58 protein-coding genes and 1 pseudogene are annotated in these 56,135 nt (G+C 63.0%); 27 read left to right on the plus strand and 32 right to left on the minus strand.

The window, feature by feature from the left end; translation table 11 throughout:
• The first annotated feature begins 107 nt into the window (after positions 1-107).
• On the plus strand, positions 108-959 hold the full coding sequence (locus tag EH240_RS28340) for a sugar phosphate isomerase/epimerase family protein (protein ID WP_125004774.1): 852 nt from the start codon (positions 108-110) through the stop codon (positions 957-959).
• 157 nt (positions 960-1,116) lie between these two features.
• Here EH240_RS28340 and phnE (EH240_RS28345) read toward each other — a convergent pair whose 3' ends face one another.
• The 12 genes from phnE (EH240_RS28345) to phnG form a co-directional block, all read right to left on the minus strand.
• Positions 1,117-2,481, minus strand: coding sequence for a phosphonate ABC transporter, permease protein PhnE (gene phnE / locus EH240_RS28345; RefSeq protein ID WP_125004776.1), 1,365 nt, complete (start codon positions 2,479-2,481; stop codon positions 1,117-1,119).
• Position 2,482: 1 nt separating this feature from the next.
• The gene (gene phnE, locus EH240_RS28350) at positions 2,483-3,439 is read right to left on the minus strand and encodes a phosphonate ABC transporter, permease protein PhnE (protein ID WP_125004778.1); all 957 of its coding nucleotides are present in this window, start codon (positions 3,437-3,439) and stop codon (positions 2,483-2,485) included.
• Positions 3,440-3,497: 58 nt separating this feature from the next.
• The gene (gene phnD, locus EH240_RS28355) at positions 3,498-4,406 is read right to left on the minus strand and encodes a phosphonate ABC transporter substrate-binding protein (RefSeq protein WP_125004780.1); all 909 of its coding nucleotides are present in this window, start codon (positions 4,404-4,406) and stop codon (positions 3,498-3,500) included.
• A 143-nt stretch (positions 4,407-4,549) separates the two neighbouring features.
• Positions 4,550-5,407 (minus strand): phosphonate ABC transporter ATP-binding protein, encoded by an 858-nt coding sequence (gene phnC / locus EH240_RS28360; protein WP_125004782.1) that lies wholly within the window; start codon positions 5,405-5,407, stop codon positions 4,550-4,552.
• Between the two features lie 111 nt (positions 5,408-5,518).
• Positions 5,519-6,229, minus strand: a complete 711-nt coding sequence (locus EH240_RS28365; RefSeq protein ID WP_125004783.1) for a DUF1868 domain-containing protein — start codon at positions 6,227-6,229, stop codon at positions 5,519-5,521.
• Between the two features lie 403 nt (positions 6,230-6,632).
• The gene (locus tag EH240_RS28370; protein WP_125004785.1) at positions 6,633-7,247 is read right to left on the minus strand and encodes a DapH/DapD/GlmU-related protein; all 615 of its coding nucleotides are present in this window, start codon (positions 7,245-7,247) and stop codon (positions 6,633-6,635) included.
• Positions 7,244-7,951 (minus strand): phosphonate C-P lyase system protein PhnL, encoded by a 708-nt coding sequence (gene phnL, locus EH240_RS28375; protein ID WP_125004787.1) that lies wholly within the window; start codon positions 7,949-7,951, stop codon positions 7,244-7,246. The genes EH240_RS28370 and phnL overlap by 4 nt, the downstream gene beginning before the upstream one ends.
• 175 nt (positions 7,952-8,126) lie before the next feature.
• Entirely contained in the window at positions 8,127-8,903 is a 777-nt protein-coding gene (gene phnK / locus EH240_RS28380) for a phosphonate C-P lyase system protein PhnK (RefSeq protein ID WP_125004789.1), read from the minus strand.
• The gene (locus EH240_RS28385; protein WP_125004791.1) at positions 8,900-9,811 is read right to left on the minus strand and encodes an alpha-D-ribose 1-methylphosphonate 5-phosphate C-P-lyase PhnJ; all 912 of its coding nucleotides are present in this window, start codon (positions 9,809-9,811) and stop codon (positions 8,900-8,902) included. The genes phnK and EH240_RS28385 overlap by 4 nt, the downstream gene beginning before the upstream one ends.
• Positions 9,808-10,920 carry a carbon-phosphorus lyase complex subunit gene (locus EH240_RS28390; RefSeq protein ID WP_125004793.1) on the minus strand — a complete coding sequence of 371 codons (1,113 nt, stop codon included), beginning with the start codon at positions 10,918-10,920 and terminating at the stop codon, positions 9,808-9,810. Before EH240_RS28390 ends, EH240_RS28385 begins: the two co-directional genes overlap by 4 nt.
• A 1-nt stretch (position 10,921) precedes the next feature.
• On the minus strand, positions 10,922-11,533 hold the full coding sequence (gene phnH / locus EH240_RS28395; RefSeq protein WP_125004795.1) for a phosphonate C-P lyase system protein PhnH: 612 nt from the start codon (positions 11,531-11,533) through the stop codon (positions 10,922-10,924).
• Entirely contained in the window at positions 11,533-11,994 is a 462-nt protein-coding gene (gene phnG, locus EH240_RS28400; RefSeq protein ID WP_125004797.1) for a phosphonate C-P lyase system protein PhnG, read from the minus strand. The genes phnH and phnG overlap by 1 nt, the downstream gene beginning before the upstream one ends.
• A 123-nt stretch (positions 11,995-12,117) precedes the next feature.
• Between phnG and phnF the strand changes: the two genes are divergently transcribed.
• Positions 12,118-12,864: a phosphonate metabolism transcriptional regulator PhnF gene (gene phnF, locus EH240_RS28405; RefSeq protein ID WP_125004799.1), complete on the plus strand. Its 747-nt coding sequence runs from the start codon at positions 12,118-12,120 to the stop codon at positions 12,862-12,864.
• A gap of 49 nt (positions 12,865-12,913) precedes the next feature.
• Here phnF and EH240_RS28410 read toward each other — a convergent pair whose 3' ends face one another.
• The 6 genes from EH240_RS28410 to EH240_RS28435 all read right to left on the minus strand — a co-directional run bounded on the left by EH240_RS28410 (position 12,914) and on the right by EH240_RS28435 (position 20,559).
• Positions 12,914-13,930: a zinc-binding alcohol dehydrogenase family protein gene (locus EH240_RS28410; protein WP_125004801.1), complete on the minus strand. Its 1,017-nt coding sequence runs from the start codon at positions 13,928-13,930 to the stop codon at positions 12,914-12,916.
• A gap of 72 nt (positions 13,931-14,002) precedes the next feature.
• On the minus strand, positions 14,003-14,968 hold the full coding sequence (locus EH240_RS28415) for an ABC transporter permease (RefSeq protein WP_125004803.1): 966 nt from the start codon (positions 14,966-14,968) through the stop codon (positions 14,003-14,005).
• Positions 14,965-16,518 carry a sugar ABC transporter ATP-binding protein gene (locus EH240_RS28420; RefSeq protein ID WP_125004805.1) on the minus strand — a complete coding sequence of 518 codons (1,554 nt, stop codon included), beginning with the start codon at positions 16,516-16,518 and terminating at the stop codon, positions 14,965-14,967. Before EH240_RS28420 ends, EH240_RS28415 begins: the two co-directional genes overlap by 4 nt.
• A 158-nt stretch (positions 16,519-16,676) precedes the next feature.
• Positions 16,677-17,672 (minus strand): ABC transporter substrate-binding protein, encoded by a 996-nt coding sequence (locus EH240_RS28425; protein ID WP_125004807.1) that lies wholly within the window; start codon positions 17,670-17,672, stop codon positions 16,677-16,679.
• 330 nt (positions 17,673-18,002) lie between these two features.
• On the minus strand, positions 18,003-19,001 hold the full coding sequence (locus EH240_RS28430) for an aldo/keto reductase (protein WP_125004809.1): 999 nt from the start codon (positions 18,999-19,001) through the stop codon (positions 18,003-18,005).
• A 52-nt stretch (positions 19,002-19,053) separates the two neighbouring features.
• Positions 19,054-20,559, minus strand: a complete 1,506-nt coding sequence (locus tag EH240_RS28435) for a UxaA family hydrolase (RefSeq protein ID WP_125004811.1) — start codon at positions 20,557-20,559, stop codon at positions 19,054-19,056.
• A gap of 252 nt (positions 20,560-20,811) precedes the next feature.
• On the opposite strand from EH240_RS28435, the gene EH240_RS28440 reads away from it, so the two are divergent.
• From EH240_RS28440 to gndA, 8 genes are all read left to right on the plus strand, one after another.
• Positions 20,812-21,714 (plus strand): GntR family transcriptional regulator, encoded by a 903-nt coding sequence (locus tag EH240_RS28440; protein ID WP_125004813.1) that lies wholly within the window; start codon positions 20,812-20,814, stop codon positions 21,712-21,714.
• 127 nt (positions 21,715-21,841) lie between these two features.
• The gene (locus tag EH240_RS28445) at positions 21,842-22,186 is read left to right on the plus strand and encodes a DUF2946 family protein (RefSeq protein WP_125004815.1); all 345 of its coding nucleotides are present in this window, start codon (positions 21,842-21,844) and stop codon (positions 22,184-22,186) included.
• A gap of 94 nt (positions 22,187-22,280) precedes the next feature.
• Positions 22,281-22,811: a copper chaperone PCu(A)C gene (locus tag EH240_RS28450; protein WP_125004817.1), complete on the plus strand. Its 531-nt coding sequence runs from the start codon at positions 22,281-22,283 to the stop codon at positions 22,809-22,811.
• Positions 22,812-22,846: 35 nt separating this feature from the next.
• Positions 22,847-23,365, plus strand: a complete 519-nt coding sequence (locus EH240_RS28455; protein ID WP_125004819.1) for a YcnI family copper-binding membrane protein — start codon at positions 22,847-22,849, stop codon at positions 23,363-23,365.
• A 52-nt stretch (positions 23,366-23,417) separates the two neighbouring features.
• Positions 23,418-25,052, plus strand: a complete 1,635-nt coding sequence (locus EH240_RS28460; RefSeq protein WP_125004821.1) for a copper resistance CopC/CopD family protein — start codon at positions 23,418-23,420, stop codon at positions 25,050-25,052.
• Positions 25,053-25,324: 272 nt separating this feature from the next.
• Positions 25,325-25,651 carry a methyltransferase family protein gene (locus tag EH240_RS39285; RefSeq protein ID WP_245436444.1) on the plus strand — a complete coding sequence of 109 codons (327 nt, stop codon included), beginning with the start codon at positions 25,325-25,327 and terminating at the stop codon, positions 25,649-25,651.
• 28 nt (positions 25,652-25,679) lie between these two features.
• Positions 25,680-26,276 (plus strand): methyltransferase, encoded by a 597-nt coding sequence (locus tag EH240_RS39290; protein WP_245436446.1) that lies wholly within the window; start codon positions 25,680-25,682, stop codon positions 26,274-26,276.
• Positions 26,277-26,590: 314 nt separating this feature from the next.
• A complete protein-coding gene (gndA, locus tag EH240_RS28475; RefSeq protein ID WP_125004823.1) occupies positions 26,591-28,018 on the plus strand; it encodes an NADP-dependent phosphogluconate dehydrogenase in 1,428 nt (475 codons plus the stop codon).
• A 228-nt stretch (positions 28,019-28,246) separates the two neighbouring features.
• Here gndA and EH240_RS28480 read toward each other — a convergent pair whose 3' ends face one another.
• Positions 28,247-29,290, minus strand: coding sequence for a LacI family transcriptional regulator (locus tag EH240_RS28480; protein ID WP_125004825.1), 1,044 nt, complete (start codon positions 29,288-29,290; stop codon positions 28,247-28,249).
• A gap of 106 nt (positions 29,291-29,396) precedes the next feature.
• Entirely contained in the window at positions 29,397-29,600 is a 204-nt protein-coding gene (locus EH240_RS28485; protein WP_125004827.1) for a hypothetical protein, read from the minus strand.
• Between the two features lie 73 nt (positions 29,601-29,673).
• On the opposite strand from EH240_RS28485, the gene EH240_RS28490 reads away from it, so the two are divergent.
• The 8 genes from EH240_RS28490 to EH240_RS28525 all read left to right on the plus strand — a co-directional run bounded on the left by EH240_RS28490 (position 29,674) and on the right by EH240_RS28525 (position 37,551).
• Positions 29,674-30,912 carry an ABC transporter substrate-binding protein gene (locus EH240_RS28490; RefSeq protein ID WP_125004829.1) on the plus strand — a complete coding sequence of 413 codons (1,239 nt, stop codon included), beginning with the start codon at positions 29,674-29,676 and terminating at the stop codon, positions 30,910-30,912.
• An 85-nt stretch (positions 30,913-30,997) separates the two neighbouring features.
• Complete coding sequence (locus EH240_RS28495) at positions 30,998-31,891, plus strand: carbohydrate ABC transporter permease (RefSeq protein WP_125004830.1); 894 nt, start codon at positions 30,998-31,000, stop codon at positions 31,889-31,891.
• Positions 31,884-32,813 (plus strand): carbohydrate ABC transporter permease, encoded by a 930-nt coding sequence (locus EH240_RS28500; protein WP_125004832.1) that lies wholly within the window; start codon positions 31,884-31,886, stop codon positions 32,811-32,813. Before EH240_RS28495 ends, EH240_RS28500 begins: the two co-directional genes overlap by 8 nt.
• The gene (locus tag EH240_RS28505) at positions 32,813-33,922 is read left to right on the plus strand and encodes an ABC transporter ATP-binding protein (RefSeq protein WP_167484194.1); all 1,110 of its coding nucleotides are present in this window, start codon (positions 32,813-32,815) and stop codon (positions 33,920-33,922) included. The genes EH240_RS28500 and EH240_RS28505 overlap by 1 nt, the downstream gene beginning before the upstream one ends.
• A 34-nt stretch (positions 33,923-33,956) precedes the next feature.
• On the plus strand, positions 33,957-34,703 hold the full coding sequence (locus EH240_RS28510; protein WP_125004834.1) for a sugar phosphate isomerase/epimerase family protein: 747 nt from the start codon (positions 33,957-33,959) through the stop codon (positions 34,701-34,703).
• Between the two features lie 11 nt (positions 34,704-34,714).
• On the plus strand, positions 34,715-35,857 hold the full coding sequence (locus tag EH240_RS28515; RefSeq protein WP_125004836.1) for a Gfo/Idh/MocA family protein: 1,143 nt from the start codon (positions 34,715-34,717) through the stop codon (positions 35,855-35,857).
• 116 nt (positions 35,858-35,973) lie between these two features.
• Positions 35,974-37,020 (plus strand): L-glyceraldehyde 3-phosphate reductase, encoded by a 1,047-nt coding sequence (mgrA, locus tag EH240_RS28520; RefSeq protein WP_125004838.1) that lies wholly within the window; start codon positions 35,974-35,976, stop codon positions 37,018-37,020.
• A 126-nt stretch (positions 37,021-37,146) separates the two neighbouring features.
• Positions 37,147-37,551: a Fur family transcriptional regulator gene (locus EH240_RS28525; protein WP_125004840.1), complete on the plus strand. Its 405-nt coding sequence runs from the start codon at positions 37,147-37,149 to the stop codon at positions 37,549-37,551.
• Positions 37,552-37,703: 152 nt separating this feature from the next.
• Here EH240_RS28525 and polA read toward each other — a convergent pair whose 3' ends face one another.
• Complete coding sequence (gene polA, locus EH240_RS28530; protein ID WP_167484197.1) at positions 37,704-40,652, minus strand: DNA polymerase I; 2,949 nt, start codon at positions 40,650-40,652, stop codon at positions 37,704-37,706.
• A 437-nt stretch (positions 40,653-41,089) separates the two neighbouring features.
• On the opposite strand from polA, the gene EH240_RS28535 reads away from it, so the two are divergent.
• The 8 genes from EH240_RS28535 (at position 41,090) to EH240_RS28570 (ending at position 47,172) form a co-directional block, all read left to right on the plus strand.
• Complete coding sequence (locus EH240_RS28535; RefSeq protein WP_125004844.1) at positions 41,090-42,475, plus strand: M20/M25/M40 family metallo-hydrolase; 1,386 nt, start codon at positions 41,090-41,092, stop codon at positions 42,473-42,475.
• Positions 42,476-42,621: 146 nt separating this feature from the next.
• Positions 42,622-43,242: a ribonuclease D gene (locus EH240_RS28540; RefSeq protein WP_125004846.1), complete on the plus strand. Its 621-nt coding sequence runs from the start codon at positions 42,622-42,624 to the stop codon at positions 43,240-43,242.
• Between the two features lie 67 nt (positions 43,243-43,309).
• Positions 43,310-43,516: a hypothetical protein gene (locus tag EH240_RS28545; RefSeq protein ID WP_125004848.1), complete on the plus strand. Its 207-nt coding sequence runs from the start codon at positions 43,310-43,312 to the stop codon at positions 43,514-43,516.
• 100 nt (positions 43,517-43,616) lie between these two features.
• A complete protein-coding gene (locus EH240_RS28550) occupies positions 43,617-43,871 on the plus strand; it encodes a GlsB/YeaQ/YmgE family stress response membrane protein (RefSeq protein WP_125004850.1) in 255 nt (84 codons plus the stop codon).
• 23 nt (positions 43,872-43,894) lie between these two features.
• Positions 43,895-44,041, plus strand: coding sequence for a hypothetical protein (locus EH240_RS28555; RefSeq protein ID WP_125004852.1), 147 nt, complete (start codon positions 43,895-43,897; stop codon positions 44,039-44,041).
• Between the two features lie 157 nt (positions 44,042-44,198).
• Positions 44,199-45,158: a beta-propeller fold lactonase family protein gene (locus EH240_RS28560; protein WP_245436448.1), complete on the plus strand. Its 960-nt coding sequence runs from the start codon at positions 44,199-44,201 to the stop codon at positions 45,156-45,158.
• A gap of 189 nt (positions 45,159-45,347) precedes the next feature.
• Positions 45,348-45,731, plus strand: coding sequence for a hypothetical protein (locus tag EH240_RS28565; RefSeq protein WP_125004856.1), 384 nt, complete (start codon positions 45,348-45,350; stop codon positions 45,729-45,731).
• A 1,018-nt stretch (positions 45,732-46,749) separates the two neighbouring features.
• The gene (locus EH240_RS28570) at positions 46,750-47,172 is read left to right on the plus strand and encodes a hypothetical protein (RefSeq protein ID WP_125004858.1); all 423 of its coding nucleotides are present in this window, start codon (positions 46,750-46,752) and stop codon (positions 47,170-47,172) included.
• Positions 47,173-47,526: 354 nt separating this feature from the next.
• On the opposite strand, the gene EH240_RS28575 is transcribed toward EH240_RS28570, so the two are convergent.
• The 9 genes from EH240_RS28575 to EH240_RS38195 all read right to left on the minus strand — a co-directional run bounded on the left by EH240_RS28575 (position 47,527) and on the right by EH240_RS38195 (position 53,543).
• Positions 47,527-47,781: a hypothetical protein gene (locus tag EH240_RS28575; RefSeq protein WP_125004860.1), complete on the minus strand. Its 255-nt coding sequence runs from the start codon at positions 47,779-47,781 to the stop codon at positions 47,527-47,529.
• A 13-nt stretch (positions 47,782-47,794) separates the two neighbouring features.
• A complete protein-coding gene (locus EH240_RS28580) occupies positions 47,795-48,241 on the minus strand; it encodes a hypothetical protein (RefSeq protein WP_125004862.1) in 447 nt (148 codons plus the stop codon).
• A gap of 389 nt (positions 48,242-48,630) precedes the next feature.
• On the minus strand, positions 48,631-49,107 hold the full coding sequence (locus EH240_RS28585) for a hypothetical protein (RefSeq protein ID WP_125004864.1): 477 nt from the start codon (positions 49,105-49,107) through the stop codon (positions 48,631-48,633).
• Between the two features lie 158 nt (positions 49,108-49,265).
• Positions 49,266-51,188, minus strand: a complete 1,923-nt coding sequence (locus EH240_RS28590) for an MAC/perforin domain-containing protein (protein ID WP_125004866.1) — start codon at positions 51,186-51,188, stop codon at positions 49,266-49,268.
• Position 51,189: 1 nt separating this feature from the next.
• Complete coding sequence (locus EH240_RS28595; RefSeq protein WP_125004868.1) at positions 51,190-51,894, minus strand: hypothetical protein; 705 nt, start codon at positions 51,892-51,894, stop codon at positions 51,190-51,192.
• A gap of 2 nt (positions 51,895-51,896) precedes the next feature.
• A complete protein-coding gene (locus EH240_RS28600) occupies positions 51,897-52,667 on the minus strand; it encodes a hypothetical protein (protein ID WP_125004870.1) in 771 nt (256 codons plus the stop codon).
• A 125-nt stretch (positions 52,668-52,792) separates the two neighbouring features.
• Positions 52,793-53,131, minus strand: coding sequence for a hypothetical protein (locus EH240_RS28605; protein WP_125004872.1), 339 nt, complete (start codon positions 53,129-53,131; stop codon positions 52,793-52,795).
• A gap of 81 nt (positions 53,132-53,212) precedes the next feature.
• On the minus strand, positions 53,213-53,344 hold the full coding sequence (locus EH240_RS39745) for a hypothetical protein (protein ID WP_281035172.1): 132 nt from the start codon (positions 53,342-53,344) through the stop codon (positions 53,213-53,215).
• 31 nt (positions 53,345-53,375) lie between these two features.
• Positions 53,376-53,543 carry a hypothetical protein gene (locus EH240_RS38195; protein ID WP_167484195.1) on the minus strand — a complete coding sequence of 56 codons (168 nt, stop codon included), beginning with the start codon at positions 53,541-53,543 and terminating at the stop codon, positions 53,376-53,378.
• Between the two features lie 743 nt (positions 53,544-54,286).
• On the opposite strand from EH240_RS38195, the gene EH240_RS28610 reads away from it, so the two are divergent.
• Entirely contained in the window at positions 54,287-54,574 is a 288-nt protein-coding gene (locus EH240_RS28610) for a DUF736 domain-containing protein (protein ID WP_125004874.1), read from the plus strand.
• On the opposite strand, the pseudogene EH240_RS39295 reads toward EH240_RS28610, so the two are convergent.
• A pseudogene (locus EH240_RS39295) lies at positions 54,558-55,619 on the minus strand (Tn3 family transposase); the annotation flags it as partial. The gene EH240_RS28610 and the pseudogene EH240_RS39295 overlap by 17 nt on opposite strands.
• A 132-nt stretch (positions 55,620-55,751) precedes the next feature.
• The coding region (locus EH240_RS28620) for a zinc-binding dehydrogenase (protein ID WP_148101155.1) at positions 55,752-56,135 on the minus strand (384 nt) is incomplete at its 5' end.

The following is a 56,135-nucleotide window of genomic DNA, read 5'->3' on the forward strand; positions in this document are numbered from 1 at the left end:
TGCCTGTCTCTTCTCCCCGCCGGGGAGAAGGCGGCCGCGAAGCGGCCGGATGAGGGGGAGTGACAGAGCCGGTGTTCAGCCGGCCGCGGAAAGGGGGAGGGCTGTCGATGAAAATCGGCATGTGCATGTTCTTATGGACGACGAGCGTCTCGAAGAAGCACGAGAAGCTGCTGAGGGACATCAAGGCGACCGGCTTCGACGGCGTCGAGATACCGGTCTTCTCAGGCACGCCCGACGACTATAGAAAGCTCGGCGAGATGCTCGACCGCATCGGGCTGGAGCGCACCGCGGTGTCGGCGATGGGCGATCCGGCGATGAACCTGATTTCGCCGGATGCCGCGACGCGCAGGGCCGGCATCGACTACGTGAAATGGGCGATCGACTGCAGCGCCGCACTCGGTGCGGACAGGCTGAGCGGCCCGCTGCATTCGACGCTCGGCGCCTTTTCCGGCAGAGGGCCGACGGCGGCCGAGAAGAAGCGATCGGTCGCCTCGCAGCGCACTATCGGCGACCATGCCGGCAAGAAGGGCGTCACCATCGGGCTCGAGGCGCTCAACCGCTTCGAATGCTACCTGCTCAACACGATGAACGATCTGTCCGAACATATCGACGCGATCGACCGGCCCCACATCAAGGCGATGTACGATACCTTCCACGCCAACATCGAGGAAGCCGATCCGATCGGCGCCTATACGCGCAACCGGCGGAATATCGTCCACGTCCATATTTCCGAGAACGACCGCGGCGTGCCGGGGCGCGGCAACATTCCCTGGAAGGAGACGTTCTCCGCCATCCGCAAGAGCGGCTATGACGACTGGTTGACCATCGAGTCCTTCGGCCGCTCGCTGAAGGATCTGGCGGCGGCGACCAAGGTGTGGCGGGACTTTGCCGAGAGCCCGGAGGCGGTGTACCGCGAGGGGTATAAGCATATCAGGGATGGGTGGAAGAACGCGGCTTAGGGTGCACCGACATTCAGGTGAGGCCGGTCTGCAAATGGCGGCTTCCTGCGCTTCCGGTGCTCACGTACTTCAAGTACGCTCCGCTCCGGTTCTCGGAAACCACCATTTTCGACGCGGCCTGACCTGAATCTCGGCACACCCTCGTGTGCTGAGCTTATCAACCCTGCGCAGCCTGCAGCCGATTGTAATCATGCAGCGTGCGGCTCAGCCTGCGGCGCAGGAAGTTCGAGATGTTGTCGAAGACGAAGACTACGAGCAGCGTCAGCAGCACCATGTAGAAGACGTTCGCCCAATTCGAATTGGTGCGCATGGCTTCCCACAGCTTCAGGCCGATGCCGCCGGCGCCGACGGCGCCTATGATGGTGGCGCCGCGGGTGTTCGATTCCCACTGGTAGAGCGTCTGGCTGATGAAGATCGGCACCACCTCCGGCAGCACGCCGTAACGCTGTACCAACAGGCCGTTGGCGCCGGTCGAGAGCACGCCTTCGCGCGGCTTGTCGTCGATGTTTTCCAGCGCCTCGGAATAGGTTTTGCCGAGCGTGCCGATCTCGGTGAAGAAGATCGCGGCGCTGCCGGCGAGCGGGCCGGGGCCGAAGGCGCGGGTGAAGAACAGCGCCCAGATCAGCATGTCGACTGAGCGCATGAAGTCGAAGAAGCGCTTCAAGACCTGGCTGAGCAGGCCGCTCGGTGTGATGTTGCGGGCGGCGAAGAAGGCAAGCGGGAAGGCGACGATGCCGCCCAGCAGCGTGCCGAGGAACGCCATGACGATGGTCTGCAGCAGTTTCGTCCAGACATCGCCATGCTGCCATTGGGCGTTGTTCCAGATGTTGTCGGCGGCAAGCTCGAGGTTCGAGGTGCCGGACCCGAGCCGCGGTCCCGACACGATCAGCGAGAGCACCTCGCCGGCCGATTTGCCGAAGAAGGGCGAGCGCGTGTCGAAGACGAAATTGGCCCAGCCGAGGAAGCGCTTGCGCACCTTGACGCGGTCGACGGTGACCCGCACCTCGCCGACGAAGCCCATCCTGGCGACCACCTCGTCGTTATGCACGGTGACCCAGTCCGGCACGGGGCCCGTCACCTCCGGTTTGCCGCCGGTCAGAGAGACCGGCACGGTCTGCCCGTTGGCCACGATCGTCGCCCTAGTCTTGTCGAAGGTGACGGACTTGGCCTCGCCGTCGATCTGCACGGTGTAGGTGCCGTCGGGATTCCTGATCACCCAGTTCGGATTGGGATTTTCGCCGAGCGCGGCGAAGCGCGGATATTTCGGCATGATCTGCGGCTGGTCGAGGCGGAATTCCGGCTGCAGGTCGTAGCTGATCCATTGCGACAGGAAGAGCGGCAGGCGCTCCCAGTGCGATTCCTTGAGCACCTGCGGCAGGCTGAAGAACCACAAGGCGTAGGCGAGATAGAGGACGGTGCCGGCGATCAGGAACAACGGCCAGAAGCGCTTGTAGGCCGGCCGCTGGAATATCTGCGGGTGGCGGTCCTCGATCGCGCTGATTTCGTCGGCGGTCATGGCCATGTCAGGCGCTCATCAGGAAAGCCTGCTCGCGGACGAGCTTGCGGCGCAGCCAGGCCGAGAACTGGTCGACGAGGAAGATGGTGGTGAAGAGAAGCAGCACCAGCGCCAGCGTCTTGGCGCCGAAGCCGCGCGAGATCGAAAGCTTCAGCTCCTCGCCGATGCCGCCGCCGCCGACCGCGCCCATGATGGTCGAGATGCGCACGTTGATCTCGATCCGAAGCAGCGTGTAGGACATGAAGTTGGGCAGCACCTGCGGCAGGTCGGCGAAGCGCACGCGCTCGATCCAGTTGGCGCCGACCGCGCGCAGGCCCTCCTCGGGGCGCATGTCGACGTTCTCGTTGATCTCGTAGAACAGCTTGCCCAGCGCGCCGATCGAATGCAGGCCGATGGCGATAATGGCGGCGACAGGGCCGATCGAGACGATGGCGGCGAACAGGCCGGCAATGACGATCTCGGGGAAGGCGCGCAGCAGTTCCATAAAGCGTTTGACGATCAGCCGCAGAATGGGGCTCGGCGTCAGGTTGCGCGCGGCGATGAAGGAGAACGGCACGGCAAAGACGAAGCCGATGAAGGTCGAGACCAGCGCCACGTTGACAGTGGTCAGCATCAGCTCGAAATATTCCGGGATGTAGAAGCCGCCCCAGATATAGACGCGGCCGAGCGGGAAGTTGAATTCCTGCGTGCCCTTGTCATGCGGCGAGGCTATGTCGAACAGCGCCCGCCAGACGTCGTTCCAGTCCTTCGGGACCAGCCAGCTCAGGAAATCGAGGATATGCGGCAGCCGGTCGAAGAAATGGCCGGCATTGGCCTCGTCGGCGAACCACATGGTCGCGCACATGGCAACCAGCAGCAGACCGACGCCGAGCGCGGTGTAGCAGCGGCGCAGGGACGTCTGGCGCCGCCAGGCGTCGGCCTGCTGTCGGGTCGCTTCGGAATGGATTGTCGCTGAGGCTGTCATGATCGGAGCATGCAAAAAGGGCGGCGCCTTAAAACGCCGCCCTTTTTCCTTGATGTCGTCAGCCGCCGATCGCGGCTTTGCGGGCTTCGATGATGACGTTGTAGAAGTCCGGCTTCACCGGAACATAGCCGGTGAAGTCGCCGCCTTCGACGCCCTCGAAGCAGGCCTTGTCCTTGGCCGGCAGGGCGGTGAAGAAAGCGGTGAGCTTGGCAGTCATCTCGTCGCCGAGAGCAGTGCGCACGACCAGCGGACCGTTCGGGATCAGGCCCGAGCGCCAGACTTCGACGAAGTCGTTCGGGTCGACGGCGCCCTTGGCGACTTCCTTGTGGAAGGTGCCCGAGCTGTAGCCGTTCTTGAAGTCGCCGATGCCGGAGGAATCATCCACCGCCACGTCGACCGTGCCGTCGCGGACAGCGAGGACGTTGTTCTCATGGCCGCCATTGAACTGGGTCGAGGCGAAGTAGGTCTCGTTGGAGGCGCCGGTGTCCTTCGGGATCTGGGTCAGTGGGATCAGATAGCCCGAGGTCGAATCCGGATCGGCATAGCCGAGCTTCTTGCCCTTGGCCGACTTGATGTCGGTGATGCCGGAGGTCTTCAGCGCCAAGCCGATCGAATAATAACCGGTCGAGCCGTCGGTCTGCTTGGTCGTGAGGATCGGGGTGACGGCGTTCGGGTCCTTGAGGTAGACGCTGGCGTAGCCCGAGGCGCCGAGCTCGGCGAAGTCGAGCGTGCCACCGAGCAGGCCCTGAATGACGCCGTCATAGTCGGCGGCCGGGAACAGCGACACCTTCTCGAAGCCGAATTCGGCCTTCAGGTGGTCGGCAAGGCACTGGTAGTTGCGCAGACGGTCGGTCTCGTTCTCGCCGCCGAGGATGCCGACGCGGAACTCCTTGATGTCGGCGGCGTGAGCGGCACTTGCTGCCATGGCGAGCAACGATACGGCGCTAAGAACCATTTTCCTGAACATTTTGACCTCTCTCCTGTTTTGCCGGCATCGCGCCGGCAGCGTTCGAATTTTTAAGTTCAGCCTTTGACGCGGGCGGGCGATCCGGGTTGCTCTTTGCTGAAATCCACGATTTGCCCGGGCCGCTTCGACCCCGGAGCGGAGGTTCAGTAGCCAGGAAAGGCCGGTTCGAGCGGTCCGGCGGATGCGGTGATCTTCGGCCTGATGCTGACGCTGGTCGACGTGATGGCCTCGGAGATCTCGACGCCGTTGGCATCGGCGCCATAGACGGTGCGCACTGCTTCGCGATCGAGATCCTCGGGGGCGCCGTCGAACACGACCTTGCCGGCCGCCATGCCGATGATGCGGTTGCAATAGGCGCGGGCGGTGTCCAGCGTGTGCAGGTTGGTGACGACGGTGATGCCTTCGCGCAGGTTGATATCGCGCAGCGAATCCATCACCACCTTGGCGTTGAGCGGGTCGAGCGAGGCGATCGGCTCGTCGGCCAGAAGCACCTTCGGCTGCTGCATCATGGCGCGGGCGATCGCCACGCGCTGCTGCTGGCCGCCGGAAAGCGTGCCGGCCGGCTGCAGCGCGGTGCGGGCGATGTCGAGGCGCTCGAGTGCGGCCACCGCCTCGGCGCATTCGGTACGCGAGAACATGCCGAGCAGGTTGGAGAACGTGGAGCGGTGGTTGAGACGTCCGAGCAGCACGTTGGTCAGCACGTCGAGGCGCGGCACCAAGTTGAACTGCTGGAAGATCATGGCGCAGTCGCGCTGCCAGCGGCGCAGCGGCGAGCCCTGCAGGCGGGAAACGTCGGCGCCGTCAAAAAAGATCGAGCCCTGGCTGGGATCGATGAGACGGTTGATCATGCGCAACAACGTCGACTTGCCGGCGCCGGAGCGGCCGATGATGCCGACCATCTGGCCCTGCGGGATCGAGATGTGGACATCGCTGACGGCGGTGTTCTTGCCGAACCGTCGGGTTACGCCGCGGATTTCCAGCATGGCCGATGATGCTAACATGACAAGACTCCGGTACGTCGCGGTTTTCCGTTAACCTTCGCTAGCGCAGCCCCATGAAGCTGGGGTGTCGGATTGATGTCAGTTTTGTTACCAACCACAGGCTTGGAGGCATTAGCCGAGCACGAGCAATTCCTCGAAATGCTTCATGTCCTTGAAGCTGCAGAAGGCCGGCGGGCGCAATTCGATCACCGGAGCCTCGCGTTCGAGGAACGACAGGCAGCCGTCGAACAGGTCCTGCCAGGCGGCCGAGCGTTCATCGGCGAGCCGGCGGATCTGGTAGGCGAAAGTGATGTGGAAGACGTAGGTGTCGTGGTCGGGGTGACGATAGCCGAACGGGACCGACAGCGCGTCGCGCCAGGCCTTGAGGATAAGACGGTCCTCGTCCGCGGCGCCGGCTACCGTCAGGCCGTTCGGCGTGACGCCGATGGTCTTGACCCTGAATGCACCATTGCCCTGGAAGCCTTGCAGGCGCCCCAGATAGAGTTGGGTCATATTGTCGATGCTAGTGTCGAACGGCATGTCGGACGGCCAGTAGGGGAGCCGGCGGCGGTATTCGATGATGCCCTGAAACAGGGTCATGTGCAGGCTGGAAATCGGCGTGAAGGCGAGGCGATCGGCGTCAAGCATGGCGAGCATCCGCTCGCGCACCTCGATGAGGGCAGCTTCGGAAGGCGAACCCTCGATAAGGTGGGAGACGACGGTGTTGCCGGACTCGAGGAGGAAATTGCCGGACGTGTCGTAACGCGTGCCGAGATGCGCTGGAGGGCTTGGGTTGGTGCCTTCGAAAAATGCGGCGAGGGAGGGTCTGACTGTGTCGAGCATGGCAATCTCCTTGCGGGAAATCGCCTCCTGTCCGAGTCATGTGTCAAGGATGTGAAATATGGCAAACGTCGTCCTGGACGATGGAAATCGAACCAAGCGATCGCACTAGCAGTTAAGGCAGCCCAACTGGGAAATGAACGCCAACACGTAGAGGATTACCGCCCCTACTGCGGCCAGACCCAACCCCAGGATTGTCAAATAATGGACGAGACTCGATCGGACTGCCCCCAATGGTTTATCTGGCTCCGAACGACCCAAATGCCCAAGACAACCAGCGCCAACCCAATGCACTCTGGTATATACAATATAGCCAAGAGTTAATCTCCTTCCATACAACAGGTCTAGGAGATATTTGCTATCGCGGGATTAACTGCCGCCCAAATCCGCTGCGTTTCTGACGAGGTCAACCATATTTCTCCAGGAAAGCCTCCGCCGACAGCTCCCTGAAATCGTCGAGTGCTGAGCGCAGCCGGGCATGGTCCCAATCCCACCAGGCGAGCGCCTGATAGCGCTCGGCGATGCGGCGGTTGAAGCGCTCGTGGATCGGTTTGGCCGGGACGCCGGCGACGATCGTGTAGGGCGCGACATCCTTCGACACGACCGCTCCGGCGCCGACCGCCGCGCCATCGCCGACGGTCACGCCGGGCAGGATGGTCGAGCCATGGCCGAGCCATGTGTCGTGACCGATGGTGACGCGCCTGGCGCGGCGCTGGGCGAAGAACTCGCTTTCGTGCTCGGCGTCGTCCCAATAGTCCGAGGCGCGATAGGTGAAGTGGTGCAGCGTCGGCCGCCAGGTCGGGTGGTTGGTGGCGTTGATGCGGACGCTTGCCGCGATGTTGGAGAACTTTCGAATAGTCGCGCACCAGACGGAGCAGTCCTGCATCATGTAGGAATAGTCGCCGAGCTCGCTTTCCGAGACGCGGCTGCGATCGGCGATCTCGGTCCAGCGGCCGAGGGTCGAATTTTCGACCTGGGCAGTCGAATGAATCAGCGGCGTCTCGGACAATTTCTTCGTCATGCGGCGATCTTTCGGGCGGCGAAAGCGGTGACGTCGATGACGCGGTCGGCAACCGCGTCACGCACATCCTGGTCGTGGAAGATGCCGAGCAGGGCGACGCCCGCCGCTTTCTTGGCGGCGATGAGGTCGACCACGACGTCACGGTTCCTGGCGTCGAGCGAAGCGGTCGGCTCATCGAGCAGCAGGATCGGATGCTCGGTGATGAAGCCGCGCGCGATGTTGACTCGCTGCTGCTCGCCGCCGGAGAAGGTCGCCGGCGGCAGCGCCCAGAGTTTTTCCGGCAGATTGAGCTGTGCGAGAAGCGCGCGCGCCTTTTCGCGCGCGCCTTCCCTATCCTCGCCGCGCTCGACCAGCGGCTCGGCGACGACGTCGAGCGCCGAGACGCGCGGCACGGTGCGCAGGAACTGGCTGACATAGCCGATGGTGCGGCGGCGCACGGCAAGCACGGTGCGCGGACTGGCGGAGGTAAGGTCGATCAGGCCGCTATCGTGCTGGACGATGATCTGGCCTTCGTCGACGGCGTAGTTGCCGTAGAGCATCTTCAGGATCGAGCTTTTTCCCGCGCCTGACGGGCCGCCGAGCACGGCGCATTCGCCGGTGCGGATCGAGAAGGAGACACCCGCCACCACCGGCAGCCGGATGCCGTCGCGCAGATGCATGGTGAAGCTTTTCGCGACGTCGGAGACGACGAGAGGTGTTGGCATTAGAAAGTTCTCCCGTCGTTGTTCGTGTGGCAGGCGAAGTACCCCCACCCGGACCTTCGGTCCGACCTCCCCACAAGGGGGAGGTAGGGCGCCGGCGCTTCACCCTCCGCCTTGTGGGGAGGGTCGCTGCGAAGCAGCCGGGCGGGGGTAGGTGCCAGGCAAACGTCTTCCATGGTCACACCTGCAAGATCGAAGAGACGAGCAATTGCGTGTAAGGCGCGCGCGGGTCGTCGAGCACGCGGTCGGTGAGGCCGCTTTCCACGACGCGGCCGTCCTTCATCACCATCATGCGCTGCGACAAAAGCCGCGCCACGGCGAGGTCGTGGGTGACGACGATGGCGGCGAGGCCGAGGTCGGTGACCAGGCCGCGCAACAGGTCGAGCAGGCGCGCCTGCACCGAGACGTCGAGGCCGCCGGTCGGCTCGTCCATGAACACCAGCCGCGGCCCGGTCACCAGGTTGCGGGCGATCTGCAGGCGCTGGCGCATGCCGCCGGAAAAGGCGCGCGGCGCGTCGTCGATGCGGTCCTCGTCGATCTCGACACGCGACAGCCAGTCGACCGCGGTGGCACGGATCTTGCCGTACTGGCGATCACCGACCGCCATCAGCCTTTCGCCGACATTGGCGCCGGCCGACACGGTCATGCGCAGGCCGTCCGCCGGGTTCTGGTGGACAAAGCCCCAGTCGGTGCGCATCAGGAAGCGGCGCTCGGCCTCGCTCATGCGGTAAAGCTCGCGCCACTGGCCATCGCGCATGCGGTAGCTGGCGGTGCCGGAGGACGGCAGCAGCCGGGTCGACAGGCAGTTAAGCAGGGTCGTCTTGCCGGATCCGGACTCGCCGACCACCGCCAGAACTTCGCCCGGCCATAGGTCGAAGGAGATGTTCTCGCAGCCGACGCGCGAGCCGTAGAATTTGGAGAGTGCTGCGACGCGCAGCAGCGGTTCGTCGGTCATTGCGCCGGCTCCGTCTTTTCCAGGGCAAGATGGGTTTCAGGGGCGAGAGAGCCGCGATGGCCATCGGCGCGCCGCTTCTCGCAGTGGTCGGTATCCGAGCAGACGAACATGTGCCCGCCATGGTCGTCGAGGATGACCTCGTCGAGATGGACATTCTCGGCGGCGCAGAGCGCGCAGGGCTGGTCGAAGGTCTGCACCTCGAAGGGATGGTCCTCGAAGTCGAGGCTGACCACCTCGGTGAAGGGCGGCACGGCATAGATGCGCTTCTCGCGGCCGGCGCCAAACAGCTGCAAAGCCGGCGAACGATGCATCTTCGGATTGTCGAATTTCGGCGTCGGCGAGGGGTCCATCACATAGCGACCCTCGATTTTGACCGGATAGGCGTAGGTGGTGGCGATGCGGCCGTGCCTGGCGATGTCCTCATAGAGCTTTACATGCATGAGGCCGTATTCCTCCAGCGCATGCATTTTTCGCGTTTCGGTCTCGCGCGGCTCGAGGAAGCGCAGCGGCTCGGGGATCGGCACCTGGAAGACCAGCACCTGGCCCGTGTTGAGCGGATGTTCCGGGATGCGGTGGCGGGTCTGGATGATCGTCGCTTTCGCCGTCTCCGTGGTGACGGCGACATTGGCGACCTTCTTGAAGAAAGCGCGGATCGAGACGGCATTGGTGGTGTCGTCGGCGCCCTGGTCGATGACCTTGAGAACATCATCCGGACCGATGATCGAGGCGGTGACCTGCACGCCGCCGGTGCCCCAGCCATAAGGCATCGGCATCTCGCGCGAGGCGAAGGGCACCTGATAGCCGGGAATGGCGATGCCCTTCAGGATGGCGCGGCGGATCATCCGCTTGGTCTGCTCGTCCAGATAGGCGAAGTTGTAGGTGGCGATCTCTGTCTCTCGAGCGGTCATTCCGCGGCCTCCCTCTTATCTTCGGCCTTGTCCTCAATTTCCCGCGCCTCGTATTCGGCACGCATACGGCGCACCAGGTCGAGTTCGGCCTGGAAGTCGACATAATGCGGCAGCTTCAGATGCTCGACGAAGCCGGTCGCCTGGACATTGTCGGAGTGCGAGATGACGAACTCTTCATCTTGCGCGGCAGCAATCACATCCTCGCCAAGCTCGGTCGCGCGCAGCGCCCGGTCGCACAGCGCCATCGCCATCGCCTTGCGCTCGCTCTGGCCGAAGACCAGGCCGTAGCCGCGGGTGAATTGCGGCGGCGCCTTGGCCGAGCCCTTGAACTGATTGACCATCTGGCATTCGGTGACGCGGATGGAACCGAGCGGCACGGCGAAAGGCAGTTCCGGCACGTCGAGCTCCAGCTCGACCTCGCCGATGCGGATCTCGCTGACGAAGGGATGATTGCGCGCATAGCCGCGCTGCGTCGAATAGCCGAGCGCGAGCAGAAACCCCTCGTCGCCGCGAGACAGCGCCTGCAGCCGGATGTCGCGCGCCATCGGGAATTCGAGCGGCTCGCGCGTGATATCGCCGGGGATATGGTCGAGCGGCATGTCGCCATCGGCTTCGATCAGCCCTTCATGGGCGAGGATCGAGGAGACGCGCGGCATCGCCTCGGCCTCAATCGGACGCTGCGCGGGCGCGTCGACATCGGCGCCGGCGGCCAGCTCCGGATCGAGCAGCCGATGGGTGTAGTCGAAGGTCGGGCCGAGCACCTGGCCGCCGGGCAGATCCTTGTAGGTGGCCGACACGCGACGCTCGACCTGCATTGCGCCGGTGTCGACGGGTGAGGTGTAGCCGAAGCGCGGCAGCGTGGTGCGGTAGGCGCGCACCAGGAAGATCGCCTCGATCATGTCGCCGCGCGCCTGGGCGACGCCGCGCGCCGCCAGCTCGCGATCGTAGAGCGAACCTTCGCTCATCACCCGGTCGACGCCGAGCGCCAGCTGCTCGACGATCTGGTCGAGGCGCAACGCCGGCACTGAGCGGTCGCCGCGCCGGCGATCGGCAAGCAGGCGATGGGCGTTGGCAATCGCGGCTTCGCCGCCTTTCACCGCGACATACAAGTCATGCCTCCATCGTCTTGATGCGGGTGGTGCGCGGCAGGCAGGCGAGGCTGCCGGGCGCCGCCAGGATGATGTCGACGCCGCGCGGGAAACGCTGGTTGTTCTGCTTCCACTGCTCGACGAAATGACGCGGCATGCCGACCGGCGCGATCATCGCCGTCTTCTCGATGCCGGGTCCTTCGAGCTGCAGCGACGGACCGGAGGCGAGATCGTCGATCAAAAGGATCAGCGTCGTCGAGCGGTCGGGATATTCCTGCGTGCCTTGCGAGAAGCCGTCGAGCGCCGCCATCTCCGCCGGATTGGCTACAATCGCGAAATGCGCGTCGGCCGGCGTGTTGGCCGAAGGCGCGCCGGTGTGAAAGCTGAGCCAGGCCTTGACGGAAGCTTCGGCCTGCAGCCGCGGGTCGAGCCAGACCGGCGTGTCGTTGTCGCAGAGCGCCAACGCCATGGCACCGGCGGTCGCCGACAGCGGCGCCGGCGGATGGGCGAGCGGCGGCAGGGCCTGGATGCTGCCGGGGCGAGCCATGGCGTCCATGGTGGCGCGGAACACGGTCTGGGCGTTGAAGACGGGTTCGGCGAAGCCGCCCTCGATCGATCGCGTGGCGATATCCATCAGTCCTCTCCGCGCACCATGGTGAAGAAATCCACTTTCGTGGCCGCCGTCTCGACGCGCCGCTTCTCGCGCGTCGCATCGAGCGCCGCGCGCAAGGGCACGACAAGTTTCGTCTCGACCGCCTCGCGCTGGGCCGGGTCCTGCCAGAGTGCGTCGGCGATGGCTGCCAGCTTAGCCTTCCTCTTGTCGCGGCCGAGCGCGTAGGAATGGCCGACCTGTCCGGAGGACAGCCGCACCGTGGCGCGGGTGACTGTCGCCTCGCCGACGTTGAACGGCGCGCCACCGCCGCCGATCCGCCCGCGCACCGTCACCAATCCGGTTTCGGGGCCGCGCAGCAGTTCGGCCTCGGAGGGCAGGCCGGAGCCGCCCCACAGACGCGCGATCTCATCGGCCGCCGCGTGCGCCAGCGTCGCCATTATGGCCTTCCGCTCGGCCTGCTCCCGCGCTTCCTGTCCTCGCATCGCTTCACTCCTCGCACAGGGATAATTTGTCTATTGATATAGACAATTATACAAATTATACTCATCACCTAGCGGGAGTCCATGACGGGTGGATGACAGAAGGGGAAAATTTCGGGGCGAGACATGAGCGGATTGGCGGGCAGCATCGAAAGGCGCAACGGCGTGTCGCTGTGGCGGCAGATCGCCGACAGGATCCTGCAGGGGATCGCGAGTGGCGATTTCGCCGAGAATGCAGCACTTCCGTCTGAGGTCCTGCTGGCCGAGCGCTACGGCGTCAACCGCCACACTGTGCGCAGTGCCATTGCCGCCCTGGTGCAGGAAGGCGTGCTGAGGGCCGAGCAGGGGCGCGGCACCTTCGTGCTATCGCGCAGGCGGCTATCCTATCCGATCGGCGCGCGCACGCGCTTCTCAACCGGGCTGCAAGGCCAGACGACCGAACGGCACATCGCGCTGCTTTCGTCATCGACCGAGCCGGCCAACCGGCGCATCGCCGAGGCGTTGGGCATCGCCAAGGGATCGACCGTCATCCGCCTGGAAACGCGCGGCGAAGCCGACGGGCATCCGGTGTCGCGCGCCACGACCTGGTTCGATGCCAAGCGCTTCGCCGGCATCGAGGCCGCCATGGTTGAGACAGGATCGGTCACCGCCTCGCTCAGGCGCTTCGGCATCAACGATTATCTGAGGCAATCGACGGTGCTCTCGGCGCGCCACGCCGACGCCGACGACCTTGCCGATCTCGGCCTGCAGCCAGGCGCCATCGTGCTGGTGACGGTCGCCGTCAACGTTACGCTCGACGGTCAGCCGATCCAGTTCGCGGAGTCGCGGTTTTCGGCGGAGCGGGTGGAGCTCAGGCTTTTGGCGAGCGAGTAGTTCCTGGCCATCGCCCCTAACGCCAGCGTAAGCCGACCCGCGAACCGCCTTACCCGACCTCAATAACCGCCTTGATAAGGCCGGATTTCTCATGCGCCCATCGCGCGAGATCGCGCGGCGTCTCGGCAAGCGTCGTGCGATGCGTGACGAGCTTGGCGAGCGGCACGGCGCCGTTGCGGATCGAGGCGGCGACATGGTCGAAGTCGGCGCCGAGCGCGTTGCGGCTGCCGACCAGCGTCATCTCGCGCTTGTGGAACTCGGGGTCGGAAAAGGTGATGTCGTCCTTGACGACACTGACCAGGACCAGCGTGCCGCCATGCGCGACATGGGCGAACGCCGACCGCACCGACTGGGTGTTGCCGGTGGCGTCGAACACCAGGTCGAAACCTTCGCCGTCGGTCGCCTGTCGCACCAGCTCGGCGGCCTGAGCTTTCGAAGCATCGAGCGATTTAAAGCCCAGCTCGCTCTCGGCGAAGCCGAGCCGCTCGGTGCTCATGTCGAGCAGGCTGACGTCGAGGCCAGCGATACGGGCAAAGAGCGCCGTGCCGAGGCCGATCGGGCCGGCGCCGATGACCAGCGTGCGCTGGCCGGGCGAGGCAAGCGAACGTCGCACGGCATGGGCGCCGATCGCCAGGAATTCGACCGCTGCTGCATCGGCCAGCGACAAGCCGTTTGCCGGATAAAGGTTTTGCGCCGGCACCAGGATCTCTTCGCACATGGCGCCGTCGCGATGCACGCCCAGTACCTCGATCCTGACACAGCAGTTTGGCTTGCCGTGCCGGCAGGCGACGCATTTGCCGCAGGCAAGATAGGGATTGACGATCACCGCTTCGCCGACCGACAGGATGACGCCTTCGCCCCTTTCGACAACCGTGCCCGAGACCTCGTGGCCCATGATGCGCGGATAGGCGAGGAAGGGGTGCTTGCCTTCGAAGATATGGTAGTCGGTGCCGCAGATGCCGACATGGCTGACCGCGACCCGCGCCCAGCCGGGCGGCGGCGCGCCGGGTGCGGCGCGGTCTTCGAGGACAAGATCGCCGGGCGAGCGGCAGACGACGGCTTTCATGCGCAAATCCAGTGTTCAAAAAGATGCGCCGGCCTCGGTCGAGCGGGGCCGGCGCATCAGGTCAGGGAGGGTTCATTTGCCGCGACGGCGCAGGCCGTCGAAATAGACGATGACGATGATCAGCAGGCCGGTGATGACGCGCTGCCAGAAAGTGTTGACGTTGAGCAGATTGGCGCCGTTGTTGATGGTCGAAAGGATGAAGGAGCCGATCAGCGGTCCGTGCACGGAGCCGATGGCGCCGAACAGCGAGGTGCCGCCGATCACCGACGAGGCGATGGCCTGCAGCTCATAGGTGTCGCCCTGGGTCGGGTTGCCGATGCCGATGCGCGAGGCCAGGAGCACGCCGACGAAGGCGGCCAGCAGGCCGGATAGGATATAGGCCATGAAGATGGTGCGCGGCACGTTGACGCCCGACAGGCGCGCGGCTTCCGCATTGGAGCCGACCGAGAACAGGTATCGCCCCCATCGCGTATGGTGCAGGAAAACGTAGGCCGGAACGGCCACAAGGATGACCATCCAGAACAGGTACGGAATGCCGAGCAGCAGGCCGCGCGAGAAAGCCTGAAACGCATCGCTGTTGATCGATATCGAGTTGCCGTTGGTCATCAGCAGGCCGATGCCGCGCAGCGACGTCATGGTCGCCAGCGTGATGATGAAGGGGGGCAGGCCCATCTTAACGATGCCGAAGCCATGGAAGAGGCCGATGGCAACGCCGACGAGCAGCGTGACCAAAACGGCGACCCAGACCGGCCAGCCGGCATTGATCAGCAGCGCGACGATGACGGTGGCGAAGCCGACGATGGCGCCGACCGAAAGGTCGATGCCGCCGGTGATGATGACGAAGGTCTGGCCGACGGCGAGGATGGCGATCAGCGAGCCCTGGCGCAAAAGGTTGGTGATGTTGAGCGTCGTGGCGAAGGAAGGCGTGGCAACCGCCAGCACGACCCACATCAACAGCAAGAGGCCAAGCAGCGTCAGCCCGAACAGGGCATTGAAATTGCGCTTGGACTTTTCGGCGGGGATCGCCTCGGTGCTCATTTTTGTCCTCCCGACTTTTCTTGTTTCTCGGCCAGCGCCTGTCCCAAAATGTCCTCGTGGCTTGCGGTGCGGAAACCATGCGTGGCGACCAGCTTGCCGCGCCGGAACACATGCAGCGTGTCGGCTAGCTCGTAGACTTCCGGCAGATAGGACGAGATCAGGATGATGCCGGCGCCCTTGGACAGAAGCGTCGAGAACAGGCGGTAGATCTCAGCCTTGGTGCCGACATCGACGCCCACCGTCGGCTCGTCGAAGATGAAAAGCTTGGCGCCGTGCGCCAGCCATTTGCCTATGACGATCTTCTGCTGGTTGCCGCCCGACAGGCTGGAGGCGAGCGCGCCGCGCGTCGGTGTCTTGATCCTCAGGTCGGCGATCTGTCGATCGGCCTCGGCTTTCTCCTGCGAGCCGGAGATCAGCAGATTCTTGGAAATGCGCTTATAGATCGGCAGGTTGAGGTTCATGGCCACTGGCAGGTTCAGACAAAGGCCCTGGTCGCGCCGGCTTTCCGGCGCCAGCGCCATGCCGAGCCGGATCGCGTCGTGCTCGGAATTGACCTGCACCTCCTTGCCCTGCCACATGATCTGGCCGGCCGATTTCCTGTGGCGGCCGTAGAGCGTGGTGACAAACTCGCTGCGGCCGGCGCCAATCAGGCCGTAAAGGCCGACGATCTCGCCGGCGCGGACAGTGATCGAAACATTCTCGAAACCCTTGCCGGAGAGGCTCCGGGTCTCAACGATGGTCGCGCCCGGCGTGAAATGCTCCTTGTGGTAGATCTGCTCGATCGAGCGGTTGATCATCATCTTGACCAGTTCGGCGTCGTTGGTCTCGCCGATATTCCTGGTGCCGACAAGTGTCCCGTCGCGCAGCACCGAAACGCGGTCGGCGAGCTCGAACACCTCCTCCATCCGGTGGCTGATGTAGATGATGGTGACGCCTTCGCCCTTTAGCCGGCGGATCAGCTTGAACAGCTGGTCGGCCTCCTTGCGCGTGAGGTAGGCGGTCGGCTCGTCGAAGATCAGGAACTTGGTGCCGCGCACGGTGGCGCGGGCGGCGGCGATCAGCTGCTGCTGGCCGATGGTGAGGTCGCCAAGCATGACATGCGCGGGCAGGTCGAAGCCGAGGCCGTCGATGATCTTCTGCGCTTCCTTGACCATGGCGCGCTGCTGCAGCAGGCCGAAGCGGGAATTCTCCTCGCCGAGGAACATGTTGCCGGCGACGGTGAGGTGGCGGCAAAGCACGACCTCCTGGTGGACGGCGTTGATGCCGAGCGCCATCGCTTCATGCGGCGTGGCGAGCGCCTCCGGCTTGCCCTCCCAGATGACCTCGCCGGAAGTGCGCGGCATGACGCCGGTGAGCAACTTGATCAGCGTCGATTTGCCGGCGCCGTTCTCGCCGACGATGGCGTGGATCTCGCCCGCCTTGAACGCGAGGTTCACCGGCTTCAGCGCATGCGTGCCGGGATAGCGCTTTTCCAGCCCGTTGAGTTCGAGGATCGTCCTGCCCGGTTCCAGCATGGGGGGCGGATGCAGTTCCTGCGCCGTCGACGTCATGACAATCCTCCCAGATTGGCCTCAACCGTTGGATACGCAGCGATGCGTCTGGCGCGCACCTTGGAGACGAAGCCTAAAGCAAGCCGGCGGATTTCCAAACTGTCCGCGGCGATGTTTCCGGGGCGGCTAGGCCCCGGAAACCATTGTAGCGATGCCGCTCAGTTGAGCTTCGGGTTGAGCAGCGCGTCGATCTTCGGATCCTTCATGTTGTCCTTGGTGACCAGGTTGGCGCCGGTGTCGACATTGGCTTCGACCTTCTCGCCCTTGGAGGCGGCGAGCGCGGTCTTGATGCCATCGTAACCCATTCGGTACGGATCCTGGACGACGAGGCCGGAGATCACGCCGTCGTTGAGGAACTTGATCAGCTTCTCGTCGCTGTCGAAGCCGATCAGCGCCACCTTGCCGGCAAGGCTGTTCTCGGCGATCGCCTGGCCGACGCCCTGCGCCATGATCAGGTTCGAGGCGAAGATGCCCTTGAGGTCCGGATTGGCGGTGATCAGGTCGGTCGCGATGTTGAGGCCGGTCGTGGCCTGACCGTCGGCGTATTTGTCGGCGACGAGCTCGAGGCCGGGATATTTCGCCTTGAGCTGTTCCTTGAAGCCTTGCGCGCGCTGTTCGAGCGAGCCGGCGCCGGGAAGCGCCGTGATCAGCGCAACCTTGCCCTCGACCTTGCCGCCATTGGCCGCGCCGATCGCCGCCGCCAGACCGTCAGCCGCGACGCGGCCGCCCTGAACGTTGTCGGTGGTCAGGAACGAGGTGAAGGCCTTGGATTCGGCGCTGGAGTCGATGCCGATGACCTTGACCTTGGAGGCTGCCTCATCGATCGGCTTGCCGAGCGCCTTGGCCTCGGTCGGCGCGATGACGACGGCGGCGGGATTGCCGGCGACGGCGTTCTCGAGGATCGAGATCTGGCCGTTGACGTCGGTTTCCGCCTGGGCGCCGAGCTCCGGCACGCTGACGCCGAGATCCTTGCCGGCCTTGCGGGCGCCGGCCAGAACGATCTGCCAGTAGAAGGAGGTGGTGTCCTTGACGATGATCGGAATGGTCGCATCGGCCGCCGAGGCGGGTGCCGAATGCAGCGCGCCGGCGAGCATCGTGGCGGCGGCGAGTGCCACAAAGGCGCGGCGGTTGAGAAGGCTGGTCACGAATTTCATTAGGATCCTCCCTAAGTCGCCTGGTGAAGGTTGCGGAAGCTCCATCTGGATAGGCGCGGCCCAAACGGAACTTTATCAATAAAAAACATTTGCCGCTTTTTGATAGTGCATCAGTCTGGCCGATGCAAGCGGTGTTTGGTGCCGTTTTCGTGATGCTGGCGGGGCGCGATCCACTGCCGGCTCCCCCTTGGCGGCACCCAGATGCTTCCGGTCCTCCTTTGCAATATGGAATGTTAATTCCATCATTCTGTCAATATGGAATATTCATTCCTTCGCCCAATCGTGAAGCAAGGCCCGGACATGTGGTTGGCAAGCGCGGCCGTCGGCATGTCAGCCGAGCTGCTGCACGATTGTATAAGGATCGTACTTGGCAAACTCCGCCGGCGGGACCTCGATGTCGAGCAGTTCGAGATTGCGTGTCAGATTTGCGGGCTTGGCCGTGCCGGTCAGCACCGAGGCAACGACCGGCTCATGCAGCGGAAACTGGAACGCGGCGGCGGCCAGCGGGTAACCTCCTTCTGCCGCGATCTTTTCCATCGCGCCGACCCGGTCGAGAATATCCTTGCTCGCCGGCAGATAATCGAAATGCGCGCCATGCACCGGGCCCGTAGCCAATATGCCCGAGTTGAAGACACCGCCGATAATCAGCGATGTCTGCCTCTCGCGGCAGAGCGGCAGCAATTCGGCCTCGGCGCTGCGGTCGAGCAGCGAATAACGGCTTGCAAGCAGGATGCAGTCGAGCGGCGCGCGGCGGAGCACGTCGAGGCAGATCTGGACTTCGTTGACGCCGAGGCCGTAGGCGGAGATCGTGCCGGACGACTTCAGCTCTTCCAGCGCCTTCAGCCCGCCATCCATGAGCTGGGGGAAATGGATTTTCGTCGCCTCGACGCCATGCGTGTAGGTGCCGATATCGTGGACGTACAGGATATCGATCTTGTTGAGACCGAGCCGCGCATAGGAAAAATCGACCGAGCGCATGATGCCGTCATAGGAATAGTCGTAGTCGAGCGCGAAGGGCAGCGGATCGACATAAGAGTGGTCGGGAACCTGGTCCTCCGGCACCGGCCGGAACAGGCGCCCGACCTTGGTTGAGAGCACATAGGACGAGCGCGGCTTCTCACGCAGGAAGTCGCCTGTGCGGCGCTCCGACAGGCCGAAGCCGTAGAAGGGCGCGGTGTCGAAATAGCGCAGCCCGCCGTCCCATGCGGTCTGCAGCGTTTCCATCGCGGGCTCGCGCGGACAGGCGCGATAGAGGCCGCCGATCGCCGCGCCGCCGAAGCTGATCTCGGTGACTTCGAGCGCGGTCGTGCCGATGCGGCGTCTGATCATGCAAAGCCTCCCCCTTGCCGGCCGTGTTTTCAACGGGCCGCTATTTTGGTGATTAGAGCGTCGCGCCGAGATGCCAGGGCACGAACTCGTTGTCGCCGTAGCCGAACGCCTCGCTCTTGGTCTTGCGGCCCGACGCCGTCTCGATGATCAGCTCGAAGAGCTCGCGGCCCATGCCGGCGATGGTCTTCTCGCCCGAGGCGATGACGCCGCAATTGACGTCCATGTCCTCTTCCATCTGGTGGTACATGGTCGAGTTGGTGGCGACCTTGATTGACGGCGTCGGCCGGCAGCCGAAGCAGGAGCCGCGGCCGGTGGTGAAGACGATGACGTTGGCGCCGCCGGCGACCTGGCCGGTGGCCGAGACCGGGTCATAGCCGGGCGTGTCCATGAATACCAGGCCGTTGCCGCTGACCTTCTCGGCATAGCCGAAGACGCCGTTGAGCGGCGTCTGGCCGCCCTTGGCCACCGCACCCAGCGATTTCTCCAGGATGGTGGTCAGGCCGCCGCGCTTGTTGCCGGGCGAGGGGTTGTTGTCGATCGAGGCGCCGTGCTTGGCGACATGGTCCTCCCACCACTTCACATAGCTGTCGAGCTTGGCGGCGATCTCGGGCGAGGCGGCGCGATAGGCAAGCAGGTGCTCGGCGCCGTAGATCTCGGTGGTCTCCGACAGGATGCCGATGCCGCCGCAGCCGGCGAGGATATCGACGGCCGCGCCCAGCGCCGGATTGGCGGTGATGCCGGACATGCCGTCCGAGCCGCCGCATTGCAGGCCGACGACGATCTCGCTGACCGGGATCGGCTCGCGCTTCAGTTGGCCGACTTCCTCGGCGATCTCGGCCAGCACGCCCATCGCCCGCTCGACGGATTTGCGCGAGCCGCCGGCCTCCTGGATATTGAAGTGGCGTTTGCCAGCGGCGACGCCTTTCTGGCCGTAGAGGGTGAGCTGGTTGACCTCGCAGCCGAGCCCCACCATCAGCACGCCGCCGAAATTCGGATGGCGCGCGTAGCCGGCAAGCGTGCGGTGCAGGACCATCATACCGTCGCCGGTGGCGCTCATGCCGCAGCCCTGGCCGTGCACGATCGGCACGAAGCCGTCGATGCCGGGATATTTCGGCAAAAGCGTGCGGTTGGCCTCGTCGGCGATCGCGTGGCAGACGGTGGACGAGCAATTGACGCTGGCGATGATACCGATGAAGTTGCGCGTTCCGGCGCGGCCGTCGGCGCGGCGATAACCCATGAAGGTGCGCTTGCGGTCAGCCTCCGTGGCATGCTCGGCTTCGCTCGGCGGCACCACCGGCAGGCGCCCGCTCTCGAACACCAGATTGTGCGAATGGACGTGCTCGCCGGGCGCGATGTCCTGCGTGGCGCGGCCGATCGCCTGCGCGTATTTCACCACCGCCTCCCCAGCCGCGATCGGCTTGATCGCCACCTTGTGGCCAGGCTCGATCACCGCCGCCGCCAGCGCGCCGCCGGGCAATGCCGTGCCGATCTCGATGCGGCCATTGGCGACCGCGACATTGTCGGTGGGGGAAAGAAGAATGGTGTTTGCGGCGGTCACGGGCGGCTGTCCTGGGTAAACCTGGGAGTGTGGGCGGATTGACATACGCCCGCTTGAGGATAATGTCTTTTATCGTGAAAAAACATTTTTGCGTCAATTGTTTTTTCATCGCGCGGGCCGCGCGCCCTTTGGGTGCACGGTTGCTGTTTTGGCAAGCTTCGAAATTCGTTCCGCATTTCGGAGGCTTGCGCTAGGAACACCGATCATATCGCGCTTCCGGCCGGCGGCCGCAAGCGTTGGGGGATACGGGGCATGTCGAAGAGCAACAACGTCTACAAGGACGCTTTCAACCGCTGCCTGCGGCTGCTCGACGAAACCAAGAGCCTGCCGTCCGAGCCCGAGCTCGGCACGCTGCTCGGCGTCAGCCGCACCACGGTGCGCAGCATCCTTTCGCGCATGGAAGAAACCGGACTGATCGCCTGGAACAAGCGCAACAAGACAGTGCTGCGGGCGCCTGAGCCCGAGGATTTCTTCCCCGAGGAAGAGACCGATTCGCTCGCCGAGATCATCGAGCGCTCCTTCATGCGCCGACTGCTCACCGAGGGCGCCGAGGCCGGCATGCAGATCAACGAGCTGGAGCTGGCGCGCGAGATCGGCGTCGGCACCACCAGCGTGCGCGAATTCCTGATCCGCTTCTCGCGCTTCGGCCTAATCGAGAAGCGGCGCAACAGCCATTGGGTGCTGAAAGGCTTCACCCGTGCATTCGCGCTGGAGCTGACCGAGATCCGCGAGATGTTCGAGCTGCGCTCGGCCGCCGCCTTCGCCGCGCTGCCGCGGGAGAGCGCGGTCTGGGCCGATCTCGAAAGACTGGAGGAGGAGCACCGCCAGCTCGCCAGCGAGATCGCCACCCGCTTCAACGAATTCTCCGAACTCGACGAGCGCTTCCACCGGCTGATCCACCGTGCCTCGCACAACCGCTTCATCGTCGATTTCTACGATGTGATCGCCATGATCTTCCACTATCACTACCAGTGGAACAAGGCGCAGGAGCGTGAGCGCAACGAGGTCGCGGTCCAGGAGCATCTGGCCTACATCGCGGCACTGAAGTCGCGCGATCCGGGCAAGGTCGACGCCGCCTGCCGCAGGCATCTGAAGTCGGCACGCCAGACGCTGCTGAGCTCCATTCCGGAAGGCCGGCAGGCACAGCCCGCCTGACGAGACGCATCGCGCCGCGTTGCCGCAGCATGGTTTTGCCGATTTTCTGGCCGCCGACCCCATGCTAGGGTCAGTCGAGTTGCTGGAAAGAGGCAGTCTTTTGAATATCCGGCTGAGACGATGGAGCATGCCGGCCGCGTTCGTCGCGGCGCTGCTGCTGTTGCTCCAGTCGGCGCTTGGCGCCTTCGCCTTTGGCGAGCCTTCACAGCTCGACGCGTTTGGCAACGTCATCTGCACGCATGACGGGGCGACCAAGGTTCCGGGCGGCGATCCGCATCAGCGGCATATGCCGGCCTGCTGCTCGCTTGGCTGCAGCATGGTTTCGCCTGCGCATATGCCGCCGGATACCGGCGCGCTAGCCAGGGTGTCGGTGTTCGAAGCGGCCGCTTTCCCGCCACCGGCTTTCCGCCATCTCGATTTTGCCCGCGACCGCTCTCCGGCCAATCCGCGAGCGCCACCGGCCACGGTCTGACGAAAGACCCGCGAAACCTTTCACGGGTGCATTCATCCAAGATCAGACTGCTCGCGACCGGATGACGGCGCGATCTCGTAGCCATGGAGCAACCATGTCCAATCTTCTTCCTGCAGCGCGTGCGCACGCTCATCCGCGCGGTTTCGAACAGCTCGGCCTTGCCGTGCTCGCCCTCCTTTTCCTGCTTGCCTGTGTTCCCGGCACTTTCGCGCATGAATTCAAGGCCGGCGACCTGGAAATCGGGCACCCGTGGTCGCGCGCCACCCCGCCCGGCGCGAAGGTGGCCGGCGGCTATTTCAGCGTCACCAACAAGGGCAGCTCGCCGGACCGGCTGCTGTCGATTTCCTCCGAAATCTCCGACAAAGCCGAACTGCATGAGATGGGCGTCAAGGACGGCGTCATGACCATGCGGCCGGTGAGCGGCGGGCTCGAGATCCCAGCCGGCGGCAAGGTCGAGCTGAAGCCCGGCGGCTATCACCTGATGTTCGTCGGCCTCAAGCGACAGCCCAAGCAGGGCGAGAAATTCCCGGCGACGCTGACCTTCGAGAAGGCCGGCGGCGTCACCGTCGAGTTCGCCGTCGAAGGCATGGGCGAGACGGGCGGCATGGACGATCACGCCGAGTGATCCGTCTCCGCATAATTCGAATTCAGAGGGACTTCATGAAGAAATATCTTTTGGCGATGGGCGCGGTTCTCGCGCTCGGGACAAACGCCGCGCTCGCGCACGTCACGCTTGAAAGGCAGGAAGCGGCTGCCGGCTCGACCTACAAGGCTGTCTTGCGCGTGCCGCACGGCTGCGAAGGCAAGGCGACGACCTCAGTTCGCGTGCAGATCCCGGAAGGCATCATTTCGGTGAAGCCGATGCCGAAGCCCGGCTGGACGGTGCAGACCAAGCAGGGCAGATACGAGAAGTCCTACCAGCTCTATGGCGAGACGCTGACCACCGGCGTCAAGGAAGTCGACTGGAGCGGCGGCAACCTGCCCGACGAATTCTATGACGAGTTCGTCTTCCGCGCTTCGCTGGCAGCCGATCTACCCGCGGGCCAGATGCTCTATTTCCCGGTGGTTCAGGAATGCGGCGACGCCGCTGACCGCTGGATCGAGATTCCGGCGGCAGGCCAGGATGAGGATGCGCTGGAAAATCCGGCTCCCGGCATCAAATTGCTGCCGAAGAAATGATCTCTTGATGGCGCGCCCCGTTCGGGCGCGCCGTCGCTTCTCGAAAGACCGCATGAACGCAGCAACTTTCCCAGCCCGCCTGAGCGGCATCCGCATCAGGCCAGTCACCGGCGGCCTAGTCGCGGCTTTCGTGCTTGTGCTGTTGGTGCTCCTGCCAGGCCGCGCACTTGCGCATGCGGCGCTGATGGCGACCGATCCGGCCGACGGCGCGGTGCTGACGCAGAGCCCCGCCCGGTTCTCGCTGACCTTCAGCGAGCCGGTCTCGCCGCTGGTGCTTACCCTGGTGCGTCCGAACGGCACGCAACTTGCGCTGACATACTTTCGCCTCGACGGCCAGACCCTCGCGATCGACAATCCCGAGACGCTCAAATCCGGCACGCATGTGCTGAGCTGGCGGGTGATTTCGCAGGACGGCCATCCGGTCCGCGGCTCGGCGCTGTTTTCGATCGGCGCGCCGAGCGCCGCGCCTGTTGCCGGTGAAACCGCCGATCGGTCGCTGCGCGAAGCGATCTGGATCGGCAAGCTCCTTCTCTATGCCGGCCTCTTTCTCGGCGTCGGCGGTGCCTTCTCGCTCGCCTGGCTGGCCGAACATCGCCGGTGCGGCCGGCGCTTCGTCATCGGCGCTCTGCTCTGCGGACTGGCCGCCGCCCCGTTTTCGCTCGGCTTGCAGGGATTGGATGCGCTTGGCGCGCCGCTCGCCCGATTCGCACAGCCGTTGATCTGGAAGACCGCATTGGAAACGAGCTTCGGCTGGACGGTGCTTGTCGCCCTGATCGCGCTTGGGCTTGCATTGCTGTCCCTCGCCGGGTCGTCGGTCTCCCGCAAGCCGCTTGCCCTGGCGGGGCTCGTCGGCGTGGGCGCGGCGCTTGCCGCCAGCGGTCATGCAAGTGCCGCCGAGCCGCAATGGCTGACACGGCCCTTGGTGTTCCTGCACGGCACGGCCATCGCTTTCTGGACCGGTGCGCTGGCGCCCCTCGGCCTTGCGTTGCGGCACCAGCCGGCGGAGGCGAAGGTTTTCCTGCGCCGGTTCTCGCGCGCGATCCTGCCCGTGGTTGCCGTGCTCGCCATAAGCGGCATCGTGCTGGCGATCATCCAGGTGCGGGAGCCGGCCGCGCTGATCAACACTGCCTATGGCCGCCTGCTGCTGTTGAAACTGGCTTTGCTGCTCTTCCTGTTCACGCTCGCCTCGGTGAACCGCTGGACGCTGACCGCGCCGGCCGAAGCGGGCGACACGGAAGTGCAGCGGCGGCTGGTGCGCTCGATCGGCATCGAGACGCTAATCGCGCTCGCCATCTTCGGCGTCGCCGCAGGCTGGCGCTTCACGCCGCCACCGCGCGCGCTGGCAATCGCCGCCGCGCAGCCTGCGTCGATCCATATCCACACGCTGAAGGCGATGGCCGATCTCAGCATCTCACCCGGCCATGCCGGGCAGGTCGCCGCTTCGATGGTCATCATGACCGGCGATTTCGGTCCGCTCGAGGCCAAGCAGGTGACGCTGGTTTTGTCGAAGCCGGATTCCGGCATCGAGCCGATCAAACGGCCGGCGACCAAGCCCGGCGACGGTACCTGGCGCGTCGACGATCTCGTCATCCCGATTCCCGGCCGCTGGAACGCCCGGCTCGACATCCTGGTTTCGGATTTCGAGATGGTGAAGATCGAAGCGCCGATCGAAATTCGGTCCGAGTAGTCCGGACCGGCCAAATAATGTAAGTTTCAAGTGTAACCGAATTTTCTCCTTCTGAAATCGTAGCGTAACCCCGCACCGCCAGATTCGCACTTCAGCAGACGGTAGCCACAGCTCACCAATGGATGGCGACAAGCCAGCCAGTTGCGGTTGTGACTTGCTGTGAAAGAGAGGTGACCATGGCTAATCAGCTTTCGCGGACAGCGCCTCCGGCCAAGCATGCAAATGTGCGGCCGATTGCCGCCACGTCGGAACTTCCTTCCGCCGTCCCGCTGATGGCGCTTTCGACCGGTTTCTGGGCCTTCAAGACTCTGGCCGCTGCGCACGAGTTGGATCTCTTCAGCCGGCTCGCGGGCGGCGCCGGCATCACGGTTGCCGGGCTGGCGGAAGCGCTAGGCCTGCATCAACGCCCGGCCGAGATGCTGTTGACCGGCTGCGCTGCCCTCGGGCTTCTGGAAAAATCGGACGGCCGTTATCGCAATACGCCGTTAAGCGAAACCTATCTCGTGCGCGGGAAACCGTATTACTTCGGCGGCTTCGTACAGATACCGACAAGCGGCTCTATGCGGGCTGAGGAAGGCTTACGGACGCGCTGCGCATGAACCGGCCAACCACGTGGGGGATCCGACGATGCCGGCACTCTTCTGGGAGGCGATGCATTCGCTCTCCACGATGACCGCGCGCAAGCTCGGCGAAGCCGTGGATCTCAGTCATTTCCGCCGCCTCCTGGACATCGGCGGCGGATCGGGCGCGTACGACATCGAGCTTTGCAAACAGTATGGGGCGCTGCGCGCGACCGTGTTTGACTTGCCGCATGTGGCCGCGATCGCGGTGGGAAAGATTGCCGAGGCCGGCTTGACCGACCGCATCGCGACCGCAGGCGGCAGCTTTTTCGAGCAGCTTCCGAAGGATCACGACGTGCATCTCCTGTCGATGATCCTGCACGATTGGGACGAGGCGAAGAACCGCGCCCTACTGCGCCGCTCCTTCGAGGCTTTGCCGAGCGGCGGCGCAGTCGTCATCAGCGAGCTTCTCGTCAATGACGAAAAGACCGGACCAGCGCCGGCCGCGCTGATGAGCCTCAACATGCTGATCGAGACGGAAGGACGAAACTACACGCCGGCCGAATATTCGGCGTGGCTCGAGGAAGCCGGATTCGGGAACATCGAGACGGTCTGGTTCGACGCACCCGCCGCGAACGGCACCGTGATCGGCCGCAAGCCGTAAGGCGCAAAAATAGGCGCCCTGCAGTTCAACCCTGCCGACTCTTCTCAAGAAGTTTAAGCGCATCGCCATGCGCGCCGACAAAACCGACCAGAACTTCAACGCCATCATCCATCTCGCAGCAGCCGTCATAAGCTCCCGATGAATCTCGACAGGCCTTAGTCGGCCTTTCTCTCAGTGACACAATTCGGCGAGGCGGTTGACGCCGCCGCGAAGGCCCGTCATTCATCTTGGGAAGAAATGACATCTTGGGAAGAAATGGGGCATCCCAGCAAAACGCGGCCTCCAACAAAAGATCCGAAAGCAGGGAAGAAACGATGGAAAAAGCCGAAATCGGCCTGATCGGCCTTGGCACGATGGGCTCCAACCTGGCGCTCAACATCGCCGAGCATGGGCACCGCATCGCCGTCTTCAACCGCACGCGATCGCGCACCGACGCCTTCGTCGAGAGCGCCGGTCCGCTGAGGGACATGGTCGTGCCCTGCTACAGCCTGGAGGAGCTTGCCGCGGCGATCCGGCCGCCGCGGCCGATCATCATCATGGTGCTGGCCGGCAAGCCGGTCGACGAGCAGATCGCGGCGCTGCGAGGTGTGCTGTCGGCCGACGACATCGTCATCGACGCCGGCAACGCCAATTTCCGCGATACGATGCGGCGCTTCTCCGAACTGTCGGGCTCGGGCCTGACCTTCATCGGCATGGGCGTGTCCGGCGGCGAGGAGGGCGCGCGCCATGGGCCCTCGATCATGGTCGGCGGCACGGAAGAGTCCTGGAAGCGCGTCGAAAAAGTGCTGACGGCTATCTCCGCCAAGTTCAAGGACGAGCCCTGCGCCGCCTGGCTCGGCACCGACGGCGCCGGCCATTTCGTCAAGACCATCCACAACGGCATCGAATATGCCGACATGCAGATGATCGCCGAGATCTACGGCATCCTGCGCGACGGTCTCGGCATGGGGCCGAAGGAGATCGGCGCCGTCTTCGCCGATTGGAACAAGGGCCGGCTGAACTCCTACCTGATCGAGATCACCGCCAAGGTGCTCGCCGCCGACGATCCGAAGACCGGCAAGCCGGTGGTCGACATCATCCTCGACCGCGCCGGCCAGAAGGGCACCGGCAAATGGTCGGTCATCGAGGCGCAGCAGCTCGGCATTCCGGCGACAGCCATCGAGGCCGCGGTCGCGGCGCGCGTGCTATCCTCGATCAAGGACGAGCGGCAGGCGGCGGAAAACGCCTATGGCAATATCGGCGTCGCCAAGATTTCCGGCGACAAGGCAGCGCTGTTGAAGGATCTCGAGTTGGCGCTGTTTGCCGGCAAGATCGCGGCTTACGCGCAAGGTTTTGCGGTGATGCGCGGCGCCTCGAAGGAATTCAACTGGAACCTGCCGATGCCGGTCATCGCCAAGATATGGCGCGCCGGCTGCATCATCCGCTCGCAGATGCTGGACATGATGGCTGAGGCCTTCGGCTCGGGCGGCGCCTCGACCAACCTCCTTATGGCGCCGGCCTTCATCGCCATGATGAAGGAAGCGCATCCGTCGCTCAGGCGCATCGTGGCCAAGGCCTCCGAGGCCGGCTCGCCGGTGCCGGCGCTGTCGTCGGCGCTCGCCTATTTCGACAGCTATCGCCAGGGCCGCGGCACCTCGAACCTCATCCAGGCGCAGCGCGATTTCTTCGGCGCGCATGGCTTCGAGCGCATCGGCGAGCAGGGTGCTTTCCATGGACCGTGGGGCAGCGGCGCTGCCGGCTAGAGTCAGGTGAGGCCGGCCTGCAAATGGCGGCTTCCTGCGCTTCCGGCCTTCGCCGGCCGAAGCACTCGTGAGTGGCGTGGCAGTTAAATTAAGGCTACGGCCGGCGTAGGCCGGTGCTCACGTACTTTAAGTAGGCTCAGCTCCGGTTCTCGGAATCCGCTCAGTTTGCTCGCTTCGCGCCCGTCTTCGACTCCGACTCGGCCTGACCTGACTCATAAGTCGCGCTAATCAACCCCGATAGGGCAGGACCTCGCCCGGCGTGCTAAGCGACTGCAGCGAGCCGGGTTCCTTGCCGCCGATCCAGCCGAGCACCGCGCGGGCAAGCTCGGAGCCGGCGAGCCGGAAATTCTCGTTGACGACCAGCAATTCCCGCCGGAACAGATGCAGCAGCTCCGACGACTGTTTCGACACGACGTCGACGTCGCGGCCGAGTTTCAGCCCTGCGTCCTCGATGCCGGCGACGACGGCGAGCGTCGCGGCGGCGGCGCAGCTGACGATGCCGTCCGGACGGTTGTCGCGCCGCATCAATTGCGCGGTCCGCGTCCTGATCTGCTCGATCGTGTGGTCGATGGAGACGGTATTGAACGGCACCTCGCTGGCACCGACTTCGCTCAGCGCATCGGCGAAGCCGTTCACCGTATGGTCGTAATAGGTGAGGCCGACCGGCGGCGTCACCAAGGCGAGCCTGCGCCGGCCCAAGCCAGCGAGATGCCGTACCGCTTCGCTCGCGAAGGCGTAGTTGTCGAAGTCATGATAGGGATGCACCAGCCCCATGTCGGTGCGGCCGTGAGTGGCGAAGGGAATGCCGCGCTCAAGCATGTAGCGGGCCCTCGGATCATTGGGCTGCGTGCGCGAAATGATGACCCCGTCGGCGGAACCGGTCTCCACGAGGTAGCGTATCGGATCCAGCGGATCCTGAGAACGTGAGTAGGGCGTGACGATCAGGTGATAGGGTGTGTCGGCTATGACCTCCGAGACGCCATAGATGATGTCAGAGACGAAACTCATGATTTCGCGCTCGGTGTTTAGCACGAGGCTGATGACGTTGGTCTTGCCAGTTCTCAGCCTCACGCCGGCGCGGTTCGGGCGATAGCCGATCTGCTTGGCGACCAGCTGGACGCGGCGCCTTGTCTCGGCGCCGATCTCCGGCGCATCCTTCAGTGCGCGCGACACCGTCGTGACGCCAAGCCCGGTCATGAAGGCAAGCGTCTTCAGCGTCGGCCGTTCCTTGGCCGACGCCTCGTCGTCCTTCTCCGCGCTTCGTCTGTCCATTCGTCCCGCCCATCAGGCGCATATCAGCCGCGAGGCCGACCGGCAATTGTGCGCATCGACATTTGCGCGGCTTTCAGCTCGTGACACGGTTCAATATACTGAAACGTTACAGATTGCCAACGCCTGTGGCTGAGGGGCAGATCGCGATCGTCGTGGTCAGCGCCGAAAGAGCAGGTTGAAAGCCACTGGAATCACAAAGAAATCTCAATTTCTCGCGACTTTTGGCATCAATCAGCGAGCCTGGCGCCACAAGACCACGCTCGGCGAAGGATTTTGTTCGCGCTTCGAAAAAATTTCTTGCCGTTTCCATTCGAGGGGTTGCCTCCGCCAGTCATTTGCCGTATCGAAAATCTGTAACGTTTCAGATTCTGGGAGGAACCGAAATGCGATATAAATTCCTGACCGCCGCGTTCGCCGCGACGGTTGCGCTGAACTTCGCCGGACCGGCTGCCGCGACGGACCTGGAAGTCACCCATTGGTGGACTTCAGGCGGCGAGGCGGCGGCGGTGGCGGAGTTCGCCAAGGCATTCGACGCGACCGGCAATCACTGGGTCGACGGCGCCATCGCCGGTTCCGGCGGCACGGCGCGGCCTATCATGATCAGCCGCATCACCGGCGGCGATCCGATGGGCGCCACCCAGTTCAACCATGGCCGCCAGGCGGAGGAGTTGGTCCAGGCCGGCCTGATGCGCGACCTCACCGACATCGCCACCAAGGGCAAATGGACGGAGGTCGTGCGGCCGAAGAGCCTGCTCGATAGCTGCACCATCGACGGCAAGATCTATTGCGTGCCGGTCAATATCCATTCCTGGCAATGGCTGTGGCTGTCGAACGAGGCCTTCCAGAAGGCAGGCGTGCCGGTGCCGAAGAACTGGGATGAGTTTGTGGCCGCCGCTCCGGCATTGGAGAAGGCCGGCATCATCCCGCTCGCTGTCGGCGGGCAGCCTTGGCAGGCGTCCGGCGCCTTCGACGTGCTGCTCGCCGCGGTCGGCGGCTCGGACGCGTTCCTCAAGGTCTACAAGGAAAAGGATGCCAAATTCGCGGGTGGCCCCGAGATCGCCAAGGTGTTCAAGGCCGCCGACGACGCCCGCAAGATGGCCAAGAACACCAATGTGCAGGACTGGAACCAGGCGACCAATCTGGTCATCACCGGCAAGGCCGGTGGCCAGATCATGGGCGACTGGGCGCAGGGCGAGTTCCAGGTCGCCGGCAAGACCGCCGGCAAGGACTATACCTGCCTGCCCGGCCTCGGCCTGAACGAGGTCATCGCCACCGGCGGCGACGCCTTCTACTTCCCGCTGCTGAAGGATGCCGACAAGTCCAAGGCGCAGGAAGTCCTGGCCGAGACGCTGCTCGATCCGAAGACGCAGGTCGCCTTCAACCTCAAGAAGGGCTCGCTGCCGGTGCGCGGCGATGTCGACCTCAACGCGGCGAACGACTGCATGAAGAAGGGTCTCGCGATCCTTGCCAAGGGCGCGGTCATCCCGTGGACGGACCAGCTGCTCTCGCAGGACAGCCAGAAGCAGAAGGAGGACCTGTTCTCCGAATTCTTCGCCAAGTCCGACATGACGCTCGAAGAGGCGCAGAAGCGCTTCGCCGACATCATCGCTTCGGCCGACTGACAGCCGGCGCCCCGCCAGCTCCCGACCCCCGCCTATCCGGGGTCGGGAGCGTGATGCCCTCCTTGTCCCCAGTCCGGCTGTCGAGATGAGCAAGAGCGAACGTCCCAACCAGCTTTTCCGCAACCTCAACGCCAAGGTCGCATCGATCCCGATGATACTGACCGCGCTGGTGGTCTTCGTCGGCGGCACGGCCTGGACGGTGCTCTATTCTTTCACCAACTCGAAGCTTTTGCCGAGGCTGAATTTCGTCGGCATCGACCAGTATTACCGGCTGTGGGCGACGCCGCGCTGGCTGGTCTCGATCGAAAACCTCCTGATCTACGGCGTGATCTCGCTGGTGTTCTCGCTGGTGGTCGGCTTCATCCTCGCGGCGCTGCTCGATCAGAAGATCCGCTTCGAGGACACGTTCCGCACCATCTTCCTTTATCCGTTCGCGCTGTCCTTCATCGTCACGGGCCTTGTCTGGCAGTGGCTGCTCAATCCGGATTTCGGCATCCAGCGCGTCGTGCGCGACCTCGGCTGGACGAGCTTCAGCTTCGACCCGCTCTATAATTCCAGCATCGTCATCTACGGCATATCGATCGCGGCGCTCTGGCAAGGCACGGGGCTGATCATGTGCCTGATGCTCGCGGGCCTGCGCGGCATCGATGAGGATATCTGGAAGGCGGCGCGGGTCGACGGGATCCCGATGTGGAAGACCTATTTGTTCATCGTCATCCCGATGATGCGGCCGGTCTTCATCACCACGCTGGTCATCATCGCCGCCGGCATCGTCAAGGTCTACGACCTTGTGGTGGCGCAGACCAGCGGCGGTCCGGGCATCGCCTCCGAAGTGCCGGCAAAATACGTCTATGACTACATGTTCTTCGCCCAAAATCTCGGCCAGGGCTTTGCCGCCTCGACCATGATGCTGCTATCGGTGGTGATCGTCATCGTGCCATGGGCCTATCTCGAATTCGGAGGCAAGAAGCGTGGCTGACGTTTCCCTCGCCGCCGAAGCGGCTGCCGTCAGATCCGCAGCGTCGGGACCGAGCGGGCCGCGGCCCCGGCACGTGCTCTCGCGCCGCAACATCTTTCTCTACGGCACGCTCATCGTCGTGGCGCTCTACTACCTGTTGCCGCTCTATGTGATGATCGTCACCTCGCTGAAAGGCATGCCGGAAATCCGGCTCGGCAACATCTTCTCGCCGCCGGTCGAGATCACTTTCGAGCCCTGGGTGAAGGCCTGGTCGCAGGCCTGCACCGGCCTCAATTGCGACGGCCTCTCGCGCGGCTTCTGGAATTCGGTGCGCATCACCGTGCCGTCGGTGCTCTTGTCGATCGCCATCGCCTCGGTGAACGGCTATGCTTTAGCCAACTGGCGCTTCAAGGGCGCCGACACCTTCTTCGTCATCCTGATCGTCGGCGCTTTCATCCCCTACCAGGTGATGATCTATCCGATCGTCATCATCCTGCGCGAGATCGGCATCTACGGCACGCTCACCGGCCTGGTGATCGTGCATTCGATCTTCGGCATGCCGATCCTGACGCTTCTGTTCCGCAACTATTTCTCGTCGATGCCGGAGGAATTGTTCCGCGCCGCGCGCGTCGACGGCGCCGGCTTCTGGGGCATCTATCTGCGCATCATGCTGCCGATGTCGCTGCCGATCTTCGTCGTCGCCATCATCCTGCAGGTGACCGGTATCTGGAACGACTTCCTGTTCGGCGTCGTCTACACCCGCCCCGACACCTATCCGATGACGGTGCAGCTCAACAACATCGTCAATTCGGTGCAGGGCGTGAAGGAATACAACGTCAACATGGCCGCCACCATCCTGACCGGCCTCGTGCCGCTCATCGTCTACTTCGTTTCCGGCAAGCTCTTCGTGCGCGGCATCGCCGCCGGCGCGGTGAAAGGATAATGATGGCAGCAGCAATCGCCAGCCCCAGCGTTTCAATCCAGGACCTGTCGCTCAATTTCGGAGCGGTCTCGGTTTTGCAGACGCTCAATCTCGACGTCGCCGAGGGCGAGTTCGTCGTGCTGCTCGGGCCGTCCGGCTGCGGCAAGTCGACCTTGCTCAACTGCATTGCCGGCCTGCTCGACATCTCGGAAGGCCGTATCTTCATCAAGGGCAAGAACGTCACCTGGGAGGAGCCGAAGGACCGCGGCATAGGCATGGTGTTCCAGTCCTATGCGCTCTACCCGCAGATGACGGTGGAGAAGAACCTCTCCTTCGGCTTGCGCGTGGCCGGCGTGCCGAAGGACGAGATCGCCAAGCGCATCGCGCGCGCGGCGGAAATCCTGCAGATCGGGCCGCTTTTGCAGCGCAAGCCATCGGCGCTTTCCGGCGGTCAGCGCCAGCGCGTGGCGATCGGCCGGGCGCTGGTGCGCGACGTCGATGTCTTCCTGTTCGACGAGCCGCTGTCCAATCTCGACGCCAAGCTGCGCTCGGAACTGCGCGTCGAGATCAAGCTACTGCACCGCAAGCTCGAGAACACCATGATCTACGTCACCCACGACCAGATCGAGGCGATGACGCTGGCCGACCGCATCGCGGTGATGAGGGGCGGCGTCATCCAGCAGCTCGATGCGCCGCAGACGATCTACAACAGACCGGTCAACCGCTTCGTCGCCGGCTTCCTCGGCTCGCCGGCGATGAATTTTATCAAAGGGCAGCTGGAGGCGGGCGACCCGCCGGTGTTCAAAGCCGACGGTGTTTCGGTGCCGCTCGGCCGCTACCAATTCGACGGCGAAGGCGGCCGCGCCGCCAAGCCTTGCGTGTTCGGCATCAGGCCGGAGCACATCGCGTTCGGCGAAGCAGCCAAGGCGATGCCGTTCACCGCCGAGTCGACGGTCGAGATCGTCGATCCGATGGGCTCCGACACGCTGGTGTGGACGAAGCTCGGCGGCCAGATCCTCTCCTTCCGCGTCGAAGCCGACAAGACGCTGCGCAACGGCGATGCAATCCGCATCGGCTTCGATCCGGCGCGCGCTTCGCTGTTCGACGCCGAGACCGACAGCCGGCTCTAACCTCCCAAATAACCCAAGCAGAACGGACAGACAGATGAACTGGTCATTCCAACTTTATAGTGCCCGCAACTTCCAGCCATGGGGCGGCGTGCTGAAAATGCTCGGCGAGCTCGGCTACAGCCAGGTGGAAGGCTTTGGCGGCGTCTATGACGATCCCAAGGCGTTCCGCGCCGAGCTCGACAAGAACGGGCTTGCCATGCCGACCGGACATTTCTCGATCGAGGCGCTGGAGAAGGATTTCGACGGGGTGCGAAAAATCGCCGATGCGCTCGGAATAACGCTTTTGATCTGTCCCTACCTGATGCCCGATGCGCGGCCGGGCGATGCCGCCGGCTGGCGCGGCTTCGGCGAGCGTCTCGCCAAGGTCGGCGAGGCTGCGAAGAAGGCGGGCTACGGCTTTGCCTGGCACAACCATGATTTCGAGTTCAAGGCGCTCGCCGACGGCTCGCTGCCGCAGGATCATATCCTGTCGGCCGCGCCCGATATCGGCTGGGAGATGGACGTCGCCTGGGTGGTGCGCGGCGGCGCCGATCCGCTGCCCTGGATCGAGAAGCACGGCAAGCGCATCAATGCGGTCCACGTCAAGGACATGGCGAAACCGGGCGAGGGGCTCGACGAGGACGGCTGGTCGGATGTCGGCCACGGCACCATCGACTGGCCCGGCCTGATCAAGGCGTTGCGCGCCAAGAGCGCGACGCAGTATTTCGTCATGGAGCAGGACAACCCCAACGACATCGAGCGCTTTGCCCGTCGCTCGATCGAATCCGTCAAGACCTACTAGGAAATATCACCATGGCAACAAAACTTGGCATCGGCGTCATCGGCTGCGGCAACATCTCGAAGGCGTATTTCTCGCTGGCACCGCTGTTCCGCGGCATCAAGATGCGGGCCTGCGCGGACATCAACATGGACGTCGCAAAGGCGCGCGCGAAGGAATTCAAGCTCCGCGCCGAGACGGTAGACGAGCTGCTCAAGGACGACGAGATCGATATTATCGTCAATTTGACCATTCCGGCGGTGCATTACGAAGTGTCGAAGCAGGTGCTCGATGCCGGCAAGCACGTCTATTCGGAAAAGCCCTTCGTGCTGTCGATCAAGGAAGGGCTCGATCTCAAGAGCCGAGCCGAGAAGAAAGGCCTGCGCATCGGCTCGGCGCCCGACACCTTCTTCGGCGGGGCGCACCAGCTGGTGCGCGAGCTGATCGACACCGGCAAGCTCGGCCGGATCACCAGCGGGACCTGTCATGTGATGGGCCACGGCATGGAACATTGGCACCCCAATCCCGACTTCTTCTTCCAACCAGGCGCCGGACCGGTGCTCGACATCGGCCCTTACTATGTCACCAACCTGATCCAGTTGATCGGGCCGGTGAAGCAGGTGGCGGCTTTCGCCGCGACGCCGGCCAAGGAGCGCACCATCAGCTCCAAGCCGCGCGCGGGCGAAAAGATCCCGGTCAACACGCCGACCACCATCCATGCGCTGCTCGAATTCGAGAACGGCGCGGTGGTGACGCTCAACACCAGCTGGGACGTCTGGAGCCACGGCCATGCGCCGATGGAACTCTATGGCGAGGCGGGTACCGTCTTCGTGCCGGACCCGAACTTCTTTGGCGGCGAGGTGCGCTTCACCGACGCCACAAAGCCGGTGAAGAAGCTGCCGAAATGGAGCCATCCCTTCGGCGTGCCCAACGAGATGCATTCGCAAGGCATGATGGCCAACTATCGCACCGCTGGCCTTGCCGACATGGCTATCGCGATCGCCGAAGGACGGCCGCACCGCTGCTCGATGGAGCTGGCGCTGCATGCCGTCGACGTCATGACCGGCATCCTGCGCTCTGGCGAAAGCGGCAAGTTCGTTGCCATGCAGACGACCTGCGAGCGGCCGGCAGCGCTCGGCATCAAGGAGGCCAAGGCGCTGCTGGCGAAGAAAAAGTAGGTGGTAACCCCGTCTCCCTGTTTCGACGGGGAGAGGGTAAGGGTGAAGGGCAAGCATCGATTCAAACCGTGTTCGCGGCGGCCGTCCGCCGCGCCGTTCCGATTCCGAGGATCCCCATGCCCTATGTCGCCGCCGAGAACCGCTACGAGAAGATGATCTACAACCGCTGCGGGCGATCCGGCCTGAAGCTGCCGGCGATCTCGCTCGGGCTGTGGCACAATTTCGGCAACGACACGCCGCACAGGACCAAGCAGGCGATCGTGCGCATGGCGTTCGACCTCGGCATTACTCATTTCGACCTCGCCAACAATTACGGCCCGCCGCCCGGCTCGGCCGAGACCGCCTTCGGCGAGATACTACGCGCCGATTTCGCCGGCTATCGCGACGAAATGATCATCTCGACCAAGGCCGGCTACGAGATGTGGGCCGGCCCCTATGGCGAATGGGGCAGCCGCAAATACATGCTGGCAAGCCTCGACCAGAGCCTCAAGCGGATGGCGCTCGACTATGTCGACATCTTCTACTCCCACCGTTTCGATCCAGAGACGCCGCTGGAAGAGACAATGGGCGCGCTCGACCATGCGGTCCGTTCCGGCAAGGCGCTCTATGCTGGCATCTCCTCCTACAATTCCCAGCGCACGCGCGAGGCGGCCGACATCCTGAAGCGGCTGGGCACGCCTTGCATCATCCATCAGCCAAGCTATTCGATGCTCAACCGCTGGGTCGAGGAGGATGGGTTGCTCGACGCGCTGGAGGGGTTGGGCATCGGCTCGATCGTGTTCTCGCCGCTGGCGCAGGGAATGCTGACCGACAAATATCTCGGCGGCATCCCCGAAGGCAGCCGCGCATCCCAAGGCAAGTCGCTGCGTCCGGCCTTCATCAACGACAAGTCGATAGCCAACATCCAGGCGCTGAATGCCATCGCCGGCCGCCGTGGACAGACGCTAGCGCAGATGGCACTAGCCTGGGTGCTGCGCAAGGGACGCGTGACCACGGCGCTGATCGGCGCCAGCCGGCCGGAACAGGTCGAGGACTGTGTCGGCGCGCTCAAGGCGCTCGACTTCGGCGATGCCGAGCTCGTCGAGATCGACACCTACGCACGCGAGGCCGACATAAACCTTTGGGCGGCTTCCGCCGAGCGCAAGGGACCGCCGCGCAAGTAGTGGCCGCGACGGGCGGCCACTGCGGAAACAGTGGCAAAAGTGCGCGTTCGTCGCTATCTCATGAACCAGAGACCGTTTGCGTGCACAATCGGCACGCGAAACGACGCGACGAGCGGAACGGGATAGATGACGGCAAGGGATGCGCTGACCAAGAACCAGCTGTGCGTGCTCGAGAAGCTCGAGGCCGCCAGCGGGCCGCTCAGCGCCTATATGCTGCTCGACCAGCTGCGCGAGCGCGGCTTCCGGGCGCCGCTGCAGGTCTACCGCGCGCTCGACACGCTGGTGAAGTCGGGCTTCGTGCACCGGCTCGAAAGCCTCAACTCCTTCGTCGCCTGCGCCGAGCCGCACGACCACAGCCACTCCATGACCGCCTTTGCCATCTGCGACAGCTGCGGCCAGGTGATCGAGATGTCCGACCACGATGTGGACCATCGGCTGGACGAGTGGGTGCGCTCGACCGGCTTCGCCGCCAAGAAGGCGGTGATCGAGTTTCGGGGGGTGTGCGCGAAGTGTCGGGCCGACGCGGCTTAGGTACGCCGATATTCAGGTGAGGCCGGCCTGCAAATGGCGCCTTCCTGCGCTTCCGGTGCTCACGTACTTAAGTACGCTCCGCTCCGGTTCTCGGAAGTCACCATTTTCGTCTCTGCCTGACCTGAATCTCGACGCACCTGGAGAGCGCGAGCCTAGTGCGCCTCGTCCCAGTTGTTTGCGGCGCGGGCGTCGACGTGCAGCGGCACCGACATCGAGACGGCCGGCATCGGCGCGTTCTCCATCACGCGGCGCACGACAAGGATCGTCGCCTCGACCTCCGCTTCCACCGTCTCGAAGATCAGCTCGTCATGCACCTGCAAGAGCATGCGGGCCGAGAGCTTCGCCTTCTCCAACGCCTCTTCCATATGCACCATGGCGCGGCGGATGATGTCGGCTGCGGTACCCTGCAGCCTGGCGTTGATCGAGGCGCGCTCGTTGAAGGCTCGGATCGAGGGGTTGGACGACCTTATCTCCGGATAGTGGATGCGGCGGCCGAAGATGGTCTCGACGAAACCGTATTCGCGCGCATAGGCCTTGGTTTCCTCGATATAGTCGCGGATACCCGGGAAGCGCTCGAAGTAGCGCTTGATATAGGCGCTCGCTTCCTCGCGCGGGATCGACAGCTGGTTGGCGAGGCCGAAGGCCGAGATGCCGTAGATGATGCCGAAATTGATCGCCTTGGCGCGCCGGCGCACTTCCGAAGGCATGCCTTCGACCGGCACGTTGAACATTTCCGACGCGGTGATGGCGTGGATGTCGGCGCCGTCGGCGAAGGCCTGCTTGAGCTGCGGGATCTCGGCGACATGGGCCAGTACGCGCAATTCGATCTGGCTGTAATCGGCCGAGACCAGCTTGTGGCCTTTTTCGGCGATGAAGGCGGTCCTGATCTTGCGGCCCTCGGCGGTGCGCACCGGGATGTTCTGCAGGTTGGGGTCGGAAGACGACAGGCGTCCGGTCGTCGTCGCGGCCAGCGCGTATGAGGTGTGGACGCGGTTGGTGCCGGGATTGATGAAGCCGGGCAAGGCGTCGGTGTAGGTCGATTTCAGCTTGGTGAGCTGGCGCCAGTCGACGATCTTGCGCGGCAGCTCGTGGCCTTCGGCGGCAAGGTCTTCCAGCAGTTGTGCTGTGGTCGACCACTGGCCGGTCTTGGTCTTAGAGCCGCCCGGCAGGCCCATCCTGCCGAAAAGGATGTCGCCGAGCTGCTTCGGCGAGCCGATGTTGATGCGCTCGCCGACGATCCCGTAGATCTCCTCCTCGACACGGGCAGCACCCTGCGCCAGCTCGCCCGACAGCCTGGACAGGATCTGGCGGTCGACCGAAATGCCGCGCTGTTCCATGCGGGCGAGCACCGGGACCAGCGGCCGTTCCAGCCGCTCATAGACGGAAACGAGGCCCTTGGCGGCGAGCCGGGGCTTCAGCAACTGCCAGAGCCTCAGCGCGATATCGGCCTGTTCGGCGGCGTAGGCCGTCGCCCTCCCTATATCGACCTGTTCGAAGCCGACGGCGTTCCTTCCCGATCCGGCAAGCTCCTTCTTCGAGGCTGGAGCATGGCCCAGCCATTTCTCCGAAAGCCCGATCAGGTCGTGACCGCCCGACGTGCCGGCATCGAGCACATAGGAGATCAGCATCGTGTCGTCGAATGGTCCGATCTCGATGCCGTGCCGGCTCATCACAATGAGATCGTATTTCAGGTCCTGCACGATCTTGAGAACCGACTTGTCCTCGAGCAGCGGCTTGAGCAGCGCCAGCGCTTCGCGAACCGGGATCTGGTCCGACAGCAGGCCGCCGCCAAGCAGGTCGCCGTTGCCGCTCGTGTGGGCGAGGGGCACGTAGGCGGCCCGGCCCGGCGCGATTGCCATGGACAGGCCGATCAAGTCGGCCCGCATCGGGTCGGACGAGGTGGTCTCGGTGTCGAAGGCGAGGATGCCGGCCTCCGTCGCCTCGGCGATCCAATCCTTCAGAGCCGCCGTATCGCGAATGGCGACATAGGCCGAGGGATCGATCTTGCGCGCTGTCGCCTGCTCGAGGCGAAGGGCTGAGAGCAGGGACGGCGTGTCGCCCTGCGGCGGCGCGTCCTCGGGCCTTGCGGCCGGCTTCTCGGCGCCGTTCGGCGTAGCCGCGATCGTTGGCGCGCCGGCGCCGACATCGGGCCCGTGCGCGGCATCGGCGCGCTCGATGGTCACCGGCGTGGCCTGGACGTCGGCGATCTCGGTCCCGGTCGCCTCCGCGACGCGGCGGGTCAGCGTGGTGAATTCCATCGTCTTGAGGAAGCCGATCAGCTTCGGCCCGTCCGGAGCATGCAGCACAAGGTCGTCCAGCCCCTCTTTCAGCGGCACGTCGTTTTTCAGCATCACCAACTCGCGCGAGATGCGTGCCTTATCGGCATTGGCGATGATCGATTCGCGCCGTTTGTCCTGCTTGATCTCGCCGGCGCGCGCGAGCAGCCCGTCCAAGTTGCCGAACTGCTCCAGAAGCTGAGCCGCGGTCTTCGGTCCGATACCCGGCACGCCGGGCACGTTGTCGACCGAGTCGCCGGTCAGCGCCTGCAGATCGATCATCTTTTGCGGCGGCACGCCCCATTTCTCGACCACCTGGGGAACGCCGATGTGGCGATCCTTCATCGGGTCGTACATGCTGACCATGGCGCCGACCAGCTGCATCAGGTCCTTGTCGGAAGAGACGATGGTGGTGTCGCCGCCGGCTTCGCAAGCCAATCGGCAATAGGTGGCGATGATGTCGTCGGCCTCGAAGCCCTCCATCTCGATGCAGGGAACATTGAAGGCCGCAGTCGCCTGGCGGATCAGGCCGAATTGCGGGATGAGGTCTTCCGGCGGCGCCGAGCGGTTGGCCTTGTATTCGGGATAGAGCTCGTTGCGGAAGGTTTTCGAGGAATAGTCGAAGATGACGGCGAAATGCGTCGGCGCGATGCCGACATCGGTGTGGCGGGCATCCTGCATCAGCTTCCACACCATGTTGCAGAAGCCGAGCACGGCGCTGGTCGGCAGGCCATCGGACTTGCGGCTGAGCGGCGGCAGCGCGTGGTAGGCGCGGAAAATGTAGCCGGAGCCGTCGACGAGGAAGAGGTGATCGCCTTTTTTCATGCCGGCAGGGATAGCGCGGCCAAGCTTCGCGGTCCATGCCAAAGGCTGCGCAAACCACCGGTTCCGGCAACACCCCTGACAGACACTGTCTCGGGCAAATCGCGCCGCTCACGGGCATGTTACAAAAGTGTAATCTTCGTGCCCTTGAATCGCCACGTTCACAGACCCAAATACCGAGCATCGGCAATTTTCCGCCGACGTCCGGAGTAAGGCCCGTCCCCCGCCTATCCCGGGCAGCTGCGGCAGCCTATCCCCCCTCTCCGGGCTGCCGCAACGTTTCGAGTAAAGACCGCCGTGGTTCCCCCTCCACCACGGCGGTTCTTTTTTTGCCCTGCAGCCTGCGTGTTACCGACAGCCCGAGCTCGTGGTCCAACGATCACGGCTTTGCGTTTTCTGCTCGCCCCTTTAGGGTCGGGCCAGAATCGAAAGGCTGAAAAATGTCCAGAATCTCCCCCGTCCTCGACCGTCTCGACCAGAATCTCGACCAGAGCCTGGAGCGGCTTTTCGGCCTGCTCGGCATCAAGTCGATATCCACCGACCCGGCCTTTGCCGCCGATTGCCGCAAGGGCGCCGAATGGCTGGCGGCCGAGCTTAAGCTGATCGGCTTCGACGCCAGCGTGCGCGACACGCCTGGACATCCGATGGTGGTGGCGCATCACGAAGGGCCGGCCGGCGCGCCGCATGTGCTGTTCTATGGCCACTACGACGTGCAGCCGGTCGATCCGATTGAGCTTTGGGAAACCGATCCGTTCGCGCCGTCGGTCAAGGAGATCGAGCCCGGCCGCAAGGTGATCACGGGGCGCGGCTCGGCCGACGACAAGGGTCAGCTGATGACCTTCGTCGAGGCCTGCCGCGCCTGGAAGCAGGTGCATGGCAATCTGCCGTGCCACGTCACCATCCTGTTCGAGGGCGAGGAGGAGTCCGGCTCGCCATCGCTGAAGCCGTTCCTCGAGGCGAACGCCGCCGAGCTGAAGGCGGATTTCGCGCTGGTCTGCGACACCAGCATGTGGAACCGCGAGACGCCGTCGATCTGCGTGTCGCTGCGCGGCATGGTCGGCGAGGAGATCACCGTCAGGGCCGCCAGTCGCGATCTGCATTCAGGCCTCTATGGCGGCCCGGCCGCCAATCCGATCCGGATCCTGGCCAGGATCCTCGCCGACGTCCATGACAAGGACGGCCGCGTCACCATCCCGGGCTTCTATGACGGTGTCGAGGAGACGCCTTCGCAGGTGCTGAAATCCTGGGAGGGTCTTGGCGAGACCGCCGAGACTTTCCTTGGACCGGTCGGGCTTTCCATTCCCGCCGGCGAAAAGGGCCGCTCGGTGCTCGAGCTCACCTGGGCGCGGCCGACGGCCGAATTCAACGGCATCATCGGCGGCTACACCGGCAAGGGGTTCAAGACGGTGATCGCGGCGGAAGCCTCGGCGAAAGTGTCGTTCCGGCTCGTCCACAAGCAGGATCCGAAGAAGATCCGCGCCGCCTTCCAGGCTTTCGTGCGCGACCGCATTCCGGCCGACTGCTTGGTCGAGTTCCATCCGCATGGCGGCTCGCCGGCGATACAGCTTTCCTACGACTCGCCATTCCTGGCCAAGGCCAAGGATGCGCTCTCCGACGAATGGGAGAAGCAGGCCATCACCACCGGCGGCGGCGGCTCTATTCCTGTCGTCGGCGATTTCCAGACCTATCTCGGCATGGAATCGCTGCTGGTCGGCTTCGGCCTCGACGACGACCGCATCCATTCGCCAAACGAGAAGTACGAGCTGACCTCCTTTCATAAGGGGCAGCGTTCCTGGGCGCGTATTCTCGATGCGCTGACGCGCTGAGGCGAACGCGCGGAAGGCGTGAAGATCAACTTTCTGTTGATTTTTTTCCGGATCGCGGCAAGGACGGGTTTTCTAACGCAATGTGCAGCATCCTTTGCGTGTCCCAAAGGATACACGGCGCTGCAGGCCGCGATCCGGAGAAGAGAATGACCGACATCCGTTTCCACAAGAACGATCTGCCGGACCTGTCCCACTACAATGTCGGGGCGGTGGCCATCGACACGGAAACGTTGGGTCTGAACCCGCATCGCGACCGGCTCTGCGTGGTGCAGATCTCGCCCGGCGACGGCAGCGCCGACGTCATCCAGATCGCGCCGGGCCAGAAGGAGGCGCCCAACCTCGTCAGCCTTCTCAGGAACGACGCCGTGATGAAGTTGTTTCACTACGGCCGTTTCGACATTGCTGTCCTTTATCACGCTTTCGGCGTCATGGCCGAGCCGGTTTTCTGCACCAAGATCGCCTCGCGGCTGACCCGCACCTACACCGACCGCCACGGGCTGAAGGATCTCTGCAACGAACTGCTCGGCATCGGCCTCTCCAAGGCGCAGCAATCGTCGGACTGGGCGGCGGAAACGCTGTCGCCCGAGCAGCTCGAATATGCCGCCTCCGACGTGCTCTACCTGCACCGGCTGCGCGAGGTTCTGGCAGCGCGGCTGGCGCGCGAGGATCGCACCAAGGAGGCCGAAGCCTGCTTCCGTTTCCTGCCGACGAGGGCCAAGCTCGACCTGATGGGCTGGGCGGAAGAGGATATCTTCGCGCACAGCTGACGGAACCCGGCGCGTCGAGCGACGTTCCTACCGGTCCATTGTCGGAGTGAGATGGGGAGGGAATGAAATGGCAGAGCGCAAACCGATAGCGAGCGCGCCGAAGGACGGCTCCAAGGTCACCATCATGTGGACGGACGGCGACGGCGTGGTCAACGAATCCGTCGGCCAATATCGCGACGGCGGCTGGTGGGTCTACACCGACAGCAACACGCAAAAGAAGGTCGATCCGACGAGCTGGCGGCCGGCTTCGGGCGACGACGACGAGCAGCAGTGACCTCGCTGGCGCGGACAATCACTTTCGCATAGCTTGAAGCCGTTGATCCCGAAGGCGATTCGGAGCCTTCGCTTTCGTCGCTTGCCCGGAGGAAACCTGCATGGGTATCGAAAGTCTTGTCGTCTTCATCATCATCGGCGCCATCGCCGGGTGGCTTGCCGGCCTGATCGTGTCGGGCTTCGGCTTCGGCCTGATCGGCAACATCGTCGTCGGCATCATCGGCGCCTTCATCGCCGGCTGGCTCTTCCCGAGATTGGGCTTCGCCATCGGCGGCGGCATACTGGCGTCGATCATCAATGCCACGATCGGCGCCATCATCCTTTTGCTTATCGTCAAGGTCTTGAAACGAGCGTGAGGCACGATCCGGAAAGGGGCGCGATGAGACAGAACATGCTCTATCTCATCATCGGCGCGCTGGTCGTCGTGGTCATCGCGCTCGGCGTCTACATCTATCGCGAACAGACGAGACCGAAAGGCGTGGAGCTCAAGATCGACGACAAGGGCATTTCGATCCAGCAGAATTGAAAGGCGCTGCGCCGGCATCGCGCGGCTTGACCGACCTATTCCGAACAGGCTTCTTGCGTTCGATTCCATCCGCTGGGGGGCGGCGGCGCATCGTGTCGATATCTCGTCTCAGGTCAGGCAAATGATACCCCGGATTGATTTCGAGGCTACCGGTGCCGTGAGCGAAGCGCTCGGCGCGATCGGGCGCACGGAGGATCTGCGCTTTTCGCCCGACAACCGGCTGCTTGCCGTAGCCGGATATTCGCACAGGCGCTGCCTGATCCTGAAGCTGGACATCGAGCCGGGCGTGCCCAGGATTGCGATCAGCGGTTTCATGGAGCTGAAATCGGAAAGCATGGGCGAGGTGCATGGCCTCGATTTCATCGACAACCGGACTTTTGTGGTTGCCAATCGCGATGGACTAATTGCGGTCTTCGCCCTGCCGCAAGGCGAACCGGCTGGACAATGCCGCGAGATCGCCCCGCTTCGTCTGATCAAAGGCAGCCGGTTCTGCAAGCTGAGATCGCCCGGCTCGGTCGCCGTCAAGCGGGAGCCACATGGTCGTTTCAGCCTGCTGGTCTGCAACAACTACAAGCATCGGGTCACCCGCCATGTGGTCCATCGGCGATTGCGGTACCGCGCCCTGTGGAACCAGGTCATGCTGGAGCAGGGCCTCAATATCCCGGACGGCATCGCGCTCAGCCATGACGGGCGGTGGGTCGCCGTCAGCAGCCACGGCACCAACGACGTCAAGATCTACGACATGTCGGCGCCGCTCGGCCGCGGGACCCAATCCGCCGGTGCCCTGGAAAATGCCAACTACCCGCATGGCCTGCGCTTCACGCAAGACGGCGGCCACATCCTTGTCGCCGACGCGGGCAGCCCGATGGTTCACGTCTATGCCAGCAACGGCGACTGGAGGGGACGCCGCGCGCCCTTTCGTTCGGTCGCCGTGCTGGACGAGGAGACTTTCCTGCGTGGCAGGGCCAATGTCGAGGAAGGCGGGCCGAAGGGCCTCGACATCGACAGGTCGAACAGCATCGTCGCGGTCACCTGTCAGGAACAGACGCTTGCTTTCTATGGCCTGTCATCGATCGTCGGTCGAAGGGCAGCGGAGCCTGAGTGCAGCGTTCCTTGACCTTCAACATAAGCATCTGATTTCGCGACTGCATTCTGCGGGACGGCCTGGGAGGGATGGTGAAGTCGCGGACAGCTCCCATCAATCTTGCGGGAGAGGGACGGCAAGAAGCGTGACGTCCGGGCCGTTAGGCAGTATCATGTCCGCACAGGGAGTTTGGGCCAACCAACCTAGCACTAGGAGGTTGCCATGAGGCACCAAACGCTTGACCAGCTGCACGCGGTAGCCGAGGTCAAAACCACCAAGCCTGTCATGAGCCGAACCCAGCGTCTCGCCCGTTGGGCTGAACTTCTCGAACGCGAGCCAAGCCGGCTCCTGACCGCGCTTACAGGTACTGAATACCATGCCCCAGCGGAACGCGACATTATGCGCGGCGACGGCTCACCTATATCGGTCGCCCTGGCGGACCCGGTCTTGCACGATGAAGGTCTGAAAGACGACAGTTACGGCGAAGCAAAGCGTTTCTTCGATCTGACCGACCATGAGCTGCACGAGATTGTCTGCTACTGCCATGTCGGCGAGGTGATGCAGTCATCGAGAGCGGCGCTGTCGGTTCGTGAAGCGATCGAGTAGTCCATTGCCGACATGCCTGCCGGATGAAATCTGGCAAGAAGCGCGGTCGGATCCTCACGCCGATCGCGCTCCGACAAGGTTCAAAACGCGCCAGTAGCCTGGCCGAGCCGACTGCCGCCACGGCCTGATATTCTTGCGTCCGCGAAACCAGCCCGGATTGCGGGATCGCTAAGCATTTGATTCTCAATCGCTTCGATTTTTGGCCACTTAGCGCTCGCCTTTCAATTACGTCACGTCTGGGATCGCGTGCCGGGGCAGTCATACGACATGCCTGTATGCAAGCTCGGATGGCTCTAGACCAACTGATCGAAGCAGTTGCTACTAAGGAATATGCACGTCCTTAGGGAGAAGTGGTTGAGTTCCCGTTGGATGCGCGGCGGAAGCGGTGAATGCACGGTACGGTCGACTGCGATAATCAAGATATTCGTCCGCCCCGCACTAAGACCATTGCGTAGACAATCAGACCTCTGTTGCAATTGCCGAATCGCCGGCAGACGAACACCTTCCCCCTGCGCCGGCTACCCCGCCCCCCAGACCAACGCCGGCGCACAGCCCGGCTTGCTGCTATGTGCCGATCTTATCCGCCAAAGCAGGCCGGGCTATTCAGCCCCGGTGAAAGCGCACTTGGCGCACATTGCTCACAGTGTTCGTGACTGTGGCCGCCGTTGGCGCCTTGGCTGCGCAAGTGCCCATCCTACATGGCGAGCCGTGCAAGACCTAAATCTACCGAACAGGTTCGGATCCAGGATGGCGCTTTGCGCAAATATGTTTCCGGAGGTTGGGGCCGGCGCCGAGATGTCGATGCCGGGGCGCAAGCCCAAGCCTCCTGCTGCAGATAGTAACTGGCTGTTCACCGTCGCTTGATGCCGTAGGTCTGATGTCGCCGACAATATAGTCCGAAACGGCGGGACAAGGGTCGTGGGCCACTTCCAAAAGCATGCCGATGCATGAACTTCTCTCCCGTCTACACTGGCCTGGCTCGGGCAGACCGAGGCGAAACCTCAACGAGGAGGACAAGATGCGCAAACTTCCCCTGAACAGACTCTGCTGGCTCGCGTTGCGTGCCTCGACGGCGCTGGTGCTGACCATCGCGCCGTACCACGCCACGCTGAATGGCGGTGCCAAGATCGTTCCGGCCGTGGCCCATGCCGAAGGCGACGGCGGCGAGGGCGGCCATGACGGCGGTGGCGGCGGCGATGGTGGCGACGGCGGCGATGGCGGCGACCACGATGGCGGTGACAGCGACGGCGGCGACCACGACGGTGGTGACAGCGATGGTGGCGATCACGACAGCGGCGACAGCGATCATCAGGGCGACGACGACCAAGGCGACAACGACCAGGGCGAGGACGATCAGGGCGACGACGCCACTGATACCAGCGATACCGGCGACGACACCAGCGACGACGATGTGTCGTCGCCGCTGATCGTTCCCAACTAAGTTCTCGGCATGAGCGCCTCGCCGTCGATCCGGATCTGCCGGTTCGTCCGGTGGGCTTCGAAGGCACTGGCGCTCACTTTCACACCCTTCCACCCCACGCTCCACGGCGTGCTGCACATCGTTGCGGCCCGCCACGCGTGCCGATGGCGGCCACAGCAAAAAAAGCCCGCGCGTCCGAAGACACGCGGGCACGCGGTTGCCATCGTCTTGAAGGCTCAATCGGCCGGCGTGAGGTCGAGATAGTAGACCGGTCCGGGTCGAACTGGATGGCAGCTTAACGCGCCTTTAACGGTAAGTGCTTGTTTTTGTTGTTGGCCGTTACCGGTCTCTCGTAAGATCAAAACTTTCCCGCCCTCAGATATCGGCGCGAAAGTTCAGGTGCGACACCAGATGGAGCGATGGCTCTAATCTGACATGCTGACGTTGTGCTGCGTTATCCGCATCGGCGACGATCGCGCCTTCTACATGCCGGCCAGCGACTTCATCCAGCTGCCGCCGCAGCTGGCACGCCTCGGGCTCGTTGCCGCGCGACGGACCATGACTAAAAGTGGGCTCCGTCGCCAAAAGGCAGCCGACGCGAGTCGCCTGCCTTTTGATGATGCGCCTCATCGGTCCGGTGGCATCATTGTTTCCAGGAGGTGCCGCTAATGAACTGCTTTGGCGTGACATTGCTCAACAGGCAGTGGTAGTCGTTGCCGGGTACAGGATCGCGTACCAAAGTCACGCCTTTGCGGCTATTACGCAATGTCTCTAGCGTTCCCGAATAGATGTGTGTGCCTGCCGGCAAGGACGAGCGCAACACAGATTCTGTGACGGTTTTGTCATCACTGCAATTGACGCTGAGGTTGTCGACGTCCTCTGAAGGGTCAACCTTTGGGTTGTTGCCGTCGCCAATGCGTTTCGCAGGGCTTGGCGGCGGAAGCCCATTGGGATCGAAATTCACCGCACGCATGACAATCGTAGTACCGGCGGTGATAGGGGTGTTACCTCCACCAAGTGCTCCCGCGGGCGCAAGGGCAATCGCGGTCGCGATGGGGGCGGTCCATAGTACGAACTTGCGAGATTTCACTTGAGCCTCCTCAATGTCAGCTTGTTAATGTCGGGCGCGCGTCGTGTTCCAGTCATCGGCACTCGCAAGTGCATGAGGGTGCGCTTTCGGTCACCGTGGGATTGGCTGGAGCGACGCAATTGTTGGTGGGCGGATTGCAGAATTGGCTGTCCGTGGGGTCAGTCTGAATAGCGATCGGACTTCTCGTTTTCGGCGGAGAGCCGGACATGTAGTCCGACTTCGCACTCGACTTGCAGGTTCCCTGCGCGACCGCAAGGTCGACGTGGCTGAACGCCGCCAACAAGCCGATGGCGCAAGCAAGCGAAACAAGTTTCATGGGAAGTCCTCCGGATGGAACTCGAATGTAAGATCTTCGCCGGAAAATCCGCGGCAAAAAAGCTTAAGCCGTACTACTTCAGCGCCACTACGCGCGCCCCAACTAGACCCCCATAAGCTCCCGTGATTTCCTTCATCTTCTTTTCGATGTCGGCCGTCGTTTTCGCGCGGTATAATCCAACCTCAATGTCGAAGAATTCATTGTGGCGATACGCCATCGTATGTTCGTTGGTCCAAAATATTATCGCGTCGGCGGGATTATCATCGCCAAGCCGGACCACATCCCCAACGCTTCCAACATTCCGATCTTGGCCGCCCACCATCCGTAGACCAACCCGGTCGCATTGTTCGGCGGGCTGGTTGTCGAGTGTCCTCAACGTTGCCATCTGCATGTTGAGTATGTGCTCATCGAGCCCGATCCGGTCGAAGGTGTCGACCGGACCTTTTTCGAGGACCCTTTTAGCCCAGTTCATTGCGGCCGCAGTACAGATTCCCTGCCGTCTGCCTTGGGCAAAATTATTGCTGGTTGCAAATACAAGTTCTGCGCTCATTGCTCTCTCCTCGTTTGAAGGCGAATGGCCGCTGCGGCGCCGTTGCTGGAGTGAGATCCACAAGGGCTACCTGACGCGACAATTGTTAGTTTGCGTTGCCGCCCAGCCTCGGTGGCCTAGGCAGGCCGGGCCTGTTTGCGGCCCAAGATCGCTGCTACTCAGAGGGCTTTTCCCCCGTATATCTCACGCGCACCGCTTTGTTTCTCGGACGCCAGCAACTTGGACTCCGCGATCGTCGCGTATTCCAGCATGTTCAGCGTCGTCCTCTCCTCGGTCTGCGGGTCGGCCCAGTGGGACCCGATGAGGCCGAGGCATTGCCTCAGTAAGTCAGGCGGCAGATACCGGATAGTCGGCACCAAGTCCGAATAGGTGACAACTGCCCAGTAGCGGCTGTACCTGATGCTTTGCAGCCACGGCCCGGGGTCGTTGCTCGAAAACGCCCCCGTGTCTCCGCCAATGGCCGAGATTTTAATCGACTGCCTGGTCGCCAAGGTGCTGGTCAAGTTCTTGACCTCTTGAGTGTTGCCGGCTTCGACCGCCGCCGTCACACCTTGGATTTCTGCTGCGATCCCAGCGGAGAAGGAGGTCGATTGCTCGTCGATCTTACCGGTTTTGTCGATCGCCTTGACTTCCTCGATGATGAAGGCTCCGCCCAGCATGAAACGCGTCGGAACGAAGTGGCCATACTTGTCGAGTGCGCTAAGGATTGCGTAATAGCGTGTTCTACTGGGATATGGATCGCCAGCCGCGCTTTGATCCACCGCCGCCTTGATCGCATTCGTGAAGGCGTCGGTAGCCCTGACGTCTTTGTCTTCGTCGAAGTAGAGTTCGACAGCAGGCTTGTAGATCAATTGTGACATGTAAACATTGGTGCGGTCCGACTGATTGATCTCCATGTTGGATGTCGTGAATCCGCCCTTCACCGCGATGCCCTTCGCGCCCACGCTGGTCGACACGTTGGTTGCGGCGCGCTTGCGTAGGTCGTGGACCGTCTGGGAGTATGTCATCTGGAAGGACGACTGAGCGGTTAGGTCCTGTTCCTTAGCGCCGGGCTCAGCGACCTGGATCATAACCGCCTTGGAGTCGGCCTTCTTGAGCTCCGCGCCCGACGTGCCGGCGTCTCGTACAGCCTTGGGAAATACGATCGCCCGACCCAATTGCCGCACAGCAAAGACGTACTGCTTCTCGTTATCCTTGAGCGCGCTCCATTTGTCTTCAGGGTCTTCTTTGGCCGGTGCTTTACCGCTAAATTTGGCCGGAATGGGATACTCCGGGCTGCCGTAGCTGATGTTTTGACCCCAGTCGCGTAGTAGATCTTTCCCAGGGGAGGAAGGGTTGACCGTTACCGTCCCCGGTCCCAGGATAGCTTCCCCCGCCTTGACCACAATTTTGTTGTCGCCGTCGGCAGCTTTGCCGACAGTGATCGTACCTGCCTGTTCGTCCTTCACATCTGCGCCACCCACGACAAAGATGTCCGACGGGGCCATCGCGCCATTGGCGACAACATACTGCTTGAATTGAAGCAGGCTCTGCGACTCTTCGATCTCCGGAAATTTCTGGCTGCTCTTGCCTTTCTGAAGCGTGATGTCGCGTTTGGGGCTGGCCGGCACAACAAGTATTTTCTGGTCTTTGCCGGTCGCGTCTTTGACTTTGAACGCTTGCTCACTGACGAGGGTAAAGGCGGAGCCTGCTACGTCCTTCTCCTGAAACCGCTCGTTGTCTGTAATGAGCGGCGGTGATTGCGATCCAAGTTGCTTACGAAAATCGGAGAGGCACTTTTCGATGTCGATCTGTACGGGAGTCGAACTTCCACCTTTTGCCACCCGTATCTGCACGGGTCCAGCAGGTTGGGGCCTCGCTCGCACTTTTACAATATCGTCCTGGGCGATTGCGCCAACTTTGACTTCGTCCTCTTGTAAGACTCGATCAATTGGACTGTCCCCCTTGGATAGGAACTCATCGCTTAGGCTCATCCTGGCCCCAAGCTGTTCTCGAAAAGCCGACAAGGTCATGTTGTCGGGATTGTCGACTGCTTCTGCTGCAATGGGCTGGCCGTCCCGTCTTACGTCGATAAGAGCCATGTCACATCCACCCTGAGGTTATCGTGATGAAGTTGTTGGTGCCGGCCGCGTCCTTGATCAGGCGATCCGACTCCTGGTTTCGGGAGATGGCGGCGCCGTCGCTGCCTGTGAATGTGTCCGCCGGGGTCATGACCTTGTCCTTGTCGGCTTCCAGTTTCGCGCGCAATTGCGCGAGTTTCTGACCGACATCGACCTCGAGGAATTTGACGTTCTCCGGCTTGACGCCCTTGCCGATCACCAGCGTTTGGAGGCTTGCCGGTGCGCGGATGACGAGGACCTTGCTTTGATCCAGCGCCTCCTCAATGGAGAAGTCGTCTTCGTCCAGAATTGGCGCCTCATTCGACCAGAACTGATCATCAGGCTTCATCAGGGTTCTGCCCTCAAGATCACTGCGGAAAGAAGCCAGAGTCCGCGTAATGTCTGGCTTAATACCCCAACTGTCCCCCCCTTTGACCACCTTCACTGGGATCTGCTTCGGCCCGCGGCGGACGGTCAGGATCCTCAGGCCGGCTGCTTCCTTGCAAGCGGTGTCCAGGGTCTCTTTGCTCTCCAGATCAGCCGCGATCTCCTTAGCAAGATCCTTGGCTAGGAAAACGTCGCCAGGGGCCATGACCCCAGCTTTCTCCAACGTTTGCCGGACAGCCTCCAGTGAAGCCTTTGGCTCGCAAGGGAGTGCGCCCAACACGAGAGTGGCGAGGTTGGCCATGTTCAGCCCCCTCGATCTGCTACGAGAAACGTGAAGCCGACATAGTTGGGAGCAAACCTCGGATTATCCTCACGGATCAGTCTGGCCGACGAGAATTCCTGGCTCGCTTTCCCCTTGCTGGGCCGGAAGCGTGTGGGCCCGCCGCCGAAGGCAGTGACTTGAGGGCTTGCCGTCACATTCACCGGCTGATTCCACTTGTTCGGCGGCGGCGATCCCGGCAGATTGGTATAGGGGGCCTCGCCGATGTTCAGCGGGATGCCGAAATCCTCGTCGTTTTCGTCGATGTAGCCGTAGACACCCCAACTAACCACCGTGCAGGAAATCATTCCAAGCTGGAGATCTCGGTCGGTGGGAGCTATGGCATCAATGCTTGGGAAATTCTTAATTTGGATCAGCGGCTGTGGGGTCGCGTCCGCGTCCTGATATGCCCGATCGACGTCCGTATTCTGGCTCTGCTCTGTTGCGCTGAGACAATAGAGGCGGTCCGCGATCAGGTCCCGCGTGCGGCCTCTAATGTTCTTGAGCCCGGCATACACACGATAACCGAAACCGTGCGGCCCCCGGGAGCGAACCTTGAATTGCACGACAGAACCGTTATCGACAACTACCGCGTTCCGAAAACTCTGACCGGTGATGTTTCGATAGAGCCGCGGCGGCGCCTTCCCGGAATTGGCGGCAATTGCGTCGGGATCCGTGTTGTTCAACTCCACTGCGACGTACAAATCCCCGTGCGCGTGGAGCCAGTCGACGTGTTCGCCAGTAATTTGGGCCAAGATTGTCCTCCCAGTTGTGTAGAGACTGTGCCGGAGGCCGCGTCTCGCAGCGCCCGGAAGTGGCAGGTGTGGCGGCTGCCGCGCCGCTCGCGGCTATTCGTTGGACGGCGAGCGGCGCCTTAGGGTCAAATTCTGTCGAGCCGGTTGCCGATCAGCGTTGTTCCCTTCGCCTCGAAGGTAACCGTCTGCCCGTTCGGCGCGTATTCGATGATTTCCCCCGACATGCCTTTGCCTGCAACGATTTGCACGTTCAGCCACATCTTTCTGCCCGTTGTGATGCCCTTTTGCTGGGACATGTCGACCACCCACGATTGGCCGACCGGCACATCGCCTGACCAGGCCGACTCATGCTCGACGTCTTTGTCGTCCTTCCAACGAGCCTGTGCGTGCAGCACGTAGGCTCCATGGCAGATCACCGCGATGCGCTGCGCACGCGGCAGTTTGGCCCTATCCTCAGTAGGCATTGAAGACTCCTCATTGTTGAAAACTAACGGTCTGAACTGAGCGTCTCGGGGCACTTTTCCGCCCTGGCGCGGAGGTTGCGGCTAAAGGAGCTCGATCTTGTAGTCGAAGGCATTTCCTGTGACGGTATAGGTGGCGGTGAGCCCGTTTTTCGCGAACTCGACCTCTGGTCCGTCCTTCTCTTTGCTGGCGACCGGGGCGATCCGCGGTCTCATCTTCACTCCAGGCGCGACGCCCGAGAGACGGTCATGTCGACAGTGGCGGACTGCGCAAAGGCAAAATGATCGGTTTGGGCGAAAAGCCGTCCTTCACGTCAGAGTCCTTGAAGTGGACTGTGAACGCCAACATCAAAGCGGCGTTGTTCGCGACTGCGATTTTTTGAGCCTGCCGAGGTGTAGTCGAATTGTCGGTCATAGAACATCTCTTCCCTAGTTCGCCAAGTTATTTTCCGATACTCGAGACTCTATCGTGAAATATAGCCGGATATTCACCAATTATATCGCCGCACGTGGAGATATATTTGATTATTTCCAAGTAGTACTCCGAACTTAGTGCTTGGTAAATGCTGGCCTGCTTGTAGAAACCTAAATGTAACTATAACACAATATAACAATAAATGATAGTATTTTATAATTATTTGTAAGAATTGATAGTGGTACTTGGTATATCTAGCTTATTCGTTATTCAGGCAAATTTTGCTTTATATATTTGAACTTGCGTGTAAAATTGGCGCCAATCCTTCGCGGCTGCTTGCGTGCAAACACGCCAGGAGGCCGGATTTTTGCGCGTGGCTGCAACGGCACGATGGCACCCGACACGGCACAAGTGCGTCAGCAGTTCTCATGGTCGGCTTGACCGTCTTGGTGCAGCGGCAACCCGCGACTCCGGCCCCGTCTCCAGGCTCTCGCCTGGTATCATTCCCCTGCGGCTGGCTTATCGACCTATGGGCGGATCCCGCCCGCCCGAAACCCTCGCCGCCAGCTTTTTTCCCCGCCGCCTGCGGCTGCTTCCTCGCGCCGCTTCGCTTCAAAAAAGCTACCCGCTCGGGTCCTCCGCTGCCGCTTCGGCCCTATCGGGTTCGGGCGGGCCGGACGCGCCCATCAAGGTCCGCCATCGCAGGGGAAGGGTCCCCGGCGAAAGCAAAAGGAGACTTTCAAATGACCGCGATCGGATACGTCACCAAGCAGGAGAACGGCGGCTACAAGGGCCAGCTCAAGACGCTCAGCGTCCGCGCCGACATCGCCATCGTGCCGAACCAGGGCAAGAGCGCCGACAACCATCCCGACTTCCGGGTGCTGACTCAAGGGGTCGAAGTGGGCGCCGGCTGGGTCCGGACCGGCGAGGCTTCCGGCAAGGATTATGTGAGCCTGTCGATCGCAGCTCTCGAGTTCGGGCCGCGCAAGCTCTACGCCAATCTCGGCCGCGCCGCGGATACATGTCGCTAATCTCGGCATTCAGTTCCTCGGCGGCCACAGGGACTTCGCCCGCGGTTGGTGTGACGATCAACGTCCCGGCCTCAAGACAAACACCTTCGAGCTTCCGCACCGTGCTCTGTGCGCCAGCCGCTTCAGGTTGAAGTCGATCATCTGACGAGCTTGGGCAAGCCACTGGGCGCCGTCACCTTGGACGCCCAGTCCAAGGCGATCCTCCTCTTTCATTGTGGTGAATGTCGACCGCGGCATCAGATGCTCGTCGATCGGCCGGAAGGATCGGCTGCCGTCGACCCAAATGTCGGCAGATCTAAGCCGGTCCCGCAAAGCTGCGAGCGTCGCAATCTCGTAGAGACGGCGATCAGGCTTTCCCTGTTCGAAGATGAGCCAACGATTAGCTTGGCTGACTTGGGTGACCGGGACGCGATCGGGGAGTGCCCGACGGCTCTCAGCATACAGGCGTTTCAGCAGCGAAATTGCCGCAAGAAGCGGATCGTGTCGCCGCGCCGATTGGAACGTGAACGCCGCAGCAACGACCCTGCATACTTGCTGACGGTCGCATATTGCTCGGCGGCCAAGGCCAAGGGCGACGCCTCGTTGTCCTCGACCATCGATTCGAGCTCAGGCTTGATCCGGAGCAGCCGGTGCCACCCGACTTCCTGATCGAGAACCTCCAATGCGTTCCGGCCATGGTCGTTCGCGGATTGCAGAGCAGTGATGGTTTGGAGGAACATGCGCAGCGCCTTGGCGGTATCCGGCCTGCAGTCCATGTGCCGCTGCTTCTTGCGGTTATTGACCTATCAGCTTGATGAACATCGACACTGCATCGTCCGTGAGCTTCTGGCCGAGCTTGATAATCTGCGCCACGATCAGGGCGTGTCGACGGCTGGCATTGAAGTCCGTTGGCCAGCCATGCCGGTGTGGTGTTGCCCTCACGGATCATCTGATCCCACCGTCCGGAGGATATGCGCATCTGCAATTTCGGATCAATCTCCATCTTGCGCAGGATGGCAATGCGTTCTGTCAGCCCGACCAGGTTTGATGCACCTGGCGCGTCTGGCGTTATGGGTCAAAGAGCGCACACCGCAGAACGAGCATAAGAATTCTGCTTTCGCCCCATGCTGTGGAGCAGATTGTCTATCTGCAACGAGACCCGAGGTTCCCTCAGCCGCGCATTCTCGCCGCCTGATAGCTATCCTGTTGTCAGTACGACTTTGACACTCTGCGAACGGTCGGCGGCAAGGCGGAAGGCATCGGGGGCGGCAGAGAGCGCGCGCTCCGCGGTTACCAGCTTCAGTACGTCCACCTCCCCCGCAACGATGAGATCGACGGCGCGGCCGAACTCCGTGCCAAACCGGAAGGTGCCTTTGAGGTCGAGCTCCTTGGCCATCACCGCATTGGCTGGCACCGGCATCTGGCCGCCGGGAAGATTACCCACCTGCACCACAGTACCGCCGCGCCGGACGCTGGCGATCGCCGCGGCAAGGCCGGCCGCGGTGCCTGAAATCTCGAATGCCACATCGAGCGACCCGCCGGCGGCGAGTGCCTGGAGTTCGGCGTCGCCGCCGGAAAGATC

This window comes from Mesorhizobium tamadayense (assembly GCF_003863365.1).
GTDB lineage: Bacteria > Pseudomonadota > Alphaproteobacteria > Rhizobiales > Rhizobiaceae > Mesorhizobium > Mesorhizobium tamadayense.

Coding starts and splice junctions, on each gene's coding strand:
- EH240_RS28340 (WP_125004774.1), top strand. CDS start 108: ATGAAAATCGGCATGTGCATGTTCTTATGGACGACGAGCGTCTCGAAG.
- phnE (WP_125004776.1), bottom strand. CDS start 2,481: ATGGCCATGACCGCCGACGAAATCAGCGCGATCGAGGACCGCCACCCG.
- phnE (WP_125004778.1), bottom strand. CDS start 3,439: ATGACAGCCTCAGCGACAATCCATTCCGAAGCGACCCGACAGCAGGCC.
- phnD (WP_125004780.1), bottom strand. CDS start 4,406: ATGTTCAGGAAAATGGTTCTTAGCGCCGTATCGTTGCTCGCCATGGCA.
- phnC (WP_125004782.1), bottom strand. CDS start 5,407: ATGTTAGCATCATCGGCCATGCTGGAAATCCGCGGCGTAACCCGACGG.
- EH240_RS28365 (WP_125004783.1), bottom strand. CDS start 6,229: ATGCTCGACACAGTCAGACCCTCCCTCGCCGCATTTTTCGAAGGCACC.
- EH240_RS28370 (WP_125004785.1), bottom strand. CDS start 7,247: ATGACGAAGAAATTGTCCGAGACGCCGCTGATTCATTCGACTGCCCAG.
- phnL (WP_125004787.1), bottom strand. CDS start 7,951: ATGCCAACACCTCTCGTCGTCTCCGACGTCGCGAAAAGCTTCACCATG.
- phnK (WP_125004789.1), bottom strand. CDS start 8,903: ATGACCGACGAACCGCTGCTGCGCGTCGCAGCACTCTCCAAATTCTAC.
- EH240_RS28385 (WP_125004791.1), bottom strand. CDS start 9,811: ATGACCGCTCGAGAGACAGAGATCGCCACCTACAACTTCGCCTATCTG.
- phnH (WP_125004795.1), bottom strand. CDS start 11,533: ATGGATATCGCCACGCGATCGATCGAGGGCGGCTTCGCCGAACCCGTC.
- phnG (WP_125004797.1), bottom strand. CDS start 11,994: ATGCGAGGACAGGAAGCGCGGGAGCAGGCCGAGCGGAAGGCCATAATG.
- phnF (WP_125004799.1), top strand. CDS start 12,118: ATGAGCGGATTGGCGGGCAGCATCGAAAGGCGCAACGGCGTGTCGCTG.
- EH240_RS28410 (WP_125004801.1), bottom strand. CDS start 13,930: ATGAAAGCCGTCGTCTGCCGCTCGCCCGGCGATCTTGTCCTCGAAGAC.
- EH240_RS28415 (WP_125004803.1), bottom strand. CDS start 14,968: ATGAGCACCGAGGCGATCCCCGCCGAAAAGTCCAAGCGCAATTTCAAT.
- EH240_RS28420 (WP_125004805.1), bottom strand. CDS start 16,518: ATGACGTCGACGGCGCAGGAACTGCATCCGCCCCCCATGCTGGAACCG.
- EH240_RS28425 (WP_125004807.1), bottom strand. CDS start 17,672: ATGAAATTCGTGACCAGCCTTCTCAACCGCCGCGCCTTTGTGGCACTC.
- EH240_RS28430 (WP_125004809.1), bottom strand. CDS start 19,001: ATGATCAGACGCCGCATCGGCACGACCGCGCTCGAAGTCACCGAGATC.
- EH240_RS28440 (WP_125004813.1), top strand. CDS start 20,812: ATGTCGAAGAGCAACAACGTCTACAAGGACGCTTTCAACCGCTGCCTG.
- EH240_RS28445 (WP_125004815.1), top strand. CDS start 21,842: ATGCCGGCCGCGTTCGTCGCGGCGCTGCTGCTGTTGCTCCAGTCGGCG.
- EH240_RS28450 (WP_125004817.1), top strand. CDS start 22,281: ATGTCCAATCTTCTTCCTGCAGCGCGTGCGCACGCTCATCCGCGCGGT.
- EH240_RS28455 (WP_125004819.1), top strand. CDS start 22,847: ATGAAGAAATATCTTTTGGCGATGGGCGCGGTTCTCGCGCTCGGGACA.
- EH240_RS28460 (WP_125004821.1), top strand. CDS start 23,418: ATGAACGCAGCAACTTTCCCAGCCCGCCTGAGCGGCATCCGCATCAGG.
- EH240_RS39285 (WP_245436444.1), top strand. CDS start 25,325: ATGGCGCTTTCGACCGGTTTCTGGGCCTTCAAGACTCTGGCCGCTGCG.
- EH240_RS39290 (WP_245436446.1), top strand. CDS start 25,680: ATGCCGGCACTCTTCTGGGAGGCGATGCATTCGCTCTCCACGATGACC.
- gndA (WP_125004823.1), top strand. CDS start 26,591: ATGGAAAAAGCCGAAATCGGCCTGATCGGCCTTGGCACGATGGGCTCC.
- EH240_RS28480 (WP_125004825.1), bottom strand. CDS start 29,290: ATGGACAGACGAAGCGCGGAGAAGGACGACGAGGCGTCGGCCAAGGAA.
- EH240_RS28485 (WP_125004827.1), bottom strand. CDS start 29,600: ATGGAAACGGCAAGAAATTTTTTCGAAGCGCGAACAAAATCCTTCGCC.
- EH240_RS28490 (WP_125004829.1), top strand. CDS start 29,674: ATGCGATATAAATTCCTGACCGCCGCGTTCGCCGCGACGGTTGCGCTG.
- EH240_RS28495 (WP_125004830.1), top strand. CDS start 30,998: ATGAGCAAGAGCGAACGTCCCAACCAGCTTTTCCGCAACCTCAACGCC.
- EH240_RS28505 (WP_167484194.1), top strand. CDS start 32,813: ATGATGGCAGCAGCAATCGCCAGCCCCAGCGTTTCAATCCAGGACCTG.
- EH240_RS28510 (WP_125004834.1), top strand. CDS start 33,957: ATGAACTGGTCATTCCAACTTTATAGTGCCCGCAACTTCCAGCCATGG.
- EH240_RS28515 (WP_125004836.1), top strand. CDS start 34,715: ATGGCAACAAAACTTGGCATCGGCGTCATCGGCTGCGGCAACATCTCG.
- mgrA (WP_125004838.1), top strand. CDS start 35,974: ATGCCCTATGTCGCCGCCGAGAACCGCTACGAGAAGATGATCTACAAC.
- EH240_RS28525 (WP_125004840.1), top strand. CDS start 37,147: ATGACGGCAAGGGATGCGCTGACCAAGAACCAGCTGTGCGTGCTCGAG.
- polA (WP_167484197.1), bottom strand. CDS start 40,652: ATGAAAAAAGGCGATCACCTCTTCCTCGTCGACGGCTCCGGCTACATT.
- EH240_RS28535 (WP_125004844.1), top strand. CDS start 41,090: ATGTCCAGAATCTCCCCCGTCCTCGACCGTCTCGACCAGAATCTCGAC.
- EH240_RS28540 (WP_125004846.1), top strand. CDS start 42,622: ATGACCGACATCCGTTTCCACAAGAACGATCTGCCGGACCTGTCCCAC.
- EH240_RS28545 (WP_125004848.1), top strand. CDS start 43,310: ATGGCAGAGCGCAAACCGATAGCGAGCGCGCCGAAGGACGGCTCCAAG.
- EH240_RS28550 (WP_125004850.1), top strand. CDS start 43,617: ATGGGTATCGAAAGTCTTGTCGTCTTCATCATCATCGGCGCCATCGCC.
- EH240_RS28555 (WP_125004852.1), top strand. CDS start 43,895: ATGAGACAGAACATGCTCTATCTCATCATCGGCGCGCTGGTCGTCGTG.
- EH240_RS28565 (WP_125004856.1), top strand. CDS start 45,348: ATGAGGCACCAAACGCTTGACCAGCTGCACGCGGTAGCCGAGGTCAAA.
- EH240_RS28570 (WP_125004858.1), top strand. CDS start 46,750: ATGCGCAAACTTCCCCTGAACAGACTCTGCTGGCTCGCGTTGCGTGCC.
- EH240_RS28575 (WP_125004860.1), bottom strand. CDS start 47,781: ATGAGGCGCATCATCAAAAGGCAGGCGACTCGCGTCGGCTGCCTTTTG.
- EH240_RS28585 (WP_125004864.1), bottom strand. CDS start 49,107: ATGAGCGCAGAACTTGTATTTGCAACCAGCAATAATTTTGCCCAAGGC.
- EH240_RS28590 (WP_125004866.1), bottom strand. CDS start 51,188: ATGGCTCTTATCGACGTAAGACGGGACGGCCAGCCCATTGCAGCAGAA.
- EH240_RS28595 (WP_125004868.1), bottom strand. CDS start 51,894: ATGGCCAACCTCGCCACTCTCGTGTTGGGCGCACTCCCTTGCGAGCCA.
- EH240_RS28605 (WP_125004872.1), bottom strand. CDS start 53,131: ATGCCTACTGAGGATAGGGCCAAACTGCCGCGTGCGCAGCGCATCGCG.
- EH240_RS39745 (WP_281035172.1), bottom strand. CDS start 53,344: ATGAGACCGCGGATCGCCCCGGTCGCCAGCAAAGAGAAGGACGGACCA.
- EH240_RS38195 (WP_167484195.1), bottom strand. CDS start 53,543: ATGACCGACAATTCGACTACACCTCGGCAGGCTCAAAAAATCGCAGTC.
- EH240_RS28610 (WP_125004874.1), top strand. CDS start 54,287: ATGACCGCGATCGGATACGTCACCAAGCAGGAGAACGGCGGCTACAAG.